The following is a 55,656-nucleotide window of genomic DNA, read 5'->3' as shown; positions in this document are numbered from 1 at the left end:
CCTGGTCATACCAGGCGGGGATACGGTGGCCCCACCACAGCTGGCGCGAGATGCACCAGTCCTGCAGGTCGCGCATCCACGAAAAGTACATGTTCTCGTAGTTTTTGGGCACGAACTGGATGTCGCCGTTTTCTACCGCCTCGATGGCCGGCTTGGCCAGGGTCTCTACCGCCACGAACCATTGATCGGTCAGCAGCGGCTCGATCACGTCACCGGAACGATCGCCGTAGGGCAGGGTGTTGTTGACCGTTTCGGTCTTCTCGAGCAGGCCCTTGGCCTCCATGTCGGCGACGATGGCCTTGCGAGCGGCAAAGCGGTCGAGGCCGGCGTAGGCCGCAGGCAGGCTAGTGTCGATGTCGGTCAGCGGACGGCCCTGGATGTCGAAGGCCTCGGCGGCTTCGAGGATATGTGCGGTCTTCGAGAAGACATTGATCAGTGGAAGACCAGCGCGCTTGCCGACTTCATAGTCGTTGAAGTCGTGGGCCGGGGTGATCTTCACGCAGCCCGAGCCCTTGTCCATGTCGGCGTGCTCATCGGCGACGATGGGGATGCGACGGCCGACCAGCGGCAGCTCGACAAACTTGCCGACCAGCGAGGCGTAGCGCTCGTCGTCGGGATTGACCGCCACGGCGCTGTCGCCGAGCAGGGTCTCGGGGCGGGTGGTGGCCACCACCAGATGGTCGAGGCCGGCGTCGGTGGTGACACCGTCGGCCAACGGATAGCGGAAGTGCCAGAACTGACCCTGCTGGTCGCGATTCTCGACCTCGAGATCGGAGATGGCGGTGTTCAGCGTCGGGTCCCAGTTGACCAGGCGCTTGCCGCGATACACCAGATCCTCTTCATACAGGCGGACGAAGACCTCCTGCACCGCCTTGTAGAAGCCCTCATCCATGGTGAAGCGCTCGCGGCTCCAGTCGAGGCTTGCGCCCATGCGACGGAGCTGGCGTGTGATATGGCCGCCGGACTCATGCTTCCATTCCCACACCTTGTCGATGAAGGCCTCGCGCCCCAGGTCGTGGCGCGTCTTGCCTTCCTCGGCGGCGACCTTGCGCTCCACCAGCATCTGGGTGGCGATGCCGGCGTGGTCGGTGCCCACCTGCCACAGGGTGTTGCGACCCTGCATCCGCCGCCAGCGGATCAGGGTGTCCATGATGGTGTCCTGGAAGGCGTGACCCATGTGCAGGCTGCCGGTGACGTTGGGCGGCGGAATCATGATGGCGAAGGGGTCGCCCTTGCCCGAGGGCGCGAACCGTCCGTCGTTTTCCCAGCGCTCGTACCAGCGGGCTTCGATGCTTTCGGGTTGGTAGGTCTTGTCCATGGGGTACTCTTGCTAGCGGAGCCCGGGGCATGCCAGGCACGAGACAGAGGCTCGCGCATGGCGCTGGGCTTGGAGTTCGACAGCCGGCGCTCGGGCTCGCAAGCTTCCCGCCGAAGAGCGGTTGCGCGAGTGAGGCCTGCGAAAAATGGGCTCGATTATACCCTGATCCGAGGCGGGGCGTCAGGGGCTGAAGGGATGACCGGCAGTGTCCAGAGGATTTGGTGACAGGAGCCTACCCCTGACCCTTGAGGTGGTGCGGTGTGACCGGGTAGCCGCGCTGCTTGTAGGTCTTCCAGCACTCGCGCTTGACCGTCAGCACGTCCTGGTGCTGGTTGATGATCTCGGCCACCCGCTCGAAGCGAGAAAACCACTCGGGGATTTCCGGCGACAGGTTGAGCATCGCCTGGGGCGGCGGGTCGAGGCTTTGCGGCGGCCCCTGCCAGCCGATGGTGACGGGTACCGGCCTTGCTTCTTGCTGGGTTGATTCTGTAGCGCCGGCCGCTCTTGCATCGGCCCCGCCCCCGGCCTCGAGCGCATGGGGGACGAAGGCGTCGGGACGAAAGTCCCACAGACGCTGGTCGAGCTCACGGGCCATGGCTTCGTCTTCGGCGTACAGGTAGAGCCGGTAGCCCTTGCGGGCGATGGTCTCGGTCAGCCGACAGGCGAAGGCGAGGCGGGCCTCGAGGGTGGTGTCCGGCAGGATGTAGAAGTCGATCTTGGTCATGCGCTCTGACTTGATGGCTGAACGAAGGCCGCCCGGGGGCGGCCTTTTAGTAGGGAAGGAGCCAGATCAGGCAAGACGGGTCAGCCAGCCATGGGTGTCTTCGACACGGCCGTACTGGATGTCGAGCAGACGCTTGCGCAGTCGGCTGGCCACCTCGTTGCCCTCGGGGTGCTCGATCACGCCGTCCTCGCTGACCAGTCGCCCGATGGGGGTGATGACCGCGGCGGTACCGCAGGCAAAGACCTCGGTGATCTCGCCGGAGGCCACGCCATCGCGCCACTCGTCGATGCTGATGGGGCGCTCTTCCGGGGTCAGGCCCTCATCCTTGGCCAGTTCGAGCATGGAATCCCGGGTCACCCCCTCGAGGATGGTGCCGGTCAGGCGCGGGGTGACCAGGCGGCCGTCGCGGGTGACGAAGAACAGGTTCATGCCGCCGAGTTCCTCGATCCAGGTGTTTTCCACGGCGTCGAGGAAGGCCACCTGGTCGCAGCCGTGGTCGGCGGCTTCCTTCTGGGCCAGCAGCGAGGCGGCGTAGTTGCCGCCGCACTTGGCGTAGCCGGTGCCGCCGGGAGCGGCGCGGTTGTAGTTCGACGACAGCCAGATCGATACCGGCTTGACCCCACCCTTGAAGTAGGCCGCGACCGGCGAGGCGATGACGTAGAAGTCCACCTCCTTGGACGGGCGCACGCCAAGGAAGGCCTCGGAGGCGATCATGAAGGGTCGCAGGTAGAGGCTGGATTCCTCGGCTGCGCTTGCCGGCGTCGGCACCCAGTCGATGTCCTGGGCGACCAGCGCCTTGACCGCGCCGATGAAGTCCTCGTCGGACAGCTCCGGAAGGGCCAGGCGACGGGCGCTGGCGCGAAAGCGCGCGGCGTTCTTTTCCGGGCGGAAGGTCCAGACGCTGCCGTCGGCGTGGCGGTAGGCCTTCATGCCCTCGAAGATTTCCTGGGCGTAGTGCAGCACCGAGGCGGCCGGGTCCAGTGACAGCGGGCCGTATGGACGTACCTGATGGCCGTGGAAGCCGGCGTCCTCGGTCCAGCGGATGTGGGCCATGTGGTCGGTGAAGTGACGACCGAAGCCCGGGTTCTCGAGAATGGTGTTACGGATGCTCGCGTCGGTGGCGTTGGCGTTGGGCTCGAGCGAGAAGCCTTGGATGGACACGGGTCGTTCTCCAGAATCGTATCGCGCCGCAAGGGCTCTGCGGCGACAGCGGATCGAGGTCGAGTCAGGGGGCTCGACCGGGATGGGGTGGGCAGGCATCGTGCCTGCCGATGGAATCAGAATGACACAGGCTCGCCCTTTCGGGAAAGCCTGTGGGTCGGGAAAGCCTGTAGGACGGGGAAGCCCGCCGGGGCGGGTGCCGACGTCTGTCGGCACCCGTGTGGACGGCGGACTTGCCGGGTCAGTCCTGGTCGGTGTTGACCACCTCTGCCTCGCGGTCGAGCAGGTAGCGGGTCAGCAGGCCCACCGGGCGGCCTGTGGCACCCTTGGCGCTGCCGCTGTTCCAGGCGGTGCCGGCCACGTCCAGGTGCGCCCAGGGGAAGTCGGTGGCGAAGCGCGACAGGAAACAGCCGGCGGTGATGGTGCCCGCCGGGCGCCCGCCGATGTTGGCCAGGTCGGCGAAGTTGGAGTCCAGCTGTTCCTGGTACTCGTCCCACAGCGGCAGATGCCAGGCGCGATCCCAGGCGGTTTCGCCGGCGTCGAGAAGGTCCAGCGCCAGGTCGTCGTCGTTGGACATCAGGCCGGTGGCGTGGTGGCCAAGCGCAATGATGGCGGCACCGGTGAGGGTGGCGATGTCGACGACGCTGGCCGGCTCGAAGCGCTCGGCGTAGGTCAGGGCGTCACACAGCACCAGGCGGCCCTCGGCGTCGGTGTTGAGCACTTCCACCGACAGCCCCTTCAGCGTCTTGATGATGTCGCCAGGCTTGGTCGCGCGACCGCTGGGCATGTTCTCGGCGGCGGCGACGATGGCGACCAGGTTGATCTTCGGCTTGATCGCCAGGATCGAGGCTACCGCGCCGAACACGCTGGCGGCGCCGCACATGTCGAACTTCATCTCGTCCATGCCGGCACCGGGCTTGAGCGAGATGCCGCCGGTGTCGAAGGTGATGCCCTTGCCGACGAGCACGTGGGGCGACTCGTTTTCGTCGCCCGCGCCTTGATAGCGCATCACGATCAGTCGCGACGGCTCGTCGCTGCCATGACCGACCGACAACAGCGAGTGCGCGCCGAGCTCCTCGAGGGCTGCCTCGTCGAGGATCTCGGTGGTCAGGGCGCCATCGGATTCGCTGGCCAGGCGCTCGGCCTCGCTGGCGAGGTAGCGCGGCGTGCAGACGTTGCCCGGCAGGTTGCCGAGCTGGCGGGCCAGGTTGATGCCCTGGCCCACGGCGGCACCCTGGCGGGCGCCTTCGCTGGCCGCGTTCTGGTCTTCGCCCTCACTGAGCAGGATCGACACCGTCTTGAGGCTGGGAGCCGGGCCACTCTCCTTCTTGAAGTCGGTGAAGCGGTAGCTGGCGCGCAGCGCGCTCTCGGCGATCTTGTGGGCCTTCCAGCCGGCGTCGCGATCCTCGACGGGCACGTCGGTGAGGGCTACCGAGACTTCGTCCACGGTCAGCTGACCGAGGCTCGCGAAGGCGGCGTCCACGGCCTTGCAGAAGGCACCTTCGTGGCACTTGTCGCGCTCGCCGAAGCCGACCAGCAGCAGGCGGTCGGCGCACAGCCCAGGCGCAAAGGGCACCAGCTGGACGTTGCCGAGCTTGGCGTTGAAATCGCCACGCTCGATCAACTGTCCGATCAGACGCTCGCTGGCGTCGTCGAGCTTGGCGGCGGCAGGAGTAAGTTCACCGTCCTTGAACACCGGGATGACCAGGCAAGCGGTCTCGATCTTGACCGGGTTGGCCGTCTTTACAGGGAATTCCATGCTGACTCCACAAGACAAGTGTGGGGGGATTCTGGATAATGCCGGCACGATGCCGAGTCCATCCAGTGTACCCAAGGCCCCCGGGGTTTGCATGATCACCGTGGCCGCAGCGATCGATCGGGTAGAGACATCGATCAGGGACCTATACTGGATCAGGGACGACCGGTGAGGACGACCGAGAGCAGGAGCGCGCATTGATCATATTCCGTTACCTCACCCGCGAGATTCTGCTGACCATGTCGGCGGTGGCCGGGGTGCTGCTGCTGGTGATCATGGGCAGTCGGTTTATCCGCTATTTTGCCAACGCCGCCGAAGGCGAGATCCCGGCGAACATCCTCGGCTCGCTGATGCTCTATCACATGCCGGGCTTTCTCGAGCTGATCCTGCCGCTGGCGTTCTTTCTCGGAATTCTGCTGGCCTACGGCCAGCTCTACCTTAACAGCGAGATCACCGTGCTGGTGGCCTGCGGCACCAGCCCCAACCGCTTGCTGACGGTCAGCCTGGTGCCCGCCGCCCTGGTGGCACTGCTGGTCGGGATATTCAGCCTGTGGCTGACCCCCGCTGGTGCCTTGCACAACGAACTGGTGCTGGAAGAACAGCGCAGCAAGCTCGACTTCTCGGCGCTGGCGCCAGGGCGTTTTCAGGAGTTCGGCAGTGGGCGTATCGCCTACGCCAGCGACGTGTCCGAGGATGGCGAGCGCATGCAGGAGGTGTTCATCAGCGAACGCCAGAAGCGCAGTGATGGCTCCCCCGAGAGCGTGGTGACCCGGGCGACCCAGGGCTACCAGTCGGTGGATCCGGACACTGGCAGTCGCTATCTGGTGCTGGAAGACGGTGAACGCTATAGCGCAGAGGCCGGTCGCGCCGACGCCGAGCGGCTCGAGTTCGGTACCTACGCCGTGCGTCTGGCGCGGGCGGTGGAGGCGGTCGAGACCGACTCGGCGGAGTTTGCCACCACCACGACCCTGCTGAATGACGCTTCGCCCGAGGCCAGGGCCCAGTTGCAGTGGCGACTCGGCGCTCCCCTGATGGTGTTCGTGCTGACCCTGTTGGCCCAGCCGCTGTCCCGGGTCAATCCACGCCAGGGCCGCTTTGCCAAGCTGCTGCCGGCGATCTTTCTGTACGTGGCCTACCTGAGTCTGCTGCTGGCGGCCATGGACGCCATCGGCAGCGGCAGCCTGCCTGCCGTCATCGGCATGTGGCCGATCCACGCAGGCTTCTTGATCCTCGGCCTGGGACTGGCCTTCAATGCCCAACGCAAGGGAATGAGCGGATGATTCTCGATCGCCTGGACGGCTACATCGCCCGCAACGTCCTCGCTGCCATTCTGGTAGTGCAGGTGGTGCTGCTGGGCCTGGACCTGATCATCACCTATATCGATGACCTCGGAGACATCGAAGGCGGCTATGGTGCCTTCGAGGTCTTCCTGTTTCTGTGCATGCGCCTGCCCTGGCGCTTTTATCAGTATGCCCCGGTAGGGGTGCTGATCGGCGCCCTGATCGGACTCGGCAGCATGGCTTCCAACAACGAGCTGACGGTGATGCGGGCGGCGGGACGGTCGCTGGCGCGCATCGTCTGGGGGGTGATGAAGCCGATCATCCTGGTGGTGGTGATCGTGCTGACGGTGGCAGAGTTCGTCAGCCCCAGAACCGAGCAGTTCGCCCACGCCTGGAAGGTGCAGCAGATGCAGGGCGAGGGCGCGGTGGTCACCGAACGCGGTGGCTGGCAGCGCGAGGGCGACGACTTCTATCGCTTTGGTGCGATTCGCGCCGACGACACCGTGCTGGATCTGACCCGCTACGAATTCGACGGCCACCGGCTGGATTCGGTAACCACTGCCAGGCGTGCGGTGTGGCAGGGCGACTTCTGGGAGTTGCAGCAGGTCGAGACGACCCGCTTTGCCGATGACCGCACCGAGGTCGACAAGGTGGCTAGCCTGCGCTGGGACACCAGCCTGTCGCCGACTCAGCTGTCGCGTCTGCTGCGCGACGTGGAGACCCAGGCACCGAGCGAGCTGTGGGCCTACGCCAGCTATCTGGACGAGCAGGGCCTGGAGGCCACCCAGCCGCTTCTGTACTTCTGGCAGAAGATGCTGATGCCCCTGACCATGGCCTCGCTGGTATTGGTAGCGGCGTCCTTCGTGTTCGGCCCGCTGCGCACCGTGGCCGCCGGGACGAGGGTGTTCTACGGGGTCATCACCGGGCTGGTGTTCAAGTACCTCCAGGATCTGCTGGCACCGGCCTCCACGGTATTCGGCTTTTCGCCGGCTTGGGCGGTGCTGGCCCCCACACTCGTGTGCGCCTTGCTGGGACTTCACCTATTGAGGCGGTCGGGGTGAAGGACTGCGTGGGCACTCTCGATCGACCCGGCCCCAACGTTAGTGTGCGCCTTGCCGAGACTTCACCTGCTGAGCAAACCCAATGACACGACGCTTTCCCCATCTCGATGATGTCTGGCCCGCGGGGTTGGGCCGGCGTCTGGGCGCCATGTTCTACGACAGTTTTCTGTTGCTGGCCATCTGGATCGCGATTACCACCCTGCACGTGCTGGTGGTGCGCAAGCTGCTGGGCCTGGCCCCGGAAGAGGTGGGGGCAGGCGTTTGGCAGGTGCTCAGCCTGCGACTGCTGCTGGTGGTCGCGGCCTTTGCCTTTTTTGCCTTCTTCTGGCGCCGCGGTGGCATGACCCTGGGGATGCAGGCCTGGCGCCTGCGCGTCCAGACCCTCGACGGCGGGCCCATCAGCCTGCGTCAGACCATGCTGCGCTTCGCCGTGGGAGCGTTTTCCTTCGTGCCGCTGGGGCTGGGCCACTGGTGGGTGCTGTTCGACTCGGAACGGCGCAGCTGGGCGGATCTGGCGTCTGGCACTCAGGTGGTAGTGCTGCCGAAGGCGGCGAAGCGATAGCCCTGCAACGAGCGCTTACGCGAGACTCCTGAACAGGGCAGCTTACGCCTTAGCCCGGCTCGGGCGTCTGCCATCGACCCTTTACCCTCTGCAGCGCCCGGCCGACGTTCTCCCTGAGATGCTGCTCGGCCCCTCCCCATCCAGCCTGCACGAGTCGCTCCCCGCTGTTTCGTTCCTGGTTTTGTGGATGCTGTCGATTGGCTGTCGGCAGGGGCAACGCTTGAGCTGAGTCATGTAAATTCAAATCTTTAGCTAAGGTAAATACGAATTACTCTTGAAAAGGTTGCGCGTCGCTATGGGAATCATTTACATTGGCTATAGTGATTCAGGAGAGATGGCGATGTACGTATGCCTGTGCAAAGGGGTCAGTGACCGACAGATTCGTCAGAGCGTCGATGACGGCGCGCGTAGCTGGCGTCAGGTTCAGCGTGAGACCGGTTGTGGCACCCAGTGCGGCAAATGTGCCTGTGTGGGCAAGCAGATCACCCGCGACGCCATCCAGGAAGCGTCGAGTCTGGAAGTCGAAGCGCTGGCCTATGCGGTATAGCCTTGGTCGTCGGTACGCTCTTGCGCTACTTCCTTTGCGGTAGTCTTTTGAATTAGCAATCGATATCGTTGTAGTTGCGGTTTTCAAGATTCTGATTTTATTGAGTTTTTTCATGGATGCCCTATACTGCTTCTTGACGGGAGCTGGTAGGGCATTGCTTGTCGTGCCAGTGTGTCTGTAGCCCCGCGTCTGTTGCCCTGTGAAGGCGGGCGAGGCCAAGGAGAGACGTCGCCTCTGCGGCGTCCGATGCAAGACGGTTCGATCAACGACGACTGGCCACGGCCGGTCGGCAATCACCGGCAAGCACATGTCCGGCAAGCACATGTCCGGCAAGCACATGTCCGGCAAGCATTGAGGAGTTTTCCATGAAAGGCGATCCCAAGGTCATCGAGCATCTCAACAAGGTGCTGGGCAACGAGTTGGTGGCCATCAATCAGTACTTCCTGCACGCCAAGATGTACAAGGACTGGGGCCTGGCCCGGCTGGCCAAGTGGGAGTACGACGAGTCCATCGAAGAGATGAAGCACGCCGACATTCTGATCGAGCGCATCCTCTTTCTCGAAGGCATCCCCAACCTGCAGGACCTCGGCAAGCTGCATATCGGCGAGGACACCCGCGAGATGCTCGAGGCCGACCTGGCCGCGGAGCATACCGGGCGTGACGACCTGATCGAAGCCATCACCTACTGCGAGCAGGTGCGGGACTACGTCAGCCGTGACCTGTTCCAGAAGATCCTCGACGACGAGGAAGAGCACATCGACATCATCGAGACCGAGCTGGGTCTGATGGACAAGGTCGGCTTGCAGGCGTATCTGCAGACGCAAATGCAAAAGGCCGGCGGCGAAGAGTGATTTAGCGCTGGCGCATTGCATCGACAGCGCCCAGGCAAGCAAAAAGGGGAGGCCAGCGGCTTCCCCTTTTTGCGTCTGCGTGTTCCGTTGCCTGCGCGCTGGCCAGGGCGTATGGACTCGCCTCGCCGGGCTGGCGCTGCTGGACCAGCGTTATCGAACTGGCAGCGTCGGACCGACGACATGGATCCGGGCGCCGTCAGGGCCTGCTAGGCGCTGTCGGAAAAGTCGACGAGCGATGGTTAGACAAGGCAAAAATCGGTGAGAAAGCGCAGTTTACGGGGTGTAAATGAGCATTTTGACCGGGCTGGCGCACCAGCCGATTTTTAACGCCGTATTACCGAGCGCAGACAGTTTTCAGACAAGCCCTAGAACGCCTTCTCGAGGGCAAAGCGTGGAGTGGTGACACCTTCGACGTCGACGCTCTCGCAGAACATCTCAAGCGGGCGCACCCACAGGCCGTAGTCGCCGTAGAGCGCGCGGTACACCACCAGGGCCTCTTCGCTCTCGCTGTGGTGGGCGACGCCGGTCACCTCGTAGAGCGGGCCCTTGTAGTGGCGATAGATGCCGGGCACCGGAAGGGGGGATTGCGGGGTTGTCATGGTCGGTTCCTTGTCTGGCTCATTTTACCCGGGTCAGTCTGGCCAGCGCCCGCGAGGCGGCGACAAAGCCGAAGCTGCCGGTGACAAAGGTGGCGGCGCCGAAGCCGCTCTCGCAGTCCAGGCGCGTGGACTCGCCGGCACCAGGCTTGGTGTGGCAGACCTCACCGTCCTGGCCGGGGTAGACCAGCTGCTCGTCGGAGTAGACGCACTCGACGCTAAAGCGGCGCTTGGGGTTGCGCGAAAAGCCATGGTCGCGGCGCAGGCGCGAGCGCACCTTGGCAAGCAGGGGGTCATGCTCCGTGCGGGTCAGGTCGGCCACCTTGATCCGGGTGGGGTCGGTCTGGCCGCCGGCGGCACCGGTGACTGTCAGCGGCAGCTTGCGGCGCTTGCACCAGGCGATCAGTGCGGCCTTGGCCACCACGCTGTCGATGGCGTCGATCAGATGATCGGCGTCCTCGGGAATGCGTTCGGCGAGATTGGTCGGGGTGGCGAAGGCGACATCGGCGACGACCTCGATGCCGGGGTGGATGGCCCGGCAGCGCTCGGCCAGCACTTCCACCTTGGGCCGCCCGATGGTGCCGTCGAGGGCGTGAAGCTGACGATTGACGTTGGATACGCAGACGTCGTCGAGGTCGATCAGGGTCAGCTTGCCGACGCCGCTTCTGGCCAGCGCCTCCACCGCCCAGCTGCCGACACCGCCGACCCCGACCACCACCACGTGGGCTTGCGCCAGACGGGCGCTGGCGGTGGTGCCGTAGAGACGGCGAATACCACCAAAGCGCAGGTCATAGTCGTTGTCGCTGGGGTCAGTGCTCATCAGGAATCTCGCTGGGTCGTTGCGGTCACGTTGGCGTTGGTGGTGCTGACTGGCCGGGGCAGGTGGGCGCGCCAGCCGAAACGGTCGAACAGCCGCGTCATGCAGGCGTCCAGTGGGCAGCACAGCGCCATCGGGGTGCGATGGCGAGGGTGCTCGAACTCGAGCGAGGTCGCCGCCAGCAGCAGCCGATCGCAGTCCAGGCTGTCGCGAAAGAAGCGGTTGTGATTGCCCTTGCCGTGCTTGGCGTCACCGATAATCGGGTAGCCGATGCCGGACAGATGGCGGCGTATCTGGTGGCGCCGGCCGGTCAGCGGGCGGGCTTCCATCAGCGAGTAGCGAACCTGGGGGTAGCGGTCGATACGTACCGGCAGCTCTACGCTGTCGAGTCGACGCACCTCGGTGATCGCGGGCATCGCCGGCATCTCGGCCTTGGGCCGGCTACCGTCTTCCTCGCGCAGTGCCCGGTCGATGCGCTCGGTCTCGGGGCCGATGCCGCGCACCACCGCCAGGTAACGCTTGGTCACCTGGCGCTCGGTGAAGGCCTCGGCCAGCCGCCGGGCCATGTCCGAGGACAGCGCGAACACCATGACCCCCGAGGTAGGCCGGTCGAGCCGATGCACCGGGTAGACCCGCTGGCCCAACTGGTCGCGCAGGCGCTGCAGCAGGAATTCGCGCTCGCCACGGGCCAGCGCGCTGCGATGCACCAGCAGCCCTGACGGCTTGTGCACCGCCACCAGATCGTCGTCCTGGTAGAGAATGGGCAAGGGCAGGGACATCGCGGCGATACCTATGGCGTGAATGCGGGCTCGAGGCGCGCTATTGTCGCCATGTTGCGGCGATCTGTCATCCGGATTGCGACGACTCCGTGAGTCGAGGGGCATCTCTGGCTACGGCTTTGGTCTATGATGAGCCCCGACAATCGGTGAGGGAGCAGGCTATGACCCGAGGGATAGGGATGCTGCGCTGGTGCAGGGACTGGGCACCGGTCCTCAAGGTACTGTCGGTACTTTGGCTGGTGCTGGCGCTGTTCATGCTGCTGCCCTGGGGGGTGCTGGTATGGGAAGGCGACGCCGACGCGCCGGCCTTCGCTCGTTCCCTGCTGGTGGTGCTGGCCACGGTGCTGATGTGCTGGTGGCTGACCTGGCGGATACCGGTGGCGCTCAAGACCCAGCAGATGTTCGTGCTGACCACCCTGAGCTGGGTCAGTATCAGCGGTTTCGCCAGCCTGCCGCTGGTGCTTGGCGCGCCCCATCTGTCGCTGACCAATGCGGTGTTCGAGTCGGTCTCGGCGATCACCACCACCGGCTCCACCATCCTCACCGATATCGACCAGCTGTCCGATGGTCTCAAGCTGTGGCGGGGTTTGATGCAGTGGCTCGGCGGCATCGGCATCATCGTCATGGGCATCGCCATCCTGCCGTTTCTCAAGGTCGGCGGCATGCGCCTTTTTCAGACCGAATCCTCGGACTGGTCGGACAAGGTGATGCCGCGCACCGGCGGCATCGCCAAGGCCACGCTCGGCATCTACGCCCTGGGCACCCTGGTGGCGATTCTGGCCTACGGTATCGGCGGCATGGCACCGGTAGACGCGGTGGTGCACGCCATGAGCTCGGTGTCGACCGGCGGCTTCGCCAACTCTGACGCCTCCTTCGGGGCCTACGCCGACCAGCCGCATCTGTTGTGGATGGGCACCTTGTTCATGTTGCTTGGCGCCTTGCCCTTCGTGCTCTACATCCGCTTTCTGCGCGGCTCGCCGCTGGCCTTGTGGCGCGACGAGCAGGTCCGTGGGCTGGTGTGGCTACTGCTGGTGGTGACGCTGATCCTCAGCCTCTATCGGGTATGGCGAGGCGAGGCGATGTTCGATGCCCTGACTCACACCGCCTTCAACGTGGTCTCGGTGGTGACCACCACCGGCTACGCCAGCGACGACTACAGCCAGTGGGGCCCGTTCGCCGCCATGGCGTTCTTCTATCTGACCTTTGTCGGTGGCTGCAGTGGTTCGACCAGCGGAGGCATGAAGATCTTTCGCTTCCAGGTGGCGATCAAGATGCTGCTGAGCCAGCTGCGCTTCTTGATCCACACCCATGGGGTCTTCGTCTCTCGCTACAACGGTGCGCCGCTGTCCGATGAGATCAGCCGGGGCGTGGTGGCCTTCTCCTTCTTCTTCTTTCTGACCATCGCCGGCCTCGCCCTGGCCCTCGCCATGCTGGGCCTCGATCTGGTCACGGCACTGACCGGGGCGGCCACGGCGGTGGCCAACGTCGGGCCAGGACTTGGCGATATCATCGGCCCAGCCGGCAACTTTTCCACCCTGCCCGACGCCGCCAAGTGGCTGTTGTGTGTGGGCATGCTGATGGGCCGCCTGGAAATCCTGACCGTGCTGGTACTGTTGACCCCGATGTTCTGGCGCAAATAGGTCTTTGGCGGCGGTGGGGGAGGTGATCGATGGCGTAGTGTGCCGGGTTGGACAGACGGCTTGGCGGCTGCCATGTTGCACGGCAACATGACAGTCGACATTGGTCGTCTCGCCGAAGGTGGCGGCGGCGGTCATTCTGAGCTGACGCCCGTCGGGAGCCCCGTGATGAAACTGTCCCCTGCCTATCGCATCGCCGCCACTATCCTGCATGGATTCGACGAGTACCGCTCGCGCTTCAAGCAGATCACCCTGGACGCCAATCGACGCTTTCGCGACGCCGCCTGGCGCGAGGCCCAGCAGGCCTCGGCGGAGCGGATCAACCTCTATCAGGAGAAGGTCGACGAGACCCTGGGGCGCCTGCAGCGCACCTTTGACGAGGACATCCTGACCCACTGCGAGTGCTGGCGTGAGGCCAAGGGGCACTATGTCGAGCTGATCGGTCAGCGACTCGACTACGAGCTGGCCGAGACCTACTTCAATTCGCTGTTCTGCTCGATCTTTCATCACCGCCACATCCGCGATGACTGGATGTTCGTCAACTCCTCCAGGGACGCCGCGTCACACCACTCGGGCATCGAGCTGTGCCGACACATCGCGGTGGAAGGGGACTGGTCAAGGGCCATCGCCGAGGCGCTGGAGGGGGCCGAACTGGGAATGGAGTTCATCGACCTGGGCCACTGCGGACATCTGGCGCGTGACTTTCTGGTCGAGCACCTGCCGCAAGGGCTGGCGGACGGCACGGACACCGAAATTGAACTGCTGAAGAGCGTCTTCTACCGCAACAAGGGCGCCTACCTGGTCGGCCGCATCCACCGCGATGGCGAGCAGGTGCCGCTGGTGCTGCCGGTGCTCCACGAGGAGGGCAAGGGGCTGCACCTGGATACGGTGCTGATCGAGCCCGACGAGGTGTCGATCATCTTCTCCTTCACCCGGGTCTACTTCCAGGTCGATGCCACCGTGCCCCGTGAGTTCGTGGCCTACCTGCACATGCTGATGCCGGACAAGCCGATCAGCGAACTCTACGCTGCCATCGGCTTCTTCAAGCACGGCAAGACCGAGTTCTTCCGCGCCCTGAACCAGCAGATCGCGCGGCGCGAGGACAAGTTCATCATCGCCCCCGGGGTGCGCGGCATGGTGATGGCGGTGTTCGTGCTGCCGTCACACCGCACCGTGTTCAAGATCATCAAGGACCGCTTCGACCCGTCCAAGGCGATGAGTCGCGACAACGTGCGCGAGAAGTACGGCCTGGTCAAGCGCCATGACCGGGTCGGCCGGATGGCCGATACCCAGGAGTTTTCCTACCTGGTATCGCGCAAGGACCACTTCGATCCCGAATGCCTGGAGCATCTACTGGAAGTGGCGCCGAGCAACGTCTACCTGAAGGACGACAAGGTCATCATCAAGCACTGCTACACCGAGCGCATGATGACCCCGTTGAACCTGTATCTGGAGCAGTGCGACGAGACCGAGACCCGTGCGGTGCTCAAGGACTACGGCAATGCCATCAAGCAGATGGCGGCGGCCAACATCTTCCCCGGCGACATGCTGCTGAAGAACTTCGGGGTGACCCGCCACGGGCGGGTGATCTTCTACGACTACGACGAGGTGAGTTATCTCACCGAGTGCAACTTCCGGCATATCCCGGAGCCCCTGTATCCCGAGCAGGAGCTGGCCGACGAACCCTGGTACTCGGTGGGGCCCAATGATATTTTCCCCGAGGAATTCGGGCCCTTCCTGTTCGCCAATGTGCAGTTGCGCAAGCTGTTCTTCGAACTGCATCCGGAGCTGTTCGATGCCGACTACTGGAAGAGCCTGCAGGCGGCGATCACCGACGGTCAGGTGATCGACGTCTACCCTTATCGCAACAAGCAGCGCTTCGCCTCGGACCCCGGGGGCCTGACCTACTGAGTCCGTGGCGGCGCTGATTCAGACTCTCAAAGCTGTGGAGCGAGTTCATGTCCAAGGCCCCCCACCTGGTGGTGCTGACCGGCGCCGGCATCAGCGCCGAGAGCGGAATCCAGACCTTCCGTGCCGCCGATGGCCTGTGGGCGGATCATCCCATCGAGGACGTCGCCACCCCCGAGGGCTGGGCACGAGACCCGCAGCGCGTGCTGAGCTTCTATGACGCCCGTCGGGACCAGGTACGTGGCGCGCGTCCCAACGCCGCCCACCGGGCGTTGGCTAACCTCGAGGCGCGTGGCTTCGAGGTCAGCATCGTCACCCAGAACATCGACGATCTGCACGAGCGAGCGGGCTCCCGTCGGGTGCTGCACCTGCATGGCGAGATCATGATGGCGCGCTCCTCGGTGGACGAACGCATGCGCTATCCGCTGGGGCGTCGCAATATCGCCATGGGCGACGTCTGTGACCGTGGCAGCCAGCTGCGCCCGGACGTGGTCTGGTTTGGCGAGGCGGTGCCGGCCTATCAGGACGCCTGCGAGATCGTCGCCGAGGCGGACCTGTTGCTGGTGGTCGGCACTTCGCTGGCGGTGATGCCGGCGGCGGCCCTGATCAACGAACTGCCCTTCGATGCCGACTGCGTGCTGGTGGACCCCGACGAATCGCTCAGGGTGCCTGCTGGCGTTGCCCGGCTGGTGATGCCGGCAGGTGAGGGCGTGCCCGCCCTGACCCGTCACTGGCAGCGTGAAGGTCGACTGTTCATGCCGCAATTGGGCTAGGCCCGGGCGAAGGTGGCGCCGTCGAGCGGGTTTTCTAGAGAGCCGTCGAACGGGTTGTCTATAGAGCCGTTGATTGGGTTGTCTAGAGCGCCATCGAACGGGGGGTAGATAGAGCGGTCTTTCGCGTGGCTTGCCTGACGCAGGCAATGGGGCGTGGTAGATTGGGCGCCCTTTGCCGCAGCCTGCATCCCGCCCATGTGTGACTCTCGTTTCGCCGATTCCGCCCCCTCCCAGCAAGACGCCCGCTCCGAAGATTCCGGCTCGGCTCAGGAAGCTTCAACCACCGAGGAGGCGTCCGCCGATCGTCATCCGGGTGAGCCGAGCGCTGTCGGGGATCCGCACCTCGGCGAGAGCCCGAGCCTCGACAGGGACCCTGCCACCGGTCATCCGCGTCCCCCGCGACGAGAGTTCAAGGCGCGCGGCAGTTTCGTCACCCGTTGCGCCGGCTGCAACCTGCCTGAACTCAACTGCCTGTGCCCCTATCAGGCCAAGGCCGACTCTCGGGTCCAGGTGTGGCTGATCACCCATCCGCTGGAGCACCACAAGCCGACCAACACCGGCCGTCTGATCGCCGACGTGCTGGCGCCCACCCGAGTCTTCACCTGGTATCGCACCACGCCCGATGAACAGCTGCTGGCGCTCCTGGCCGACGAGCGTTACGCCCCCTTCGTGGTATTCCCCGACGACCAGCCCGACTACGCCGACCGCGTGGTCGAGGTGGAGGCGGTCCGGCGAGTCCCCCGGGAGCGCATCCCGGTGCTGATCCTGCTCGACGGCACCTGGCGTCAGGCGCGGCGGATCTTTCGCAAGAGCCCCTACCTGGAACGCCTGCCGGTACTGCCGCTGAGAACCGATCGACTGACGCGTTATCGGTTGCGCAAGCCCGCTTCCCAGGCGCATCTGTGCACCGCCGAGGTGGCCGCCGAGCTATTGCGTCAGAGCGGCGAGGAAGACGCCGCTTCGGTGCTCGACGATTACTTCGACGTCTTCAACGACAGCTACGCCGCCAGTCGGCGCTACCACAAGATCGAGACGCCAAGCCCGGCCATGCGCAGGCTGGCCGCCCGGCGAGGGTGAGAGGGCGTGGTCAGGCATCGAGGCGAGGCGACGACAACGCCAGGATCGGTGTCGGTATACGCATAACTATGCCGTATTGAGCGGGTTTTTTCGGACCTGTCGGTATAGAACTACATTCCCTATCCACGACTGCTGGCTTGTGGTGTCGCGAATATCCTAGTTCGCCCGGGCTTTTTCTGGGAGACGCTCTTCTTTTGACACAGTTTCGTCAATCTGTGCGGCTTGGCGCACGAGGAGCGTTATGGATTTTCGTAGGCGTTTTCACCCCTGCCGACCTCTCCCGGGAGATCGCTGTCCATCGCTGGCGGTGGATGGTGATGCCGCATTTTCCGTGGCGACGCTGGAGCGTCGCTTGGAAAAGGACCGTACCCGGGTCGTCCACAGTGCCAGCCTGCGTCGATTGCAGCTGCTGCCCCAGCAGGGCGCGGTGCTGGCCCACGCAAGCCAGAGGCGCCTGCTGTCGGCCTCGCTGGAGCGACAGCAGATGGGGCGCCGGATCGTGCAGATGGTCTATCGCAAGCTGGGCAAGCGGGCGGGTGACTGTGGCCTCGATGGTCTGGAAGACGCCTTCATCTGTCTGGTCGAGGTGGGCAGCCTGCTGCGTGATATCGGTCGACCTCCCTTTGGTCAGGCCGGAGAACTTGCGCTCTGCGGTTGGTTCGACAGCCATATGTCGGCCCTGGGAGGCCGCCAGCTGCCGCTGGCCAAGGACGATATCCAGGGTGCGGCCCTGCTCAACGAGCTGTGTCGGTTCGACGCCCAGGCCCAGGCGCTCCGCACCATCAGCAAGCAGGAGGGGATCTCGCTGACCCATGTCCAGGGCGCGGTGCTGCTGGGGGAGCAGGCGGTGTGGCGCGAAGTGGGCGACGATGGCCGTGGCCGCCAGGGCTACTGCTATCGTGCCGAGAGCGACCAGGAGACGGCCATGCGTGGTGTCCTGGGGCTGGGCCAGGATCATCGCCATCCGGCCAGCTATGTAGTGGATGCCGCCGAGGTCATTGCACGGACCCTGTCTCGTCTGGAGGCGGTGGTGGAGCGGGGGTTGATCGACCCGACGTCCCTGGTGGCATCGCTCAAACAGGCCTACGTGGAGGGGCTGGCCCGCCAGGGAGAGCCCTGGGCGAGTCTGGAGGAGCGGCGCTTCTCGCGCCACGGAGTAGTACGCCGCTGGAGCCTCGGTGGCATGCTGGACTGGGCGCTGCGCCGCTATGAGCGGGACAACGTCGAGGAACTGGGACGCTTCTTTCACTACCTGCGACTGGCGCTAGGGCGCACCCTGGTCAATCACGCCGCCGATGCCTTCGTGGCCCACCTGGAGAACATTCGGGAGGGACAGCCTCAGTTGAGGCTGCTGAGCGCGGAGGTCGGCTGTCGCGTTCTGCTCGAGGCCTTCGACAGCCTGGCCACCCGGGTCGAATATCGGGATCCGGAGCTGGAACGGCTGGAGCTCGAGGGCTACCGCACCTTATGTGGACTGCTCGATGCCGCCCTGCCGGCGTTGCGCCTGCCGGAAGCGGCCTTCGTGCGACTGCTGGACGAGGGCCATGGCGCCTCGCCGCGGCTGACGCTGTGGGTGAAGCGGTTGCCGCCCGGCGTGCTCAGGGTGTACCGCCAGGCCATGGCGCAGCCCTGGGAAGGGGCGAGCCGCGAGGTCTGGGAGGCCTACCATCGTGGACGCCTCGTGCATGACTGGATCTGCAGCATGACCGAGTCATCGGCGCTGGAAGAGTACAGTCGCCTGCGTGTGGCCGGTCGTTCGCTGGCCTGACGGTCTGGAACTGTGGTGTTACCACCGGCCCGCCCAGCGTTGAAACGATGGGCCAGGGATGGCGTAGAGTTTCTATCGACGATTCTGCACAGGCGAAGTCCCATGAGGCTGGCGACGGGTGGTCGGCGAAGCATCTCATTGATGGCGGTGCTGGCACTGTTGCTGGTACTGATGTCGCTGGTTTCTGGCTGCGTGCCGGTGATCAGTGAGCGCTGGGCGCGCCAGCCACTGCAGGGGCAGGTCATCGACGCCCGTACCGGAGCCCCACTGGCGGGGGCCAGGGTCTCGGCCGAGGCCTTTGCCGAGGCCGCCGACGTGACCGACAGCAACGGGCGGTTCGCCATTCCGGGACATTCGCATATCGGTGGGCAGTTGTTGATGGCAGCAAGCGGGCTCCGTCCTCAGTGCTGGAAGATCGAGCGCGACGGCTACCGGACGCTGTGGATCGAGGTGATGGAGATGGTCCCGGATACGCTGCGCCAGCCGATCACGGTGAACCTGCCCATGTTGGCGTTCGATGCCGAGGCGCCCGCTGGACGCTCTGCCGAGACCATGGTCAAGGAAAAGAGCCCCGGGGATCACGCCGGGAATCAGGTCGGCAATCACGTCGCCAAAGAGGCGATTTCCCTCGCGATACAGCACGACAATTACCGTTGGCGCCTGGCGGAAGGCAGCGACTGTGGCGCAGCGCCGCCGCCCGGCTAACGATCGACGTGGTTGGCGTTCGCTGCCAGCGCGCGTGCATCCACTTCCCTGATACTCGAACAGCCACACATGGCGAGGCCCTGGTCCAGCTCTCGGCGCAGGATCGCCAGGCAGCGCTCGACGCCGGCTTCGCCCGCGTCGGCCAGTCCATACAGATAGGGGCGGCCGATATGCACGGCGTCGGCGCCCAGGGCCAGCGCCCGAAGGATGTCCAGGCCGCTGCGAATCCCCCCATCCAGATGCACCTCGAGACGCTCGCCCACCGCCGCCACCACCTCGGGAAGCGCCGCGATGGTGGCCCTGGCGGCGTCCAGTTGGCGCCCCCCGTGATTCGACACCACCACGGCGTCGGCCCCCTGCTCGGCGGCCTGGCGCGCCGAGTCCGCGTCCAGTACACCCTTGACGACCAGCGCGCCCGGCCAGCGGGCGCGGACCCAGCCCAGATCACTCCACCCCAGTGACGGATCGAGCTGGTCGCCGAGCCAACTGGCGAGTGAGGCGATGCCGTCCGGGGCCGAGAGCGGTCCGTCCAGATTGCCCAGGGCGAAACGACGGCTGCGCAGGTGGCGCCACCACCAGCCGGGGTGACGGCCCAGCCCCCAGGCGAGCTTGAGGGCTGTGGCCGGATCGGGCCTGACGTCGTGGCCGAGTCCCCGGTGGTGATCGGCCAGCAGCGGCATATCGATGGTCAGCACCAGTACACGGCAGCCGAGACTCAGGGCGTCGTCCATCAGTCGCTCGCTGAGACCGCGATCCTTGAACACGAACAGCTGAAACCAGGGTGGACGCGGGCAGTCCCGGGCGATATGGGCAAGGGGGGCGTTGGACAGGGTGGCGGCGGTGTAGGGGACCCCGGCTCGCGCAGCGGCGCGTGCGGCCAGACGTTCCCCGTCGGCCCAGGCCAGGCCGCCCAAGGCCACCGGCGAGAGCACCAGCGGCAGCGCGATATCTTCGCCCAGAATGCGAGTACCGAGGGTGCGCCGGCTGACGTCGGCCAGGCGTGGTGCCAGCGCCACTCGAGACATGGCCTGGAGGTTGGCGGCCAGCGCCTGTTCGGCGCCGGAGCCTCCTTCGATATAGTCGAAGACCAGCCGTGGGAGTCGCCGTCTCGCGCCTTGGCGAAGCGCCTCGATGGTGCTGCGGGTCATGGGGCCGACTCCGTTCAGCAGGCTGTTCCTTTGAGCATAGTCTAAGCGGGCTTCGGAGCCGGTTTCGATGGCCGGCTGGCGTGGACCCGGAGCGGGTTCACGTTGATGGTAGGGGGCGTCGAAACGACACCGCCGCCCGAGGGGGCGGCGGCGCGAGGGTGCCGAACGAGGCGGCCGGGCTAGCCGAACAGACTGTCGGCGATACGAAAACCGGCGATCCAGGTGCCGGCGGCGGAGCCCAGGGTCGCCGTCAGAAACACCAGCAGGGTGCGCGAGACACGGTTCTTCCACCAGCCCTTCACCTGGGTAACGTCGTGACGCAGGGTGGAGAAGTCGCGCACCTTGGGCTTGCGCATGGCCAGTTCCACCCCGGCGGCGACGAAGCCCGCCCCGATGGTCGGATTGAGCGAGGTCAACGGGGCGGCGAACACCGTGGCGATCACCGTGACCGGGTGGGCCAGGGCCAACAGGGTGGCGCCCCCTGACAGCACGCCGTTGATCACGAACCATTCCGCCACCAGCTGCCAGCCGAGCTCGGTGTTGCGCGAAAAGCCGATGGCGAAGCCGGTCAGTACCAGGGCAGTGATCAGCCATGGCAGCATCTTCCACACCTTCGACGGCGGCCGGGTGGCCTCCAGTGCGGCGATTTCCTCGGCCGGGTCCTCGGCAGGCGGGCCTTCCAGGTGCTCGGCCATGCCCTTGAGGTGGCCGGCGCCGATCACCACCAGCACCCGCTTGAACTTGCCGGGGGGGCACTGCTGGGCCAGGCGCATCACCATGTAGCGATCGCGCTCGCTGATCAAGGGCGTGAACAGCGACTGTGATTCGGCGGCGAATTCGCTGAAGGTGGACTCCAGCACGTCGCCCTGCTTGAGCCGCTCGACCTCCTCGGCGGAGACTTCCTGGCGCGACAGCACGCTGCCAAGTAGGCCCGACAGCAGGCTAAAGCGCTGCCACCAGGGCACGTTCTGGTAGATCCGCTTGAGCGTCAGGCCCACGTCCCGGTCGATCAGCAGCAGCGGAAGCCCGTGGCGCTGACTGGCCTCCAGGGCGGCGCGCATCTCGGCACCGGGCTCGATGCCGGACTGCTCGGCGATGCGCTGCTGGAAGGCGCCGAGGGCCAGGTTGGCGGCGACCATGCCGGCCTTGCCCTGGCGAAAGATCTGGAACAGGTCCTGGTCACCCAGGGCGTCCGGGTTGGCCAGGTTGCTGTGGCGGGCGTCGCACAGCTCGATGGCGACGGCGTCGAAGTCGCCGGAATCGATCAGGTCGCGCACCTCGTCGGCGCTCTCGGCGCTGACGTGGGCGGTGCCCAGCAGGGTAAAGGTGGTGTCGCCGACGCGGAGGTCCCGTCGGGGGCCGCCTCGGGTCTCGGGCCGCTCGGCCAGCGCAGTGTCGTCGATCTCGCTCATGGGGCTCGGGGCCTTGAGAATGTGAAGGATCGATTATCCATGAACGAGGAGGGCAGGCCAAACCCTGGCCTGCCCTAGAGCTGACATTGTCCGGCGTTCAGTCCTGATAGGCGCCAGCGGAATAGGTCAGTTCGTAGCTGTGCGAGTAGATCTCGAGGATGTTGCCGAACGGATCTTCCATGTAGATCATCCGGTAGGGCTTCTCGCCGGGATAGTACTCGCGCACCTTGGGCATGCGCTTCTTGCCGCCGGCGGCGACGATGCGCTCGGCCAGGCCCTCGACGTCGGGATCCTGGACGCAGAAGTGGAATACGCCGGTCTTCCAGTACTCGAAGTTGTTTTCCGGGTCCTCGTGGTTGGCGAACTCGAACAGCTCCACGCCTACCCGGTCACCGGTGGACAGGTGGGCGATACGGAAACTGCCCCAGCCAGGGCCGAAGACGTCGGTGCACATCTCGCCGATGGCGGAGTCGTCTTCCTCGATGGTGGTCGGCGCCATGATCTGGTACCAGCCCAGCACCTGGGTGTAGAACGTCACCGCGGCCTCCACGTCCGGCACCGAGATGCCGATATGGGAGAAGCTGCGGGGATAACTGTTTGGAGAGTTGCTTGAAGAGTTGGCGGGAGCGTCGTGGTTGGCGTTTGCCAAGTCGTCTTGCTGGCTCATGGAGTGTCACCTCTTGATGCAGGAATGATGAGCACAGTCTGGGCCGGGATCGCTATAATGAAAATCGACGCTACGTTATGGTGATGATAATAGATGCTTATGGCAAATCCGCTCTGGCTACGCTCGTTTCAGGCGTTGGTGGAGCAGGGCAACTTTACCCGCGCCGCCGAGCGCCTTGATCTGACCCAGGCGGCGGTCAGCCAGCATATCCAGCGCCTGGAGGCCGAGCTGGGACTGTTGTTCATTCGCCGGCCTCGGCGGCTCGAGCTGACCCCGGCCGGCCACGCCCTGCTGGACTATCTGAACGAACGTGAACGGGTCGATCAGCGCCTCACCCAGCGCCTGGCCGGTGACCTGGACGATCATGGCGAGATCAGCCTGATGACGCCAGGGAGCATCGGGCTTGCGATCTACCCGCGTCTGCTGGCGTTGCAGAAGCGCGCGCCGGGGCTGGCGATTCGCCATCGCTTCGGTCCGACGCGGGAGATCGTCGAGGCCGTCATCGACGGCAAGGTGGAGATGGGGCTGGTGGGCGAGCGTCCCGACGACGCCAGTCTGACGGTCAGCGAGTTTGCCACCGAGGCGCTGGAACTGGTGGTGCCGGCCAACACCCGTGTCGAGACATTCGATGAGCTGATGGCGCTGGGCTTTATCGACCATCCGGATGGCAAGGCTCTGGCCACCCGTCTGCTCAGTCGGCGCTTTCCGGGATCGCCGGGCTACGCTCGCTGGCCGCGCAGCGGCTTTACCAATCAGATTGGCCTGATCCTGGCGCCGGTGGCCCAGGGGCTGGGCTTCAGCGTGTTGCCACGCTTTGCCCGGGAGGCCTTCGAGGACCAGCACGCCATCCGTGTGGTCGAGGGTGCCCCCGAGGTCAGCGATACCCTCTACCTGATCCAGCGCGCCGAGTGGCCACTGTCGGCCCGGGCACAGCGGGCGCTTTCGGTGATGCGAGAGGCGGTGGCGGGTGCCGACACCGCCCTCTAGCGAAGGGCTACGGCAAAGGAAAGGGCGCCAGGATCGGTCCTATTTGCGCCAGAAGGCCGGGGTAAACAACACCAGAACGGTAAAGATCTCCAGGCGGCCCATCAGCATCGCCATCACCAGGATCCACTTGGCCATGGTCGGCATGTCACCGTAGTGCAGACTGGCCTCGCCCAGCGCCGGCCCCAGATTGTTGAGCGCCGAGCCCACCGTGGACCAGGCGGTGACCTGGTCGACCCCGGTGGCCATCACCCCCACCAGCATCAGGAAGAACAGCAGCACATAGGCCGAGAAGAAGCCCCACACCGCCTGGGCGATGCCGTCGGGTACGCTGACCTTGCCGATCTTGACCGCGATCACCGCATTGGGGTGGATCAGGCGCATGATCTCGCGCATGCCCTGCTTGATGATCAGGATGATGCGGATGACCTTCATGCCGCCGCCGGTGGAGCCGGAGCTGGCGCCGACGAAGGCGGCGATGAACAGCAAAAGCGGCAGGGCGCCGGGCCAGGCGGAGAAGTCAGCCACCGAAAAGCCGGCGGTGGTGGCTACCGAGACCACCTCAAAGATGCCGTGGCGAAGTCCCACGGTGGTCTCTTCGGTACCGGTCAGCCACAGCACCACCACGGTGATGCTGGCCAGCCCCGTCAGGTACAGCAACAGAAATCGCGCCTCGGAGTCTTCCCAGTAGTGGCCGATACGGCGTTCGCGCCAGGCCAGGAAGTGCAGGCTGAAACTGAGCGCGGAGATCAGCATGAAGACGATACAGATGGCCTCGATCACCGCGCTGTCGAAGTAGCCGATGCTGGCGTCGTGGGTCGAGAAACCGCCGATGGCCACGGTGGAGAAGCTGTGACCCAGGGCGTCGAACCAGTCCATCCCGGCGGCCATGTAGGCCAGCATGCACACCACCGTCAGGGTGGCGTAGATGTACCACAGTGCCTTGGCGGTCTCGGTGATCCGCGGGGTCAGCTTGGAATCCTTGAGCGGCCCTGGTATCTCGGTACGGTACAGCGCCATGCCGCCGACCCCCAGGGTCGGCAGGATCGCCACCGCCAGCACCACGATGCCCATGCCACCGAGCCACTGCAGCTGCTGACGGTAGTAGAGGATCGCCTCGGGCAGGAAGTCGATGCCGGTGATCACCGTGGCACCGGTGGTGGTCAGCCCCGAGAACGATTCGAACACCGCGTCGGTGAACGACAGTGCGGTGCTGCCGGTGAGCATCAGCGGCAGCGAACCGAACAGCCCCAGCACCGTCCAGAACATGGCGGCGATCAAAAAGCCGTCGCGGGTGCGCAATTCCCGCCGGGCACGACGATTGGGCAGGAACATCAGCGCGCCGGTCAGCACGGTGATGGCGATGGCGATCAAAAAGGCGTCCCAGGTGCCGTCGCCGAACAGCAGCGAGATGGCGATGGGCGGCACCATGGTCAGGCTGAACATCATCAGCAGCAGCCCGAGAATGCGCAGGATCATCCTCAGGCTCATGGCGTCCTGCCTCCTGGCTGACGGCAACAGGCGGGGGACATGTCGGGACGGGTCGTCGTCTCAAGCCCGGTCGGCATCGGACTCATGCGGCGGCTCTCCTTGGTATGGCGGCAGGGGCGAGGGGCGCGCCCATCAGAAAAAGGTCAATCCGACCTGGAACAGGCGTTCGACGTCACGGATCTTGCGCTTGTCGACGACGAACAGGATGACGTGGTCACCGCTCTCCACCACCACGTCGTCGTGGGCGATCAGCACTTCCTTGCCGCGCACCACCGCGCCAATGGTGGAGCCACCGGGCAGGTCGATGTCGCCGATGGCACGACCGACCACCCGGGAGGACTGGCTGTCGCCGTGGGCGATGGCCTCGATGGCCTCGGCGGCGCCGCGGCGCAGCGAGTGGACGTTGACGATGTCACCGCGGCGCACATGGGTCAGCAGGCTGCCGATGGTGGCCTGCTGGGGCGAGATGGCGATGTCGATCTCGCCGCCCTGGACCAGATCCACGTAGGCGGCGTTGTTGATCAGGGTGAGCACCTTCTTGGCACCCATGCGCTTGGCCAGCATCGACGACATGATGTTGACCTCGTCGTCGTTGGTCAGCGCGCAGAAGATATCGCAGTCCTCGATGTTCTCCTCTTCCAGCAGGCGTTTGCTGGTCGCGCTGCCGTGCAGTACCACGGTGCGGTCGAGGCGTTCGGAGAGCTGGGTGCAGCGCTCGAGGCTGTGCTCGATCATCTTGACCTGGTGGCTGTGCTCGAGGTGCTCGGCCAGGCGCTCGCCGATGTTGCCGCCGCCGGCGATCACCACCCGGCGGAAGTCGCGATCCAGTCGCCTCAGCTCGCTCATCACCGCGCGTATATCGCGCCGGGCGGCGATGAAGAAGACCTCGTCGTCGGCCTCGATCACGGTGTCGCCACGCGGAATGATCGGACGGTTGCGCCGGTAGATGGCGGCCACCCGGGTGTCGACGCTGGGCATGTGACGGCGCAGGAAGCCGAGCTCCTGGCCGACCAGCGGACCGCCGTAGAAGGCCTTGACCGCCACCAGCTGGACCAGTCCACCGGCGAATTCCAGCACCTGCAGGGCGCCGGGGTGCTCGATCAGCCGGCGAATATGGTCGGTGACCACCTGCTCGGGGCTGATCAGTACGTCGATGGGCACCGCCTCGTGGGCGAACAGTCCCTTGCGCGCCAGGTAGGCGGTGGCGCGCACTCGGGCAATCTTGGTCGGGGTACGAAACAGGGTATGGGCGACCTGACAGGCGATCATGTTGACCTCGTCGGAGTTGGTCACCGCGATCAGCATGTCGGCGTCTTCGCAGCCGGCCTGGCGTAGCACCATGGGGTAGGAGGCCGCCCCGGAGACGGTGCGGATGTCGAGCCGGGTATGCAGCTCGCGCAGGCGCTCACCGTCGGTGTCCACCACCGTGATGTCGTTCTCCTCGCGGGCCAGGTGCTCCGCCAGGGTGCCGCCAACCTGGCCGGCGCCGAGAATGATGATCTTCATCGTCGTCGTGTCCGAAGAGGGGTTCAGAGCCTATGGTGCGTTGCAGCATTGAGCCAGCATACCCGAGCTCTGAACAGTACAACAGGGCGGGAGAGCCCCGCCCTGTGCTGAAAGGAAACACCGCAGGACTTGTGCAATGCAAGTCCCGTGGGTCTCCGGGTCGAATCAGCCTCGGAGGTCAGTCGAGGGTGAAGCCGACCTTGACCGTGACCTGCCAGTGGGCCACCCGGCCATTCTCGATATGGCCGCGGGTATCGGTCACCTCGAACCAGCGCAGGTCATGCACGGTTTCCGAGGCCTTGGTGATGGCCCGCTGTACCGCATCTTCGATGCTGGTTTCCGAGGAACCGGTCAACTCGATCTGCTTGTAGACGTGTTGGCTCATACAGACTCCCTGTTGGAGAAGCATAGGTCACGGGCGGCCAGGCCGACGTCCTGGTCGGACTAGCGGCCCGCCTTCACCAGTCTGGCATAGAAGAAGCCGTCATGGCTGTCGACCTTCGGTAACAGTTGGCGTCCGGCCCCGGAAACCTGGCCCCAGGCGATGCCGTCGGGCATCTGCTCGCTGGCGTCCGGGGTGCGCGCGAGAAAGTCGCGGATCTGGTCGCGATTCTCTTCCGGCAGCACCGAGCAGGTGGCGTAGAGCAAGGTGCCGCCGGGCTTGAGCAGCGGCCACAGATTGTCGAGCAACGCGCGCTGAAGCTGGGCCAGCTGGGCAATGTCGCTGGGCCGACGCAGGCGCTTGATGTCGGGATGACGGCGGATGACGCCACTGCCGGAGCAGGGGGCGTCGAGCAGGATGGCGTCGAACGGGGTGCCGTCCCACCAGTCACGCTCGGTGGCGTCGCCCTGGGCCAGGGTCGCCGACAGGCCCAGACGAGTCAGGGTGTCTTCCACCCGTGCCAGGCGCGCGGCATCGGAGTCGATGGCGTGCAGGTCGACGTCGAACAGCTCAAGCAGGTGAGCGGTCTTGCCACCGGGGGCGCAGCAGGCGTCGAGCACGCGCGCACCCGGCCGCGGTGCCACCACCGGGCCAAGCAGCACCGCAGCCAGTTGGGCGGCCTCGTCCTGGACACTGACGTGGCCCTGGGCGAAGCCGGGCAGGGCCTCCACGTCGCGGGCGGTCTCCAGCACCAGCCCGTCCGGGGCGTGGGCGCATAGCCTGGCGGAGATGCCGGCACCGTCGAGGATATCCAGGTACTGCTCGCGGTCGTTGTGGCGACGATTGACCCTCAGGGTCATCGGTCCCGGCTGGTTGTTGGCCTCGCAGATCGCCTGCCAGTCATCGGGCCAGGCCTGGCGCAGCGACTTGAGCCACCAGCGTGGGTGCAACAGCGCCACCGCCGGGTCACGGTCGACTTCGGCTTCCAGCGTCGACGACTCGCGCTGCAGCCGGCGCAGACAGCCGTTGAGTACCCGGGTGGCCCAGGCCTTGCCGAGCAGACGCGCGGCACCGGCGGTCTCGCCTACCGCCGCGTGGGCCGGAATGCGCAGGTACAGGAGTTGATAGGCGCCCAGCAGCAGCAGCGCCTGAATGTCGGCATCGCGACTCTTGAACGGTTTCTCGAGCAGCTGGGCGGCCAGTGCCTCGAGCCGTGGCAGGGTGCGGCAGACGCCGAAGCACATGGCCTTGAACAGGGCACGGTCGCGGGCCACCACCTGATGGTCGTCCAGGGTGGCCAGCGAGCCCTTGCCGGTGATCACCGGCACCAGCGCCTTGGCTGCGGCGGCGCGGACACAGTCACCCATGTCGCGTCGGGCGTTGGCGTGACGGCGGCCATGGTGGGGCGGCTTGCGATCGCGTGGGGGTTGAGAATCGCTCATGCGGAGGTCTCCGGGAAAGGACGTCCCAGCAGCGTGCCCTGGGGAAAGCGTTCGGCCCTGGCGCGCAACAGCTCGGATACCGCCAGCGCCTTGCCGCCGGGCAGCTGGGCCCGGGTGATGCGAAGGCGCTCGCGGCCCTCGTCGCCACAGGCCACCAGCAGCTCGGTGTCGGCGCGGGTGATGGTGCCGGGCGACTCTGGTGCGCCGTCGTCGGTCGGCTCGGCCAGGTGGATACGCAGACGTTCATCGCCCAGCGCGCACCAGGTCACCGGCCAGGGATTGAAGGCGCGCACCCGGGCGGCCAGGGTCGCGGCGGGCTGGGCGAAGTCCAGCTCGGCCTCGGCCTTGCTGAGCTTGGAGGCGTAGGTGACGCCCTGTTCGGGCTGCGGCGTGGCGGCAAGCTCACCGTCGGCGAGTCGGTCGAGGGCCTCGACCATGGCCTTGCCACCGATCTCGGCCAGGCGATCGTGCAATTCGCCGCCGGTGGTGGTGTGCAGGATCTCGGTGCGTCGGATGATCAGCATGTCGCCGGTATCGAGTCCCTCGTCCATCTGCATGATGGTGACGCCGCTCTCGTCATCGCCGGCCTCGATCGCCCGCTGAATCGGCGCTGCACCGCGCCAGCGCGGCAGCAGCGAGGCGTGGACGTTGAGGCAGCCCAGGCGCGGTGCCTCGAGTACCGGCAACGGCAGGATCAGGCCGTAGGCCACCACCACCATGACGTCGGCGTCCAGCGCGGCCAGGGCGCGCTGTTCGGCTTCGTCCCTGAGCCGCTCGGGCTGGTACACCGGCAGGCCGTGCTCCAGCGCCAGCGACTTGACCGGGCTTGGCGTCAGCTTGCGGCCGCGTCCGGCGGGGCGATCGGGTTGGGTATAGACGGCAATCACCTGGTGGTGACTGGCCAGCAGCGCCGAGAGACTCTCGGCGGCGAAGTCGGGCGTGCCAGCGAAGATCACGCGCAGCGATCGGGTCATGTTCAGGGCCTTGGCCGAAGAATGCGGGGACAATAGTAACGGAGACGGGCGAAACGACGAAGACCGACAACGTGATTCACGTTGCCGGTCTTCGTCGTAGGCGGTTGCGGGGCCGAGATGGCGGCGGCTTGAGGGCTGCGCAGCGGCTCAGGCGCCCTGCATCTGGCGATGACGCTTCTGCATCTTCTTCATCACCCGGTCACGCTTGAGCGGTGACAGGTAGTCGACGAACAGCACGCCCTCGAGGTGGTCGAGCTCATGCTGGATGCAGTGGGCCAGCAGTCCGTCGGCTTCGAGCTCGTAGGGCTCGCCGTCGCGTCCCTGAGCCTTCAGCTTTACCCGCAGCGCGCGCGGCACCTCGGCGTAGTACTCGGGGATCGACAGGCAGCCTTCCTGCATCGGTTCCCGTTCGTCCCCCAGCGGGGTGACCTCGGGGTTGATCAGCACCAACGGGGTGGACTGATCTTCGCTGACGTCGATCACGATGACTCGGCGATGCACGTCCACCTGAGTGGCGGCGAGGCCGATACCCGGTGCGGCGTACATGGTCTCCAGCATGTCATCGACCAGCTGGCGGACCTCGTCATCGACGTTTTCGACGGGCACTGCCTTGTTGCGCAGCCGCTCGTCGGGAAACTCGAGAATGGGGAGTCTGGCCATGCTGTGGTACCACCGTTATTCGTTCGGTTCGTGTTGCCCATTCTAGGACGACGCCGGGGGTGACCCTAGTCGTTGGCGCCAATGAGCGTGATAGGTCGCTACTATAACATGCCAGAATCGCCGTCGCGCACCGCCTGGAGCCGAGACGGCGAAGACCGCCAAGGCGTGTCGCGCCTGCCTGCCTATACTGCCGGCACTCGGCCAGGGAGGGCTCTGTCATGGAACTTGGCTTCGCACGCTGGATGGCGTTGAACGCACTGCCTCAGGTGGGCCCACGACGGCTGGCTCGCCTGCGTCAGTTAAACCCTGACTGGCCCGGTGGCTGGCTGGCCCGTCTGCCGCCCGGGGCCGCGGCGGAACTGCGCTTGTGGCTGGATCATCCCAGACGCAGCCCGCTGACGGCGTTGATCGAGCAGGCCGAGGCGTGGCTTGCCGGCGACGGCGGGAAAGCGCGCAGCGCTGCCAATGGAGGCCGCCTCCATGAGCGGGCCGAGGCGCGCCACCTGCTGCATCCCGATCATCCGCGCTGGCCGGCCCTGCTCGACCAGATCCCGGACCCGCCGGTGCTGCTGTGGGCGCTTGGCGATCTCGATGCCCTGGTACCGCCGAGGCTTGCCCTGGTGGGGTCGCGGCGGCCCACCCGCGAGGGTTTGGTCAATGCGCGCAGTTTTGCGGTGGCGCTGGCGGAGGCCGGCTGGTGTCTGGTCAGCGGCATGGCGCTCGGCATCGACGGTGCCGCCCAGGCGGCGGCGCTGGATCTTGGGGGGCGCAGTATCGCGGTGCTGGCCGGCGGCGTCGATGTGGTCTATCCCGGCCAGCACGGCGCCCTGTATAGGCGCCTGCGCGACGACGGGGGCCTGCTGCTGGCGGAGTCTCCCCCTGGCGTGCGGCCACGCTCGGGGGATTTTCCCCGGCGCAACCGCATCGTCACCGGGCTGTCCTGCGGTGTGCTGGTGGTGGAGGCCGCCGAACACAGCGGCTCGCTGGTCAGTGCCCGCCTGGCCGGTGAGCAGGGCCGCGAGGTATTGGCGCTGCCCGGCTCCATCCACTCGCCCCAGGCCAGGGGCTGCCTGCGGCTGATCCGCGAGGGCGCCGCCCTGGTCAGACACCCCGACGACCTGTTCGAGGAACTGGCGTGCTGGGGGCCGCGACGCGCGACCCCGCGGTGCATTGCGGCTGGTGCCGCCGATGGTCGTGTAGATAGTCCTGTAGATGGCCATTTAGATGGTCCTGTAGATAGCTCTGTCGATAATCCTCTAGACAGCGCCTCCGAACGCACCGGGGCAAGGGCCGCGCCTTCCCCCGGTCGCAAGCTGCTCGATCTGCTGAGCGCCACCCCGTTGGCGGTGGACGATCTGATGGGGCTGGCGGGCTGCGATGTGGCCGCCTGCCAGCGTGAACTGACGCTGCTCGAGATCGCAGGACAGGCCGGGCTGGTGGCCGGCGGGTGGGTGCGTCTGGATGGTGGCAAGGGCTAGCCGCCCGATGACGAGGCCCGGCCGAACAGGGTGCCAATGGCCGTGGGGGAACGGGCGGATCGCCTACGCCGGCGGCGACAGCGGCGTGCGACGCAAGTCCCGACGCCGTGCTAGCATGGCGCAACGATACTCCCTACCCTGATCTTTCGACTCGGTACCGATTCAGATAACGACCCCATGAGTGATTCCGATTCCTCCCTCGTGCCCGTCGTCGACGCCCTGCGTCGTGGCGGTGTCATTGCCTATCCCACCGAGGCCGTCTGGGGCCTGGGCTGCGATCCCGACAACGAAGAGGCGCTGACCCGGCTGTTGCGCCTGAAGCGCCGTGACCCGGCCAAGGGGGTGATCCTGATCGCCGCCACCATCGAGCAGTTTGCTCCCTGGCTCGAAGGATTGCCGGCCGACCTTCATGCGCCTCTTGTCGCCAGCTGGCCGGGCCCCAACACCTGGCTGGTGCCGGACAATGGTCGCACCCCGTCGCTGGTACGAGGCTGCCACGACAAGGTGGCGCTGAGGGTCAGCGATCATCCCGGTGTACAGGCGCTGTGTCGTGCCTTCGGCGGGCCGCTGGTGTCCACCTCGGCCAACCGGGCAGGAGAAGCGCCGGCCATGAGCGAAGCGGACATTCGGCGCATCTTCGGCAACGAGCTGGACGCGGTTGTGCCGGGAGCGTTGGGCGGCAATCCTCGCCCCAGCACCATCCGTGACCTGCTAAGCCGCGAGACCCTGCGCCACTGACATGGCTCTCGGCCTGGCCCTGGGCGCACCTTTTTACGAATCGCTTTTACTCATCGCTTTTTTTTAACAACAGGAGCAGACGTGTCCGAGCCCAATCTCGAAGAGGTCAAACGCTACCTGCTGGAATTGCAGGATCGCCTGTGCGAGGCCCTGGCCGAGGCCGACGGCGAAGGGCGCTTCCATCAAGACGACTGGGTGCGTGAGGAAGGCGGTGGTGGCCGTTCCCGGGTCATCGAGGAAGGCGCGCTGTTCGAAAAGGGCGGGGTCAATTTCTCCCACGTTCACGGCGCGACCCTGCCCCCGGCGGCCACCGCAGCACGCCCGGAACTCGCCGGGCGCGGCTTTCAGGCGGTGGGGGTGTCCTGGGTGCTGCATCCGCGTAATCCCCACGTACCCACCAGCCACGGCAATGTGCGCTTCTTCATCGCCAGTGCCGAGGGCGAGGCGCCGGTATGGTGGTTTGGCGGCGGCTTTGACCTGACGCCCTACTACCCCCAGTTTGAAGACGCCTGTCACTGGCACCGGGTGGCCCATGAGCTGTGCCAGCCGTTCGGTGACGACGTCTACGAGCGCTACAAGCGCTGGTGCGACGACTACTTTTTCCTCAAGCACCGAGGCGAGACCCGTGGTGTCGGTGGTCTGTTCTTCGATGACCTCAACGAGGGGGGCTTCGACCGCTGCTTCGCGTTTCAGCGCGCGGTAGGGGATGGCTTCCTGAACGCCTATCTGCCCATCGTGGAACGTCGTCGCGATACCTCCTGGGGCGAGCGCGAACGTGAATTCCAGCTGTATCGGCGAGGTCGCTACGTGGAATTCAACCTGGTCTGGGACCGTGGCACCCTGTTTGGCCTGCAGAGCGGCGGTCGCACCGAGTCCATCCTGATGTCGATGCCGCCGCTGGCGCGCTGGCAGTACGACTACCAGCCGCAGCCCGGCTCTCCCGAGGCGGCGCTGGATGCCTATCTGGTGCCCCGGGACTGGCTTGGTGAAGAGGCCTCGAGCCAAGCGCGATGACCGTCAGCGGTCACAATGCGGCATACGACAACGTCAAGAGCGAGGTGAACCGTCCGATGAACGATCGTTACTGTGTGTTCGGCAATCCGGTGGGGCATTCGAAATCGCCGGTGATCCACAGCACCTTTGCCGAGCAGACCGGTGAATCGCTGGAATACACCGCCATCGAGGCGCCACTGGAGGACTTCGGCGGAGCCTGGCGCGCCTTTGTTGCCGAAGGCGGGCGCGGCGCCAATGTGACGGTGCCGTTCAAGGAAGACGCCTACCGGCTGTGCGACAGCCTGAGCGAACAGGCGCAGCGGGCCGGGGCGGTCAACACCCTGACGCTCAAGGCCGATGGCAGCGTCGAGGGCCACAATACCGATGGTATTGGCCTGGTGGCGGACCTGGAGCGCCAGCAGGTAAGGCTTGAGGGTGCACGTATCCTGGTGCTGGGTGCCGGAGGCGCGGTGCGCGGCGCGCTGGAAACGTTGCTGTCGCGACGTCCCGCCTCGCTGCGGCTGGCCAACCGCACCGCCGCCAAGGCCGAGGCGCTGGCGCGGGATTTCGCCGACCTGGGCCCCGTGTTGGGCGGCGGCTACGACGCCGTCGACGAGCGCTATGACCTGGTCATCAACGGCACCAGCGCAAGCCTTGCCGGGGACCTGCCGCCGCTGCCGGAGGATCTCTTCAACGAGGGGGCTGTCGCCTACGACATGATGTACGGCGCCGAGCCGACGGTGTTTCTGGCCTGGTCGGCCGAGCGAGGGGCGAGCACCAGCGATGGTCTCGGCATGCTGGTGGAACAGGCGGCGGCGGCCTTTGAACGCTGGCGTGGCGTCACGCCGGATACCGGCCCACTGCATCGAAAGCTGCGAGCAGAGCTCGACGCCGGCTGAAGCCGCTTTCGCGGACACATCCGCAGCAACGACAACGGCGCCCCTGGCTCACTGCCATGGGGCGCCGTTGTCGTTGGGCGTCGATGTCGTCGGTCAGGAGCCGTCAGCCCCTGGTCGTTAGTTACCAGCCGCGCGCCACGATTCAGCCGCGTCGACGGTAGAGCCCCAGCATGCACAGCCCCAGCCCGACCACCGACACCAGCAGGCCGCCGTTGACCAGCCAGGGGCTGCGGACGATCCAGGGAACGAAGGGCGAAGGGGTGTCGCCACAGTGGCCGGCCAGGTAGTTCCAGTAGCCCTGGTCGACCAGTTCGCACTGGCGGATATCGCCGAGTTCCACAAAGAACAGGGTCAACAGCACCACAATGGGCACGACGAGCAGGATCAGGCCGAGCCTGGTGGAGGTGAGTTTCATGGCACCAACGAAGCGTGGAAGTGACGGGAGCCGAGGCCTCCAGGAATAGAGGCCTCGGCGATAGATGCCTCGGCGATAGATGCCCCCTTGTCAGCGGCCTGGTGACAGGCTGCAGGGCAGGGGCTGTTCTGGTTCAGGGTGCCTTGCAGCTGGGCGTCAGGCCACGGGCCTGGGCTTGCTCGTAGCGGGCCATGGCGTCGTTCATGCCCGCCTCGAGCCCGGCGATACGGTTGCCGTGTGCCGGGTGGGTGGACATCCACTCCGGCGGCTGGCCGCCGCCGGCGGCGCTCATGTTCTGCCACAGCTGGACGCTGGCGCGGGGATCGAAGCCGGCGTCGGCCATCAGCTGCAGACCGATGGTGTCGGCCTCGCTCTCGTGACTGCGCGAGAACGGCAGCAGGATGCCGTACTGGGCGCCCATGCCCATGGCCGCCATCAGCTGGTCGCTGCCGGTGACCCCCTGGGAGCCGAGGGCCGTACCGACCACCGACATGCCAAGCTGGGTCGCGCTTTCGGTGGAGGCGCGCTCGTTGGCGTGGTGGGCCAGCACGTGGCCGATCTCGTGGCCGATGACGGTGGCCAGCTGGTCCTGGTTGGTGGCGACGTCGAGCAGGCCGGTGTTGACCCCCACGTAGCCGCCCGGCAGGGCAAAGGCGTTGGCGTCCTCGGACTCGAACACCTTGACCTGCCAGTTCTGATTGCGCTGGTCTTCCGGCAGCGCCTGCACCACGTTGCGGGTCACGCACTGCACGTACTCGAGCTGGCGCCCGCTCACGGTGGGCAGCTCCTGCTGGTACTGGTCGAAGGCCTGGGCCCCCATCTGGCTGAGCTGCTGTTCGTCCAGCAACAGCATCTGGGAGCGACCAGTGGGTGAGGTGGAACAGGCAGCAACGGTAACCATCAGGGCGCAGGCGCCCACGGCCTTCATCCAGCGCATGGGGGGTCTCCTTGTCATGATCCGCCGGGGTCGAGCCCGAGCGTGTAGAATCGGTGGCAACTGGCCTCAAGATACCCGGACTGCTGGAAGGGTCAACAGCAAAGGTAGTGCACGGCCGGTCGCTATCCAGCGACAGACCCTGACCGGCGGCCATCATTTGTTACAAGGACACCTGCCCCGATGGACACTCAACTCGCCCAGCGCCTGCTGGCCCTTCTCGATCGCGTCGAACCCTGGCTGCCCGAGCCCCGCCCTGCGGTGGACTGGCGTCGTGACGTCGCTGCGCTGTGGCAGCGCCACGCCCTCGGCGGGCAACTGGTGCCGGTGCCGCCTCGGGATGCCCTGAGCCTGGACGACCTGGTCGGGGTGGAGCGCCAGAAGCGCGAGCTGCTGGCCAATACGCGGGCCTTTCTGCGTGGCCTGCCGGCCAATCACGCGCTGCTGTGGGGCTCTCGTGGCAGTGGCAAGTCGTCGATGGTGCGCGCGCTGCTCAACACCTTGGCTGACGAAGGTCTGCGGCTGATCCAGGTGGACCGCCACGACCTGGCCGGACTGCCGCTGTTGGTGGAGCAGTTGCGTCACGAACCGGCGCGCTTCGTGGTGTACTGCGATGATCTGTCCTTCGAAGGATCCGACGACGCCTACAAGGCGCTCAAGAGTGTCCTCGACGGCACCCTGACCGGCCCCCCGGAAAACGTGCTGATCTACGCCACCTCCAACCGGCGCCACCTGATGCCGGAGCATATGAGCGACAACCAGCAGAGCCACCTGACGCCGGACGGCGAGGAGCTGCACCACGGCGATGCGGTGGAGGAGAAGATCTCGCTGTCCGACCGCTTCGGGTTGTGGCTGGCGTTTCATCCGTTCAACCGAGAGACCTATCTGGATACCTGTCGCCACTGGGTCGAGCGCCTGGGCCAGCCGCAGGACTGGGATGACGAAGCGCCGGTGGCGGCCACCCGCTTTGCCACCATGAGAGGCGGACGCAGCGGCCGCTGTGCCTACCAGTTTGCGCTGGACTGGGTAGGGGCTCGTCGCCTGGCCGAGCAAGCCTGAGGCGCTGCCGCAGGCTTGCAGGCCAGGCTCAGCAGCGAGCGAGGCATGGTCTCGACATCCGGCAGCATGCGTGCACGAAAACGCCCGGTTCCTCTGGCGAGGGACCGGGCGTTTCGTTGTCGTTCAACACCAGGGGCGAAAGAGCGGCGAGTGACGCCGGTGACGCTTAGCGGCGGCTCTTGCGCGCCTCCTTGGTGCGCCCCAGTTCGCGCTTCTTGGCCTTTTCCTTGTCGGAGGCTTCGGCCAGACGGTCGTAGGGGTTCTTGCCGGAGCGGAACTCGAAGCGCATCGGCGTGCCACGGACCTTGAGCACCTTGCGGAAGGTGTTGGTCAGGTAGCGCTTGTAGGCTTCGGGCAGCTTGTCGGTCTGGTTGCCGTGGACCACGATGATCGGCGGATTGCTGCCGCCCTGGTGGGCCATGCGCAGCTTGATCCGGCGGCCGTGGACCATCGGCGGCTGGTGCTGCTCGACGGCGTCCTGCAGCAGCGTGGTCAGACGGTTGGTCGACCAGTGGCTGTTGGCGGAGGCGAAGGCGCGCTCCAGCGACGGGTACAGGTCGCCCACGGCGGTGCCGTGCAAGGCCGAGATGAAGTGCAGCTCGGCGTAGTCGGCGAAGCCCAGACGGCGCTTGATCTCGGCGCGCATCTTGTCCTTGGCCTCGCTTTCCAGGCCGTCCCACTTGTTGACCGCCAGTACCAGCGCGCGGCCCGAGGTCAGCACATAGTCGAGCAGGTGCAGATCCTGCTCCACCAGGCCGGTGCGGGCATCGAGCACCATGATCGCGACGTGGCACTCCTTGATCGCGTCCAGGGTCTTGATGATCGAGAACTTCTCGGCCACCTCGGTGACGTTCTTGCGCCGCCGGACGCCGGCGGTATCGACCAGTACGTAGGGCTTGCCGCGACGCTCGAAGGGGATCTCGATGGCGTCGCGGGTGGTGCCGGCCTCGTCGAATACCACCACCCGGTCCTCGCCCAGCAGGCGGTTGACCAGGGTCGACTTGCCCACGTTGGGACGACCGATGACACCGATCCGGATACCCTTGCTGCCGGTATCCGCGGGGATGTCCATGTCGCGCTCGGGGAACGGCGAGAGCACCTCGTCGATCAGCGCGGTGACATTACGGCCGTGGGCCGCTGCGATGGGCCGGGGATCGCCGAGACCGAGCTGCCAGAAGTCGGCCATGGCCGAGTGTTCCTCGAGGCCGTCGGTCTTGTTGACCACCAGCCAGGTCTTCTTCTGGTTGACCCGCAGGTGGTTGGCGATGGCCTCGTCGGCGACATTGAGGCCGGCACGCGCGTCCACCAGGAACAGCACGATGTCGGCTTCGTCGATGGCCTGCAGCGACTGTTCGGCCATGGCCGCGTCGATGCCTTCCTCGTCACCGCTGATGCCGCCGGTGTCGATGACGGTGTAGGCCTTGTTGCCGAGCATACCGTTGCCGTACTTGCGATCCCGGGTGAGGCCGGGGAAATCGGCCACCAGGGCGTCGCGAGAGCGGGTCAGGCGGTTGAACAGGGTCGACTTGCCCACATTGGGCCTGCCGACCAGTGCGATCACGGGGGTCATGGGCGGATGTCCAGAGCCTCCAGGCTTCCGTCATTGGCCAGGGCGTACACGCGCTTGCCGTCGGTGAGAGGGCGCACGCTGATGCCTGAGCCGTCAATATGGGTGCGGCCGACCAGGCGTCCGCTGCTGGCGTCGATAAAGTGCACATAGCCTTCGGCGTCGCCGAGCACGATGCGGCCGTCGGCGAAGGCCGGGGCGGTCACCGAGCGACCGTAGAGGTCCTCCAGGCGCCACAGCTCGTTGCCGCTGTTGGCGTCGAAGGCGATCAGGCGGCTGGCCTCGTCGACCACGTAAAGCGTCTCGCCCACCAGCACCGGGGTGTGGTAGCTGGACAACGGCGTCGACCACAGGGTCTCGCCGCTCTGGGCGTTGAGCGCCACCAGGCGACCATTGAAGCTGGTCACGAACAGGCGGCCGTCCGGAGTCAGCACCGGCTGGCCGGCCAGGTCGACCAGACGGTCGATGTCATTCATGCCGGTGGCCACGGCGATGGTGCGCTCGGAGATCTGCTGGCCCGAGCGGTTGTCGATGATCGACAGACGGCCGTTGGCAAAGCCGGCGAAGGTCACCTGATCGATGGCGGTGGGGGTGCCGGTGCTGCGCAGGGTCAGCGACGGCATATTGGCGCTGAACACCCACTGGCGGTCACCGGACAGGCGATCCAGGGCGGTCACGGTGCCGTCCACCGCCTGCACGATCAACAGCTGGGTGGTCGGCTGGGGCGCGGCCAGCACTTCGCTGGGCACACGGGTACGCCACTTGACCCGGCCATTGCGCTGGTCGAGGGCGACCACCTCGCCATTGCGGGTGGCGAGGAACAGATCGCCGTCCACTGCGGTGATACCGCTGGAGATCGGTGAATCCAGTTCGGCTTCCCATTGGGTGTCGCCGTTGGCGGTGTTGAACGCCTCGACCAGGCCTTCCTCGTCGGCGGCGAACAGGGTGGAACCGGCCAGGGCGGGTTCGATGGGGTAGGTGGCCTCACCCAGGCCTGCGCCCACGCCTTCGCTCCAGCGGGTTTCGACCCGGGTGGACTCGGCGAAGTCCTTGAGCTCCTTGGGCGGATACTGGGGCTCGGACTTGCTGGCGCAGCCGGTCAGCAGGGCGGTCAGGGTGACGGCGGTCGCCAGGGCGATCCGGGTTCGGTTAAACGGGGTCTTCATAGGGTGGCCTCCTGATCACCGAGGTCGTCGAGCTTGAGCGAGATACCGTAGAGCGGCTGACCGCTTTCTTCGGCCAGTGACTGGGCGCTCTGCCAGGCCTCGGCGGCCTGGTCGTGCTGGCCGGTGGCGTGGTAGATGTCGCCGCGCACGTTGTCGCGCTGGGCGGCCAGGGCCTCGGGGATGTCACCGTCGAGGGTGGCAAGGGCGGTCTCGTGGTTGCCCTCGGCGCTCTGCAGGCGCGCCAGGCGCAGGCGGGCGAGGCCGGTCAGGTAACCATCGTCGCTGCCCTCGATGAGGGTCTCCAGCGACTCGCGGGCGCCCTCGACATCGCCTGCGTCGACCTCCAGGCGGGCCTCGAGCAGTAGCGCAAGCTCGCTGTACAGGGTGCCGTCGTGGTCTTCCTGCAGGGTGTCGACCAGCCCCTGGGCCTGGGCCAGGGCCCCGTCGTCGAGGCTGTCGCGGCTGGCCAGGTCAAGAAGCTGCTGGTAGCTGCTGGAGGCGGCCACGGCCTGCCCCTGCTGGTAGTCCTGCCAGGCGTTCCAGCCGAACACGCCAGCGGCGGCCAGTACCGCACCGGCGAGCAGCGAGGTGCCGTTTTCCTTCCACCAGCGCTTGATCGCCTCAAGCTGTTCTTCTTCGGTTCTCAGCTCCGCCACGGGCGGTCTCCTTCTAATGGTCGTGCCGTCACTCGGACAGCAGGCTCGTCAGGGTGGTGGCCAAGGACGCTTGCTCGACCACGCGTTGTTCGCGGTCGTCACGCAGGAACTTGATCGCCACCTGGCTGTTTTCACGTTCGTTTTCGCCGATCAGCAGGGCGAGGCGGGCACCGCTGCGATCGGCCTTCTTGATGCGGCTCTTGAAGCTGCCGCCGCCACAGTGCAATTGCACGCCAAGGGCCGGCAGTTCATCGCGCAGGCGCTCGGCCAGGGCCATGGCGTCGCCGTCGGTGCTGGCGTCCATGCCCAGCACGTAGGCATCGAGCGGGGCACGGGCCTCCTGCGGCACGATGTCCAGGGTCTCGAGCAGCAGGATCAGACGCTCGATGCCCATGGCGAAGCCCACCGCCGGGGTCGGCTTGCCGCCGAGCTGCTCGACCAGGCCGTCGTAGCGTCCGCCGGCGCACACGGTGCCTTGGCTGCCGAGAGCGTCGGTGGTCCACTCGAACACGGTGCGGCAGTAGTAGTCGAGACCGCGCACCAGGCGCGGGTTGATCACGTAGTCGATGCCGGCGGCGTCGAGGCGCGCGGTCAGCGCCTCGAAGTGCTCGCGGGACTCCTGATCCAGGTGATCCATCAGCTGGGGCGCCTGGCTCAGCATCTCGGCCATGGCCGGATTCTTCGAGTCGAGGATACGCAGCGGGTTGCTGGTCAGGCGGCGCAGCGAGTCCTCGTCGAGGACCTCGCGGTGCTGCTCGAAGTAGGCCACCAGGGTGTCGCGGTAGGCCGCGCGCGCCTCGTTGGAGCCCAGCGAATTGAGCTCCAGGGTGACGTGATCAAACAGGCCGAGCTGCTTCCACAGACGCGCCGACAGCAGGATGACTTCGGCGTCGATGTCCGGGCCTTCCAGGCCGTAGGTCTCGACCCCGACCTGATGGAACTGACGGTAGCGGCCCTTCTGCGGGCGCTCGTGGCGGAACATCGGGCCGGTGTACCACAGCCGCTGGGTCTGGTTGTACAGAAGGCCATGTTCCATCGCCGCGCGAACCGCGCTGGCGGTGCCCTCGGGGCGCAGGGTCAGGCTGTCGCCGTTGCGGTCCTCGAAGGTGTACATCTCCTTCTCGACGATGTCGGTGACCTCGCCGATCGAGCGGGCGAACAGGGCCGTCTGCTCGACGATAGGGGTACGGATCTCGTTGTAGCCGTAGCGCTTCATCAGCGCCTGAACCTGGGACTCGAAGTACTGCCACACCGGCGAGGCGTCGGGCAACAGGTCATTCATGCCACGGATGGCCTGGATCTTCTTGCTCAAAACTTGCTCCTTGGTCTCGCCGTAGTCACGGCCCTCGCCCGGCCTCACCGGGCGAGAGCGTTACAGGCGAGCGATGACGTCGCGTTCTGTCGCTTCCTTCTCGGCGACCTTCTGGCGAATCAGCGCCTCGAGATCGTCGACCAGGTGGTCATTGCGCAGTTTGCTGGCGGGCTTGCCGTCGATGTAGACGAGGTTGGCCGGGGTGCCGCCGGTCAGACCCAGGTCGGCTTCCTTGGCCTCGCCGGGGCCGTTGACCACGCAGCCGATGACGGCCACGTCCAGCGGCGTCATCACATCCTCGAGGCGCTCTTCGAGGGCGTTCATGGTGCTGATGACGTCGAAGTTCTGACGCGAACAGCTCGGGCAGGCGATGAAGTTGATACCCTTGGCCCGCAGGCGCAGGCTCTTGAGCATGTCAAAGCCGACCTTGACCTCTTCGACCGGATCCGCTGCCAGCGATACCCGAATGGTGTCGCCGATACCGTCCATCAGCAGCATGCCAAGGCCGATGGAGGACTTGACGGTGCCCGAACGCAGACCGCCTGCCTCGGTGATACCCAGGTGCAGCGGCTGCTCGATGCGTGAGGCCAGGTCACGGTAGGCGGCCACCGCCATGAACACGTCGGAGGCCTTGACGCTGACCTTGAAGTCGGGAAAGTCGAGGCGATCCAGGTGATCGATATGGCGCATCGCCGATTCGACCAGGGCCGCCGGCGTCGGTTCCCCGTACTTCTTCTGCAGGTCCTTCTCCAGCGAGCCGGCGTTGACGCCGATACGGATCGGGATACCGTTGTCACGGGCGGCGGAGACCACCGCCTGGACGCGGTCTTCACGGCCGATATTGCCGGGGTTGATGCGCAGGCAGTCGACGCCGAGCTCAGCCACGCGCAGGGCGATGCGGTAGTCGAAGTGGATGTCGGCCACCAGCGGCACCTGGGTGCCCTGCTTGATGCGACCGAAGGCCTCGGCGGCGTCCATGGTCGGCACCGAGACGCGTACGATATCGGCGCCGGCCTGTTCGAGGGCACGAATCTGGCCAAGGGTGGCCTCGACGTCCAGGGTGTCGGTGTTGGTCATGCTCTGCACCGAGATGGGAGCGTCGCCCCCGACCGGTACCGAACCGACATGAATCTGGCGTGACTGGCGTCTTTTGATCGGTGAGTGCGAATGCATGGCGATCAATCACTCTCCCAGGGTAAAGCGGGCGACATTGTTTCTGCCGGCGCGCTGTTGCAGGTCGACGGTTTCTCCGCCCCACAACAACTCCACGCCGGTGGCGTTGCCGACAGTCATGCGGAAGGGCGGCTCGCCCTCCACGGTGGCTTCGGTGCCCGGTGACTGCAGGCCGACGAAGACACGGGTATTGGTGCTGTCGAAGATCTCGGTCCAGGACTGCTCGTTGAAGGTCAGCTTGAGGATACGACGGCTGTCGGCAGCCGGCGCGGCGTCGGCGGCGTCCTCATCCTCGGCGCCCTGGGCATCGGCGGCGGCTGTCTGCTCGTCGCTGGCGTCGTCGGCACCAGCGCTTGCAGCCTGGTCGGTGTTGTCGTTGACGCTGTCGTCAGCGGGCTCGCTGGCTTCGGCGGCAGCCGCTTCGGTGGCCGCCACGGTGCTCGGCGTCGAGGCGCCAGGCTCGGCGCTGGCGCTTTCTGCAGCGCTGTCGGCGGAGGCCTGCTCGCCATCGACCAGTCCCATCTCGCTGTCCTCGGCGGGCAGCGGTGGCAGGTTGTCGTCGCCCTCGGTGGCCTCGTCGCTGACCGCGGCGTTGCCGTCGATGGTGTCCACCGAGACCGGGCCGTTGTCGCTGACCTCGGGCGGCTCGCTGCCACCACGGCTCTGCCACCACATCAGGGTCAGCCCGATCAGGCCGGCGATGACCACCAGGGTCATCAGCCGAAACAGCCAGGCGCCCAGGCGCGAGGGGGGCTTGTTGATGTACACCGGGGTGACCTTGCGCTCGACTTCCTCGTTGCCCATGCGCGCTTCATACAGCGCCATCACCCGGCCGACATCGACGCCGAGCAACTGGGCGTAGCTGCGCAGGTAGCCGCGTCGGTAGGTCACCACCGGCACTTCATCGTAGTTGTCGATCTCCAGCCCCTCGATCACGGCGGGACGGAGGTTGAGGGCTGCCCCGACTTCCTCGCGGGTCAGCCCCTGGCTCTCTCGTTCATGGCACAGCAAGGCGCCGGGAGAGGCGTCCCCGGAGGGCGTTTTGGACAAGGAGACCTCGGAGTCGGTGTACTGACTGTCGCTCATGGCTGAGCTTCCTTCATCGTGTAAACAGTGATCAAAGCGCGCGTGAAGGCTGGTCGGGTTCGGCCGATGACCGGGCGCCGGTGTCGGCGTCTCCCAGGCTAGCGGCAAGCTGCCTGGCGGCGGTGGTCCATCCCGCCTGGCTCACGAAGCGATCCAGCTGTGATCGGGCGCGCATAAGGTTGCCCTGTGCGTATTCCAGTTCGGCGAGGGTCAAGTGGCTCGCGGGCAGGCTCGAGTCGATGCGTTGGGATCGCTCCAGCGCCGCCCTGGCCGTCTCGACCTCGCCGAGTTCCCACCGGCAGCGTCCCAGGTTGGCAAACAGCTGGGCCCGGTGGGCATAGTGTATATCGTGACTGGCCTGTTCAAGCTGCTCGCAGGCCTCACCGGTTTGCCCCCGATCATACAGGAAGGCGGCGTAATTGTTGCGTGCCCGGGTGAAGTTCGGGTCTTCATCGAGGGCGCGTCGAAAGAACTCGTCCGCCAGCGCCGCTTCCCCCTGGCGTTGGTGAATCAGTGCCAGGGCCTGCAGCGCGGCGGCGTCATCGGGATCGAGCGAGACGGCGCGATCGAGTGCCGCGGTGGCGCGGGGAAGGTTGCCCTGGCGCAGGTAGGCTTCGCCGAGGTTGCGATAGGCGACGGCGGGAGACTCGTCGGACTGGGGCACGGCGACGGCGCAGCCGGCAAGCGTCAGCGTCAGGGGGAGCGCGATGGCCAGTCCGATGACCAGGCCGCGCAGGCCGGCGCTTGAGCTGTCTGCCTGGCACGTCATGGCGTTGTCGTACTCCCGCTGCTTGGCCGTGGCGGGAAGGCGTCTGGCGACACCCGCCCGTGGGCAGGAAAAGGCCCGAATATCAAAGCGCCGTGCCGGAATGAAGTCAAGACGGCAGGGTCAGTCGGCGTCGATCTGGATCGACTGAATGTAGCGTTCGTGACGACGCGTACGATCCTTGACCCGTCCTACCAGCTGGCCGCAGGCGGCGTCGATGTCATCGCCCCGGGTCGACCGGATCGGCGCGGTATGACCCAGTTCGTAGAGCCAGCGCTGGAAGCGCATCACCTGATTGCGGGAGGGCTTCTCGTAGCCGGAATGGGGGAAGGGGTTGAAGGGGATCAGGTTGATCTTGCAGGGCAGTTCCTTCAACAGCTCCGCCAGTTCACGGGCATGCTCCTGCTGGTCGTTGACGTCCTTGATCACCGTGTATTCGATGGTGACCTGGCGGGTGTCGTCGCACTTGGCCAGATAACGGTGGCAGGCGTCCAGCAGTGAGCGGATGTTGTACTTGCGGTTGAGCGGTACCAGTTCGCTGCGCAGCGCATCATTGGCGGCGTGCAGCGAGATCGCCAGGCTGACGTCGAGTTCGTCGCCCAGGCGGTCGAGCATCGGTACCACCCCGGAGGTGGACAGGGTGACACGGCGTTTCGACAGGCCGTAACCCTGATCGTCGAGCATCAGCTTCATCGCCGGCACGACGTTGTCGTAGTTCATCAAGGGTTCGCCCATGCCCATCATCACCACGTTGGTGACCGGACGATTGGCGCTGTCCTTGCGTGAGCCGCCACTGTTGGAGGCGACCCATACCTGGCCGATGATCTCGGCGCTGGTGAGGTTACGCTGAAAGCCTTGCTTGCCGGTGGAGCAGAAACTGCAGTCCAGCGAGCAGCCGACCTGGGATGACACACACAGGGTGCGGCGCTTGCCGTTGTCGGCGGGGATAAGCACGGTTTCGACGTAGCTGCCGTCCTCGACCTCCACTACCCACTTGCGCGTCCCGTCCTTGGAGGCGCCTTCATAGACGACCTTGGGACCGCGTACCTCGGCGGTTTCCTCGAGGCGTGCGCGCAGCGCCTTGGACAGGTTGGTCATGGCGGCGAAATCGTCGACGCCTTCGTGGTGAATCCATTTCATCACCTGGGCGGCACGGAACTTCTTCTCACCGATGGAGAGGAAGAAGGCTTCCATCTCTTCTCGGGTCATGCCGAGCAGGTTGACGCGTTGGGGAGCAGCGGTGGTGGTCATGGCAGGTTCAGCGGGTCGGTGGGCAGAAAGGAGCGAACGGATGCCAGGGGCATCCGTTCACCGATGGGGCCGCAATCACGAGGGTCGGACCCCGACGCCCTTAGCGCGGGCAGATCTCGTCTGCGCCGAAGAAGTAGCTCACTTCGCGCTCGGCGGACTCGGGGGAGTCGGAGCCGTGGACGGCATTGGCGTCGATGGAGGAGGCGAAGTCGGCGCGGATGGTGCCGGCGTCGGCTTCCTTCGGGTTGGTGGCGCCCATCAGCTCGCGGTTCTTGGCGATGGCGTTGTCACCTTCCAGCACCTGCACCACGACCGGACCAGAGGTCATGAAGGACACCAGGTCGCCGAAGAAGGGGCGTTCCTTGTGCTCGGCGTAGAAGCCTTCGGCCTGCTCCTGGGACAGGTGAACCATCTTGGCGGCGACGACCTTCAGTTCGGCCTTCTCGAAGCGCGTGATGATCTCGCCGATGACATTCTTGGCGACGGCGTCGGGCTTGATGATGGACAGAGTGCGCTCTGTAGCCATGAAACTCTCCAGTAGTTGGGCCCAGGAAGTGGGCATGGATGCCAGGTAGATGGCGTCGCGCCGCCCCGGAGACCGGGGCGGCGCGACGCGGGAAAACGAAGCGATGCGGCGTGTTGCGCCGAAGAGCGCAGATTATAGCGTCCTCGTGGCGCCTTGAACACAATTGTTCGTCGCGGCGCCAGCGAGTTCTGCCGCGATCACGGCGAATTCAGACGGTAAAGCTCTCGCCGCAGCCGCACTCGTCCTTGACGTTGGGATTGTTGAAACGGAAGAACCGGTTCAGCCCCTCGTTGACGTAGTCGACCTCGCTGCCGTCGAGCATCTCGAGCGCTTCCGGGGCGACATAGACCCGAGCGTCGTGCTCCTCGAACAGGGCATCGTCGGCCTGGACGTCGTCGGCGAAGTCGAGGACGTAGCTGTAGCCGGAGCAGCCGCTGGGCTTGACCGAGACCCGCAGTCCAAGCCCCTGGCCTCGCTCGTCGAGCACGCGGCGGATCTGGTCGGCCGCGGCGGGGGTGATCTTCAGGTGTGCCATATCATTCTCCTGGGTCGGGTGCTGCCGCCTGGGCGGCAGTCACCGAAACTGTCTCTATCGTGCGCTGCCCGTCGAAGGGTGATGTTCTCAAGGCATGGCGCGGGGCTCAGGCCTCACGGCATGGCGCGCTGGCGCAGGCCAATCAGCGCGGTGCGCAGGGCCTGGCCTGCGCGGTCGATGTCGTCTTCGCTGGTGAAGCGTCCGATGCTCAGGCGCAGCGAGGCCAGCGCCAGGCGGCGCGGCACCCCGATGCCCTGGAGCACGTAGGACGGTTCGACGCTGGCCGAGTTGCACGCCGACCCGGTTGACAGGGCGATGTCGCGCAGCGCCATCAGCAGCGACTCGCCGTCGACGCCCTCGAAGCCGAGGTTGATGATGTTGGGCACCGAGGCCTCGAGGCGGGTGTTGCAGTGCACGCCGTCGAGATCGGCGATGGCCTCGAGCAGGCGATCCCGCAGGCTCAGGATACGTGCCTGATCGGCCTCGCCTTCGTTCGCCGCCAGCGCGAAGGCCTCGCCCATGCCGGCGATCTGGTGGGTCGCCAGGGTGCCGGAACGCATGCTGCGTTCGTGGCCGCCGCCGTGGATCAGCGCCTCGAGGCGAAGATCGGGGCTACGCCGCACATAGAGCGCGCCGATGCCCTTGGGGCCATAGGCCTTGTGGCCGGACAGCGACATCATGTCGACCTTGCTTCGCCCCACGTCGAGGTCGATGCGGCCCACCGCCTGGGCCGCGTCGACATGGATCATGGCGCCGTGGTCATGGGCCACCTCGGCCAGGGCGGCGATGTCATTAATGGTGCCGAGTTCGTTGTTCACCGCCATCAGCGATACCAGCACGGTGTCGGGGCGCATGGCCTCGGCCAGCTGGCCAGGGCTGACGCTTCCGTCGGCCTGGGGCGTCAGCCAGGTGACGTCAAAGCCCTCTCGCTCTGCCGCCTTGGCGGTATCGATGACCGCCTTGTGCTCGATGATGGAGGTGACCAGGTGGCGGCCCTTGTCGCGATTGGCCCTGAGGAAGCCGGTAATGGCCAGATTGTCCGCCTCGGTGGCGCCGCTGGTCCAGACGATCTCTCGCGGGTCGGCCTTGATCAGGTCGGCGACCTGGCGCCGGCCGTTTTCCACCGCCTGCTCGGCCAGCCAGCCGGGCATATGGCTGCGCGACGCCGGGTTGGCGAAGGTGCCCTCGAGGGTCAGGTGCCGACTCATGACCTCGGCGACACGGGGGTCGACCGGGGTGGTGGCGGCGTAGTCGAGATAGACGGGTGAAGTCATGGCGATGTCATCGTTGGCGGGCAGAGGGGCGAAAGTCTAGCTCAGGGCGCCGAGGTCACAATGTCGTCGTTGTGCTGGCGACGGCGCTGACGCCCGGCGATCTCGGCGATCTCCTGGCGCTCGGCCAGCTCGCCCAGGGTGACCCCGTCGAGGAAGTCCTGGATGCGCTCGGACAGCTCGAACCACAGGTGATGGGTCAGGCAGGTGTCGCCCTTCTGGCAGTCGGACAGACCGCCACAGCGGGTGGTGTCCACCGACTCCTTGACCGCATCGATGACCCGGGCCACCGAGATGGACGCTGCCGGCTCCGCCAGCAGGTAGCCACCGCCTGGCCCGCGCACGCTGTCGACCAGGCCGGCGCGCCGCAGGCGGGCGAACAGCTGCTCGAGGTAGGACAGCGAGATCTGCTGACGCCGAGCGATGTCGGCCAGGCAGATCGGGCCCTGGTCGGCGTTGACCGCCATGTCGAGCATGGCGGTGACAGCGTAGCGTCCCTTGGTGGTCAGGCGCATGGGGCGAACCCTCGACGCCGACATGGGTCGGCGGTCCGGAAAGTGTGGGCGTGGTCGGTAGCCGACGACGCTTGGATCAAAGCGGTATTATGGGAAAGACCGAGTGTCGTGGTCAACTATTGGCGCCGTGCCGTCGTCGCCTCGTCTTCCCGCTCGGCCCCGTGCTCGGCATCATTGGCCGTCTCGCTGCCGCCGGCACTGTCCTTGTCGGTGGTGCCTTGGTTGGAGGTGTCTGGGTCGGAGGTACCTGGCCCGACGTCTTCTTTGCCGCTGGCGCTTTCGTTGCCTGTGGCAGCGTCGGTACCCAGGATCTCGGCGTTGGCGTCACGCCCGATCACCGGCGCACAGGCGCGGTCGACGTCTTCCAGTATCTCGGCGAAGTCCTCGTCGCGAATCTCCGGCATCTGGCCGTCGCGGTAGCTGTGGTCCAGTTGCCTCAGGGTCTTGCACATGCCGCTGATGCGTTCATCCACCGCGTGCATATGGTCGAGCATGGCCTGCATCGACTTGGCCACCGGGTCGGGCATGTCCTGGCTCATGCCGTAGGCGTCGAAGCCGAATTTCTGGCACATCGCCTCGCGACGGGCCGGGTCGACCTCGAGGCCCGGGTCGCTGTCCGGGTCGCGGCGCTGGACGATCTTGCCGGGGATGCCGACCACGGTGGCGCCGGCCGGGACTTCCTTGGTGACCACCGCGTTGGAGCCGACCTTGGCGCCAGCGCCGACGGTGAAGGGGCCGAGAATCTTGGCGCCGGCACCGACGATCACGCCGTCCTCCAGGGTCGGGTGACGCTTGCCCTTGTTCCAGCTGGTGCCGCCCAGGGTCACGCCCTGGTAGAGGGTGACATCGTCGCCGACGATGGTGGTCTCGCCGATCACCACGCCCATGCCGTGGTCGATGAAGAAGCGCCGGCCGATGGTGGCACCGGGGTGGATCTCGATGCCGGTGAACCAGCGGCCCAGCGTCGACAGGGTACGCGCGATCCATTTGAGATTGCGCTTCCACAGCTGGTGGGAGATCCGGTGCAGCAGCAATGCGTGAAGGCCAGGATAGTTGGTCAGGACTTCAAGAAAGTTGCGCGCCGCCGGATCCCTGGCAAATACGCTGTTGATGTCTTCGCGTAGGCGTTGAAACATGCGGCGGTCCCTGAGTCGGTCAAGAGAATCATAGTGGGGGCTGGTGGTGGGCCATTCAAGCCTGCCACCTGTCGAGTCAGTGATCTGGTGCAGCTCAGCGGCTCGAAGGTGGACGCCGTGTCGCTCCAGAGCCGCCGGCCTGGCGCTGATCCTGCTGTTGGTTCTGCTGTTGGTTCTGTTGTTGGTTCTGTTGTCGGTTCGGGCTAGTCCTGGGCCGGCTTCTGGCCCTGGTGCGTGTCATGTTCTTGCTGTAATTCCGGCTCGCTTTCGCGGGCGCCCAGCGCCTGGCCGCCTGCGGCCTTCTCGGTGGCGCTGAGGATGCCACGCAGGATGTTGAGCTCCATGCGTTCGGGTCGCGAGCGCAGGGTCACTCGGCGCAGCCTTGCCATCAATTGGCGAGGCTTCGCCGGGTCGTGGAAGCCAATGGTGATCAGCGCGCGTTCCAGATGAGCGAAATAGTGCTCCAGCTCCTCGTGGCTGGCCAGTGGCTGCGCTTCTTCCTCATCGTCCTGTGCCGGGTCTGGCTTATTCTGGGTCTGGGCCAGCCAGGCAAGGCGGCATTCGTAGGCCAGCACCTGCACCGCCGCGGCCAGGTTCAGCGAGCTGAAGTCGGGATTGGTGGGGATGTGGACGTGGGCGTGGCAGCGTTGCAGTTCGGCGTTGGACAGGCCGCTGTCCTCGCGGCCGAAGACCAGCGCGATGCGGGCCTCGGGCGTGGCCAGCTCGGCGGGCAGACGCTCGCCCAGCTCACGCGGGGTGATCATCGGCCAGGGCAAGGTGCGCGAGCGCGCGCTGGCTCCCACCACCAGGGTGCAGTCGGTGACCGCCTGCTCGAGGCTGTCGACCACCCGAGCGTCGTGGACCAGGGCATCTGCCCCGGAGGCGCGGGACACACTGTCGGCGGTGATGACCTCGCAGCGTGGTGCCACCAGGGCCAGATCGGCGAGTCCCATATTGTGCATGGCGCGGGCGGTGGCGCCGATATTGCCGGGGTGGCTGGTGCCGATGAGAACGATGCGAATGCGCTCGAGCATGGAAGATCCTGTAACGACGCGGCGGGTTGATGCGGTGGTTGGTGCAGTGGTCCATTCAATGACCGATGCAAGGGCGCTGATGGCGGACCGGTCGGCAGCGCCAGGGGCGCCAGTCTAGCATGGGTAGATGCGCGCTGGGGCGAAGTGCGTGGCATTCATGCCCGTGGTCTGCTAGGATTTGCGCCGAGTCAGTTACCCACGTCGACTCCGTTCTTTAACACCACCGACTCCCAAGGCCCGATCATGCATCCGATGGTCCAGTACGCCCTGCGCGCTGCCCGCAGCGCCGGCGAACAGTTTCTGCGCATTCGCGAACGAATCGAGAATGCCCACGACGAGCACAACCTCGACCGTCTGCTCGAGGACACCGCTCGCAACGCCGAATCCCTGATTACCCGCCAGCTGACCCGCGGTTATCCCCAGCACGGGGTCGTCGGTCGCTACACGCCCCACCGTGCCGGTGAAGGCGAAGGCGCGGATATCCTGTGGCGCATCGAACCCTTCCACGGTTACTCGAACCTGAGTGTGGCGTCCCCCGAGTTCGCCCTGTCCGTGGTATGTCTGATCAAGGGCCGTCCGGAGCACGCGGTGGTGATCTGCCCCTTCAGCGATGACGAATACCTTGCCAGCCGTGGCCGTGGCGCCCAGCTCAATGGCAAGCGTCTGCGTGTGTCCAAGATCAAGAGCGCCGCTGGCGCCCGCCTGTCGCTGGGGCTTCCCGATACCTACCTGCGCTCGCGTTTTCTGCCGACCTACCTGACCCTGGTGCAGCAGCTCGGCCCCCAGGCCGAACAGCTTCAAGCCAGCGCCTGTGGCCTGCTCGACATGGCCCGTCTGGCCGCCGGTCGTGCCGACGCCGCCTTCGTGCTGGGAGTCGAGGAGCAGGACCTGGACATCGGTTCGCTGCTGCTCAAGGAGTCCGGTGCCCTGATTGGCACCCCGGATGGCCAGCCCTCGGTGCGTATCGAAGGCGCCCTGATGGCCGCCAACCCGCGCCTGTTCAAGGCGTTGATCAAGCAGCTTGCGCCCCACGTGCATACCGCGCCCAGTCAGCCCGAAGAGGACTGATTCGGCACCGCTCGCGCGAGCGAGCGGTGATCGTGACGCCGTCACAGCAACGCCCCCGCGGCCTGGCCGCGGGGGCGTCATTCGTTGTGGGTGCAGTGAGTTCGGTGCGACCCTGGTCAGGGCGCCAGCGCGGCCACCACCTCTTCGACCTGGAGGCGGGTGCTGTCCAGGCCCTGGCCGGCCAGATACCAGAGTCGCGGCGAGCCGACGGCGATTGCCAGATCGTCACCGACGGCCTGCGTCAGCGCCTCGACATCGAGAGGCGTCTGGCCGATGGCGGCGCTGCGGTCCACCACCCACACCAGGTCGGGCTGGGTGGCGGCGATCTGCGCCGGCGTCAGCGGCGTGAAGGTACGCTCACCACGCGTCACGCTCTCGACGTTCTCGGGAAGTTCGGGCGAGGCCAGTCCCATCAGGTCATGCACGACGGCGTTGTGCTGGACGATAAGCTTTCCGTCGTTGTGGACGACCACCAGTACCTTCGGCGTCCCGTTGATCTCGGCCAACTGCTGATCGAGCGCCTGGCGCAGGTCCGCAAGCGCCTGCTCACCCGCTTGCTTTGCATCGAACAGCGCAGCCAGATCGTCGACCCGATGTTCGAGCTGGTCCCAGGCGTCCTCGCCCTCGGTCGCCACGGCGTAGACCGGGGCAAGAGCTTCCAGGTTTGCGCGTTCGGCTTCCAGGCGCCCGCTGATCAGGATGGCATCGGGTGACAGCGACTCAAGGGCTTCCATGTCGGCGACCTTGAGGGTGCCCACGTCGGTGAAGGCGTCGTCGGCATAGTCGGACAGATAGTCGGGAAGCGTTGCCTGGGCGACACCTGCGATACGCTCGCGCTGCGCCAGGTTGTCGAGGATGTCCAGGGCCGCGTAGTCGAGGGCGACGACCCTTTCCGGCACCGGTTGCGCCCAGGCCTGGGCAGTGACGCTGAGCAGGGCGGCGATGGCGAGAGGCTTGTACATGCTTTCTCCATTGATAATCATTTTCAATGGAGATGTTATCGCAAATGCTCGGGCAAAGGGGGAGCGTCGCCGTGCTACGTTGCGTTGCGTACTGGCGAACGCTCCCTGGCGCCGGGGTTCAGGAACCCTGGCTGGCCGGGTCGCCGGAGTCTGTCTTGGCTGACCTGCCTTGTCGACGCTGGGTCCAGCGCTGCTTGGCGTACTTGCGCATATTGGTGACGTTGTCGGTCTCGTCGACGATATCCTGGCCGAGCACCGTCTCGATCACGTCCTCCATGGTGATCAGGCCCACCCAGGTGCCGTGATCGTCATAGACCACCGCCAGATGCTGACGATCCCTGAGCATCATGGTGAAGACGTGCTCGACGCTGTCGTCGGCCTGTACCGAGGGGGCGTCCTGCATGATCTCCTTCATGTCCACGGATTCATCCGCCTGGTAGGCGTCGGCCTTGTGCACATAGCCGATGGCCTGCTCGCCGCCGTCCATCACCGGAAAGCGGGTGAACGGCGAGCGCACCAGTTCCTGTTCGAACTGGGCCACGGTCATCGATGGGCGCACCGTGACGCACACGGTTCTTGGCGTCATCACCTTGCTGATCTTGATCTCGTGCAGGTTGAGGATGTTGGTGATGGTTCTGGCTTCGTCCTGGTCCAGTGCCTTCTCGTCCAGGCCGATGCGTGCCAGCGCCTTGATCTCGCCACGCATATCGGTGTCGGCGGCATTGCCGCCGATGCGCTGGGTGATCTGCTCGGACATCCAGATGAACGGCTTGAGAATCAGGATCAGGGTATTGAGGATAGGCGGTAGCCAAGGCGACAGCTGGCGCCAGAAGGTGGCGCCGATGGTCTTGGGAATGATCTCCGAGAGGATCAGGATGGCCAGCGTCATCACCGCCGAGGCGACGCCCAGCCAGGCCTCGCCGAAGACCACCGCGACCTGGGCGCCGACGCCGGTGGCGCCAACGGTGTGGGCGATGGTGTTGAGCGTCAGGATAGCCGCCAGCGGGCGATCGATATCCCGCTTGAGGGCGTTCAGCTTCTTGTGCAGCGGCTCGTTGGTCTCCTGGACCTGGGCGATATAGCTCGGTGTCAGCGACAGGATGGCCGCTTCCAGTACCGAACACAGGAAGGAGGCGCCGATGGACAGTACGGCAAAGGCGATCAGCAGGAACATGCGGCCTCGTCACGTTTTAATGGGGTGGATGACAAGCATGAAAGGGGGCGCTGGCCAGGGCAAGTGACGGCGGGCATTTTCTGGAAGGAAACGACCTATCTCGCGTTGCTGCATGGTTTTCGAAGTGAACTGAGAGGCCGCCGACAGCGGTGCCGGCTCGCCGTGATCGTGCACCGACCTCGGAAAGCAAGAGGCCCCGCCGTGGATGATCCACGACGGGGCCTCGAGGGGCAGTTGCGGTGATATCAGGGCAGCTGCTCTTCCTCGGCGTCTTCCTTCTTCTCCGGGATCAGGTCGCGGCGCTGAAGCTTGAGCTTGATCAGCAGGGCCGCCGCCACGTAGATCGACGAGAAGGTACCCACGCCGATACCGATCAGCAGGGCCACCGAGAAGTTGTGGATCATGTCGCCACCGAGCCAGGCCAGCGCCAGCAGTACCAGCAGGGTGGTGCCGGAGGTCGCCAGGGTGCGGGACAGGGTCTGGTTGATCGCCTCGTTGAAGATCGCCGGCATGTCGTCGATACGCGACTTGCGGATATTCTCGCGGATACGGTCATAGACCACGATGGTGTCGTTGAGCGAGTAGCCGATCACCGCCAGCACGGCGGCCAGCACCGTTAGGTCGAACTCCATCTGGAACAGCGAGAAGGCGCCGACCACGATGATCACGTCATGGACCAGTGCCAGCAGTGCGCCGATGGCGAACTTGTACTGGAAGCGGAAGGCCACGTAGAGCATGACCACGCCGAGGGCGACGAGCATGCCGAGACCGCTCTGGTCACGCAGTTGACCGCCGACCTGGGCACCGACGAATTCGGCACGCACCAGGTCCACCTGGGCGCCGCCCTGGGCCAGCAGGCCCACGACCTGGTCGCCGACGTTGGCCTCGAAGGTCTGCTGCAGACGAATCAGCACCTCATTGGCGGCGCCGAAGGTCTGTACCGAGATGTCATTGAAGCCGGCTCCCTCGAGGGCGCCGCGCACGCTGTCCAGCGCCGGGGCGGTGGCGTAGCGGACTTCGACCAGGGTGCCGCCGGTGAAGTCGAGGCCCAGGGCCAGGCCCTGCACCACCAGCGACACCAGTGAGACCAGGATCAGGATCGCCGATATGGCAAAGGCGATCTTGCGCTGGCCCATGAAGTCGAGATTCAGGTTGGTGAGGCGTTTCATACCCTCTCCCCGTTGTGTGCAAGTGGACATGGGCTTAGATCCATAGCTTCTTCACCGGCTTGCCGCCGTAGATCAGATTGACCATGGCACGGGTCACCAGCAGGGCGGTGAACATCGAGGTCAGGATGCCCAGCGACAGGGTGACGGCGAAGCCCTTGACCGGGCCGGTACCGATGGAGAACAGGATCAATGCCACCAGCAGGGTGGTGATGTTGGCGTCGACGATGGAGCTGAAGGCGCGCTCGTAGCCGGCGTGGATCGCCTGCTGCACCGACAGTCCTGTGCGCAGCTCCTCACGAATACGCTCGAAGATCAGCACGTTGGCGTCGACCGCCATGCCCAGCGTCAACACGATACCGGCGATACCGGGCAGCGTCAGGGTGGCGCCGAGCATCGACATGGCGGCGACCAGCAGGGTCAGGTTCAACGCCAGGGCGATGTTGGCGATGACGCCGAACACCTTGTAGCGGATCAACATGAACAGCACGACCAGCAGCAGGCCGATCTGTACCGAGAGCATGCCGCGCTCGATATTGTCGGCGCCGAGGCTCGGGCCGATGGTGCGTTCCTGGGCGAAGTAGATCGGTGCCGCCAGTGAACCGGAGCGCAGCAGCAGTGCCAGCTCGCCGGCTTCGGTGGGCGATTCCAGCCCGGTGATGCGGAAGCTGTTGCCAAGCGCGCTCTGGATGGTGGCCAGGCTGATGATGCCGCGTTCGGTGTAGGGATCACGCACGGTCACCTGCTCACCGTCCTCCATCACCGTTCGATCACGGGTCTTGTGCTCGAT

At 65.9% G+C, this 55,656-nt stretch carries 54 protein-coding genes (2 of these 54 running past the window's edge); 18 read left to right on the top strand and 36 right to left on the bottom strand.

The genetic code is table 11. From position 1 onward, the window contains the following. The 4 genes from KUW00_RS03900 to KUW00_RS03885 form a co-directional block, all read right to left on the bottom strand. Positions 1-1,318, bottom strand: the beginning of a protein-coding gene (locus tag KUW00_RS03900; RefSeq protein ID WP_222568261.1) for a valine--tRNA ligase. Its footprint begins 1,529 nt before the window's first position; the window shows 1,318 of its 2,847 coding nt (coding positions 1-1,318); its start codon is at positions 1,316-1,318; its stop codon lies beyond the left edge, outside the window. A gap of 232 nt (positions 1,319-1,550) precedes the next feature. Then, the gene (locus tag KUW00_RS03895; protein WP_124804934.1) at positions 1,551-2,042 is read right to left on the bottom strand and encodes a DNA polymerase III subunit chi; all 492 of its coding nucleotides are present in this window, start codon (positions 2,040-2,042) and stop codon (positions 1,551-1,553) included. Between the two features lie 66 nt (positions 2,043-2,108). Further along, on the bottom strand, positions 2,109-3,203 hold the full coding sequence (locus KUW00_RS03890; protein ID WP_045994721.1) for a branched-chain amino acid aminotransferase: 1,095 nt from the start codon (positions 3,201-3,203) through the stop codon (positions 2,109-2,111). A 241-nt stretch (positions 3,204-3,444) separates the two neighbouring features. Further along, positions 3,445-4,962, bottom strand: a complete 1,518-nt coding sequence (locus KUW00_RS03885; RefSeq protein ID WP_222568260.1) for a leucyl aminopeptidase — start codon at positions 4,960-4,962, stop codon at positions 3,445-3,447. A 194-nt stretch (positions 4,963-5,156) separates the two neighbouring features. Here KUW00_RS03885 and lptF point away from each other — a divergent pair, with 194 nt between their 5' ends. From lptF to bfr, 5 genes are all read left to right on the top strand, one after another. Beyond that, positions 5,157-6,239 carry an LPS export ABC transporter permease LptF gene (gene lptF / locus KUW00_RS03880; protein ID WP_222568259.1) on the top strand — a complete coding sequence of 361 codons (1,083 nt, stop codon included), beginning with the start codon at positions 5,157-5,159 and terminating at the stop codon, positions 6,237-6,239. Further along, positions 6,236-7,300: an LPS export ABC transporter permease LptG gene (lptG, locus tag KUW00_RS03875; RefSeq protein WP_124804932.1), complete on the top strand. Its 1,065-nt coding sequence runs from the start codon at positions 6,236-6,238 to the stop codon at positions 7,298-7,300. The genes lptF and lptG overlap by 4 nt, the downstream gene beginning before the upstream one ends. Before the next feature lie 82 nt (positions 7,301-7,382). After that, positions 7,383-7,862, top strand: a complete 480-nt coding sequence (locus KUW00_RS03870) for an RDD family protein (RefSeq protein ID WP_213228245.1) — start codon at positions 7,383-7,385, stop codon at positions 7,860-7,862. Positions 7,863-8,202: 340 nt separating this feature from the next. After that, positions 8,203-8,409, top strand: a complete 207-nt coding sequence (locus KUW00_RS03865; protein ID WP_045994717.1) for a bacterioferritin-associated ferredoxin — start codon at positions 8,203-8,205, stop codon at positions 8,407-8,409. 365 nt (positions 8,410-8,774) lie between these two features. Further along, positions 8,775-9,260 carry a bacterioferritin gene (bfr, locus tag KUW00_RS03860; RefSeq protein WP_045994716.1) on the top strand — a complete coding sequence of 162 codons (486 nt, stop codon included), beginning with the start codon at positions 8,775-8,777 and terminating at the stop codon, positions 9,258-9,260. Between the two features lie 365 nt (positions 9,261-9,625). Here bfr and KUW00_RS03855 read toward each other — a convergent pair whose 3' ends face one another. The 3 genes from KUW00_RS03855 to KUW00_RS03845 are packed head-to-tail and all read right to left on the bottom strand — an operon-like array spanning position 9,626 to position 11,452. Continuing rightward, the gene (locus KUW00_RS03855; RefSeq protein WP_045993070.1) at positions 9,626-9,859 is read right to left on the bottom strand and encodes a DUF1653 domain-containing protein; all 234 of its coding nucleotides are present in this window, start codon (positions 9,857-9,859) and stop codon (positions 9,626-9,628) included. Between the two features lie 19 nt (positions 9,860-9,878). Beyond that, complete coding sequence (gene tcdA / locus KUW00_RS03850; protein ID WP_045993071.1) at positions 9,879-10,676, bottom strand: tRNA cyclic N6-threonylcarbamoyladenosine(37) synthase TcdA; 798 nt, start codon at positions 10,674-10,676, stop codon at positions 9,879-9,881. Continuing rightward, complete coding sequence (locus KUW00_RS03845) at positions 10,676-11,452, bottom strand: pseudouridine synthase (protein ID WP_045993072.1); 777 nt, start codon at positions 11,450-11,452, stop codon at positions 10,676-10,678. The genes tcdA and KUW00_RS03845 overlap by 1 nt, the downstream gene beginning before the upstream one ends. Positions 11,453-11,613: 161 nt before the next feature. Here KUW00_RS03845 and KUW00_RS03840 point away from each other — a divergent pair, with 161 nt between their 5' ends. The 6 genes from KUW00_RS03840 (at position 11,614) to KUW00_RS03815 (ending at position 19,320) form a co-directional block, all read left to right on the top strand. Next, positions 11,614-13,092 (top strand): TrkH family potassium uptake protein, encoded by a 1,479-nt coding sequence (locus KUW00_RS03840; RefSeq protein WP_222568258.1) that lies wholly within the window; start codon positions 11,614-11,616, stop codon positions 13,090-13,092. 165 nt (positions 13,093-13,257) lie between these two features. Continuing rightward, positions 13,258-15,000, top strand: coding sequence for a bifunctional isocitrate dehydrogenase kinase/phosphatase (gene aceK / locus KUW00_RS03835; RefSeq protein ID WP_108131228.1), 1,743 nt, complete (start codon positions 13,258-13,260; stop codon positions 14,998-15,000). Between the two features lie 47 nt (positions 15,001-15,047). Next, the gene (locus KUW00_RS03830) at positions 15,048-15,770 is read left to right on the top strand and encodes an SIR2 family NAD-dependent protein deacylase (RefSeq protein ID WP_045993075.1); all 723 of its coding nucleotides are present in this window, start codon (positions 15,048-15,050) and stop codon (positions 15,768-15,770) included. Positions 15,771-15,965: 195 nt separating this feature from the next. Next, entirely contained in the window at positions 15,966-16,847 is an 882-nt protein-coding gene (locus KUW00_RS03825) for a tRNA-uridine aminocarboxypropyltransferase (RefSeq protein WP_222568257.1), read from the top strand. A gap of 241 nt (positions 16,848-17,088) precedes the next feature. Next, positions 17,089-18,615 carry a hypothetical protein gene (locus tag KUW00_RS03820; RefSeq protein ID WP_222568256.1) on the top strand — a complete coding sequence of 509 codons (1,527 nt, stop codon included), beginning with the start codon at positions 17,089-17,091 and terminating at the stop codon, positions 18,613-18,615. Positions 18,616-18,717: 102 nt separating this feature from the next. Next, positions 18,718-19,320 carry a carboxypeptidase-like regulatory domain-containing protein gene (locus tag KUW00_RS03815; protein ID WP_222568255.1) on the top strand — a complete coding sequence of 201 codons (603 nt, stop codon included), beginning with the start codon at positions 18,718-18,720 and terminating at the stop codon, positions 19,318-19,320. On the opposite strand, the gene KUW00_RS03810 is transcribed toward KUW00_RS03815, so the two are convergent. The 3 genes from KUW00_RS03810 to KUW00_RS03800 form a co-directional block, all read right to left on the bottom strand. Next, entirely contained in the window at positions 19,317-20,468 is a 1,152-nt protein-coding gene (locus KUW00_RS03810) for an alpha-hydroxy acid oxidase (protein ID WP_222568254.1), read from the bottom strand. The genes KUW00_RS03815 and KUW00_RS03810 overlap by 4 nt on opposite strands. A 179-nt stretch (positions 20,469-20,647) precedes the next feature. Next, on the bottom strand, positions 20,648-21,880 hold the full coding sequence (locus KUW00_RS03805) for a TraB/GumN family protein (RefSeq protein WP_222568253.1): 1,233 nt from the start codon (positions 21,878-21,880) through the stop codon (positions 20,648-20,650). A gap of 97 nt (positions 21,881-21,977) precedes the next feature. After that, the gene (locus tag KUW00_RS03800; protein ID WP_222568252.1) at positions 21,978-22,547 is read right to left on the bottom strand and encodes a lactoylglutathione lyase family protein; all 570 of its coding nucleotides are present in this window, start codon (positions 22,545-22,547) and stop codon (positions 21,978-21,980) included. Between the two features lie 99 nt (positions 22,548-22,646). Between KUW00_RS03800 and KUW00_RS03795 the strand changes: the two genes are divergently transcribed. Next, positions 22,647-23,534: a LysR family transcriptional regulator gene (locus tag KUW00_RS03795; RefSeq protein WP_213228227.1), complete on the top strand. Its 888-nt coding sequence runs from the start codon at positions 22,647-22,649 to the stop codon at positions 23,532-23,534. Positions 23,535-23,573: 39 nt separating this feature from the next. On the opposite strand, the gene KUW00_RS03790 is transcribed toward KUW00_RS03795, so the two are convergent. From KUW00_RS03790 to def, 6 genes are all read right to left on the bottom strand, one after another. Then, positions 23,574-25,022, bottom strand: coding sequence for a TrkH family potassium uptake protein (locus KUW00_RS03790; protein ID WP_108448511.1), 1,449 nt, complete (start codon positions 25,020-25,022; stop codon positions 23,574-23,576). A 132-nt stretch (positions 25,023-25,154) separates the two neighbouring features. After that, on the bottom strand, positions 25,155-26,528 hold the full coding sequence (gene trkA, locus KUW00_RS03785; protein ID WP_045995220.1) for a Trk system potassium transporter TrkA: 1,374 nt from the start codon (positions 26,526-26,528) through the stop codon (positions 25,155-25,157). A 178-nt stretch (positions 26,529-26,706) separates the two neighbouring features. Then, positions 26,707-26,913 carry a dodecin gene (locus KUW00_RS03780; protein WP_045995219.1) on the bottom strand — a complete coding sequence of 69 codons (207 nt, stop codon included), beginning with the start codon at positions 26,911-26,913 and terminating at the stop codon, positions 26,707-26,709. A 59-nt stretch (positions 26,914-26,972) separates the two neighbouring features. Next, positions 26,973-28,277 carry a 16S rRNA (cytosine(967)-C(5))-methyltransferase RsmB gene (gene rsmB / locus KUW00_RS03775; RefSeq protein ID WP_045995222.1) on the bottom strand — a complete coding sequence of 435 codons (1,305 nt, stop codon included), beginning with the start codon at positions 28,275-28,277 and terminating at the stop codon, positions 26,973-26,975. Between the two features lie 71 nt (positions 28,278-28,348). Then, the gene (gene fmt / locus KUW00_RS03770; RefSeq protein WP_222568251.1) at positions 28,349-29,326 is read right to left on the bottom strand and encodes a methionyl-tRNA formyltransferase; all 978 of its coding nucleotides are present in this window, start codon (positions 29,324-29,326) and stop codon (positions 28,349-28,351) included. 147 nt (positions 29,327-29,473) lie between these two features. Continuing rightward, on the bottom strand, positions 29,474-29,986 hold the full coding sequence (gene def / locus KUW00_RS03765; protein ID WP_045992735.1) for a peptide deformylase: 513 nt from the start codon (positions 29,984-29,986) through the stop codon (positions 29,474-29,476). A gap of 218 nt (positions 29,987-30,204) precedes the next feature. Here def and dprA point away from each other — a divergent pair, with 218 nt between their 5' ends. From dprA to aroE, 4 genes are all read left to right on the top strand, one after another. Further along, a complete protein-coding gene (gene dprA / locus KUW00_RS03760; protein WP_045992736.1) occupies positions 30,205-31,464 on the top strand; it encodes a DNA-processing protein DprA in 1,260 nt (419 codons plus the stop codon). Between the two features lie 177 nt (positions 31,465-31,641). Beyond that, positions 31,642-32,202, top strand: coding sequence for an L-threonylcarbamoyladenylate synthase (locus KUW00_RS03755; protein WP_045992737.1), 561 nt, complete (start codon positions 31,642-31,644; stop codon positions 32,200-32,202). A gap of 81 nt (positions 32,203-32,283) precedes the next feature. Next, entirely contained in the window at positions 32,284-33,216 is a 933-nt protein-coding gene (hemF, locus tag KUW00_RS03750) for an oxygen-dependent coproporphyrinogen oxidase (protein ID WP_222568250.1), read from the top strand. A 56-nt stretch (positions 33,217-33,272) separates the two neighbouring features. Further along, the gene (gene aroE, locus KUW00_RS03745; RefSeq protein ID WP_045992778.1) at positions 33,273-34,094 is read left to right on the top strand and encodes a shikimate dehydrogenase; all 822 of its coding nucleotides are present in this window, start codon (positions 33,273-33,275) and stop codon (positions 34,092-34,094) included. Between the two features lie 142 nt (positions 34,095-34,236). Here the strand turns inward: aroE and KUW00_RS03740 are convergent, their stop codons facing one another. Both KUW00_RS03740 and KUW00_RS03735 read right to left on the bottom strand, forming a co-directional pair. Next, on the bottom strand, positions 34,237-34,509 hold the full coding sequence (locus tag KUW00_RS03740) for a hypothetical protein (RefSeq protein WP_222568249.1): 273 nt from the start codon (positions 34,507-34,509) through the stop codon (positions 34,237-34,239). 133 nt (positions 34,510-34,642) lie between these two features. Continuing rightward, entirely contained in the window at positions 34,643-35,446 is an 804-nt protein-coding gene (locus tag KUW00_RS03735; protein ID WP_108131243.1) for a M48 family metallopeptidase, read from the bottom strand. 180 nt (positions 35,447-35,626) lie between these two features. Between KUW00_RS03735 and KUW00_RS03730 the strand changes: the two genes are divergently transcribed. Further along, positions 35,627-36,502: an ATP-binding protein gene (locus KUW00_RS03730; protein ID WP_045992741.1), complete on the top strand. Its 876-nt coding sequence runs from the start codon at positions 35,627-35,629 to the stop codon at positions 36,500-36,502. A 166-nt stretch (positions 36,503-36,668) separates the two neighbouring features. On the opposite strand, the gene der is transcribed toward KUW00_RS03730, so the two are convergent. The 14 genes from der to trmJ all read right to left on the bottom strand — a co-directional run bounded on the left by der (position 36,669) and on the right by trmJ (position 50,496). Beyond that, a complete protein-coding gene (der, locus tag KUW00_RS03725; RefSeq protein ID WP_045992742.1) occupies positions 36,669-38,072 on the bottom strand; it encodes a ribosome biogenesis GTPase Der in 1,404 nt (467 codons plus the stop codon). After that, positions 38,069-39,235 carry an outer membrane protein assembly factor BamB gene (bamB, locus tag KUW00_RS03720; protein ID WP_045992743.1) on the bottom strand — a complete coding sequence of 389 codons (1,167 nt, stop codon included), beginning with the start codon at positions 39,233-39,235 and terminating at the stop codon, positions 38,069-38,071. Before bamB ends, der begins: the two co-directional genes overlap by 4 nt. Further along, positions 39,232-39,891 (bottom strand): YfgM family protein, encoded by a 660-nt coding sequence (locus tag KUW00_RS03715; protein WP_045992744.1) that lies wholly within the window; start codon positions 39,889-39,891, stop codon positions 39,232-39,234. Before KUW00_RS03715 ends, bamB begins: the two co-directional genes overlap by 4 nt. Before the next feature lie 28 nt (positions 39,892-39,919). After that, positions 39,920-41,203: a histidine--tRNA ligase gene (hisS, locus tag KUW00_RS03710; RefSeq protein ID WP_261391958.1), complete on the bottom strand. Its 1,284-nt coding sequence runs from the start codon at positions 41,201-41,203 to the stop codon at positions 39,920-39,922. Between the two features lie 60 nt (positions 41,204-41,263). Continuing rightward, the gene (gene ispG / locus KUW00_RS03705) at positions 41,264-42,376 is read right to left on the bottom strand and encodes a flavodoxin-dependent (E)-4-hydroxy-3-methylbut-2-enyl-diphosphate synthase (protein WP_045992780.1); all 1,113 of its coding nucleotides are present in this window, start codon (positions 42,374-42,376) and stop codon (positions 41,264-41,266) included. Between the two features lie 9 nt (positions 42,377-42,385). Continuing rightward, positions 42,386-43,462 carry a helix-turn-helix domain-containing protein gene (locus tag KUW00_RS03700; RefSeq protein WP_222568248.1) on the bottom strand — a complete coding sequence of 359 codons (1,077 nt, stop codon included), beginning with the start codon at positions 43,460-43,462 and terminating at the stop codon, positions 42,386-42,388. A gap of 31 nt (positions 43,463-43,493) precedes the next feature. Then, on the bottom strand, positions 43,494-44,231 hold the full coding sequence (gene pilW / locus KUW00_RS03695; protein ID WP_222568247.1) for a type IV pilus biogenesis/stability protein PilW: 738 nt from the start codon (positions 44,229-44,231) through the stop codon (positions 43,494-43,496). Between the two features lie 120 nt (positions 44,232-44,351). Next, positions 44,352-45,479, bottom strand: a complete 1,128-nt coding sequence (gene rlmN / locus KUW00_RS03690) for a 23S rRNA (adenine(2503)-C(2))-methyltransferase RlmN (RefSeq protein ID WP_108131248.1) — start codon at positions 45,477-45,479, stop codon at positions 44,352-44,354. Between the two features lie 100 nt (positions 45,480-45,579). Next, complete coding sequence (gene ndk, locus KUW00_RS03685) at positions 45,580-46,005, bottom strand: nucleoside-diphosphate kinase (RefSeq protein WP_045992747.1); 426 nt, start codon at positions 46,003-46,005, stop codon at positions 45,580-45,582. Positions 46,006-46,213: 208 nt separating this feature from the next. Beyond that, entirely contained in the window at positions 46,214-46,540 is a 327-nt protein-coding gene (locus tag KUW00_RS03680; RefSeq protein ID WP_045992748.1) for a HesB/IscA family protein, read from the bottom strand. A 113-nt stretch (positions 46,541-46,653) separates the two neighbouring features. Continuing rightward, a complete protein-coding gene (locus KUW00_RS03675; protein WP_222568246.1) occupies positions 46,654-47,814 on the bottom strand; it encodes an aminotransferase class V-fold PLP-dependent enzyme in 1,161 nt (386 codons plus the stop codon). A 41-nt stretch (positions 47,815-47,855) separates the two neighbouring features. Next, complete coding sequence (locus KUW00_RS03670) at positions 47,856-48,326, bottom strand: Rrf2 family transcriptional regulator (protein ID WP_045992750.1); 471 nt, start codon at positions 48,324-48,326, stop codon at positions 47,856-47,858. A 116-nt stretch (positions 48,327-48,442) separates the two neighbouring features. Then, positions 48,443-49,462: a serine O-acetyltransferase gene (gene cysE / locus KUW00_RS03665; protein WP_222568245.1), complete on the bottom strand. Its 1,020-nt coding sequence runs from the start codon at positions 49,460-49,462 to the stop codon at positions 48,443-48,445. Positions 49,463-49,665: 203 nt separating this feature from the next. After that, positions 49,666-50,496: a tRNA (cytosine(32)/uridine(32)-2'-O)-methyltransferase TrmJ gene (trmJ, locus tag KUW00_RS03660; RefSeq protein WP_222568244.1), complete on the bottom strand. Its 831-nt coding sequence runs from the start codon at positions 50,494-50,496 to the stop codon at positions 49,666-49,668. A gap of 243 nt (positions 50,497-50,739) precedes the next feature. On the opposite strand from trmJ, the gene KUW00_RS03655 reads away from it, so the two are divergent. Then, on the top strand, positions 50,740-51,564 hold the full coding sequence (locus KUW00_RS03655; RefSeq protein WP_045992751.1) for an inositol monophosphatase family protein: 825 nt from the start codon (positions 50,740-50,742) through the stop codon (positions 51,562-51,564). 116 nt (positions 51,565-51,680) lie between these two features. Here the strand turns inward: KUW00_RS03655 and KUW00_RS03650 are convergent, their stop codons facing one another. The 4 genes from KUW00_RS03650 to secD form a co-directional block, all read right to left on the bottom strand. Further along, positions 51,681-52,526, bottom strand: coding sequence for an ABC transporter substrate-binding protein (locus tag KUW00_RS03650; protein ID WP_185696470.1), 846 nt, complete (start codon positions 52,524-52,526; stop codon positions 51,681-51,683). 118 nt (positions 52,527-52,644) lie between these two features. After that, positions 52,645-53,700, bottom strand: a complete 1,056-nt coding sequence (locus KUW00_RS03645; protein ID WP_213228205.1) for a CNNM domain-containing protein — start codon at positions 53,698-53,700, stop codon at positions 52,645-52,647. A 245-nt stretch (positions 53,701-53,945) separates the two neighbouring features. Continuing rightward, positions 53,946-54,869, bottom strand: coding sequence for a protein translocase subunit SecF (gene secF / locus KUW00_RS03640; protein ID WP_045992759.1), 924 nt, complete (start codon positions 54,867-54,869; stop codon positions 53,946-53,948). Between the two features lie 34 nt (positions 54,870-54,903). Then, positions 54,904-55,656, bottom strand: the 3' end of a protein-coding gene (gene secD / locus KUW00_RS03635; RefSeq protein WP_108131253.1) for a protein translocase subunit SecD. 1,098 nt of this gene lie beyond the right edge of the window; the window shows 753 of its 1,851 coding nt (coding positions 1,099-1,851); the start codon falls outside the window, past its right edge; the stop codon is at positions 54,904-54,906.

Origin of the sequence: Halomonas sp. DP5N14-9 (genome assembly GCF_019802175.1) — a bacterium.
GTDB classification, from domain to species: domain Bacteria; phylum Pseudomonadota; class Gammaproteobacteria; order Pseudomonadales; family Halomonadaceae; genus Halomonas; species Halomonas litopenaei.
This window is presented reverse-complemented; position numbering and strand designations above follow the sequence as displayed.

Excerpts from the sequence above, each read along its gene's own strand:
- KUW00_RS03895 (WP_124804934.1), bottom strand. The coding sequence starts at position 2,042 with ATGACCAAGATCGACTTCTACATCCTGCCGGACACCACCCTCGAGGCC.
- KUW00_RS03885 (WP_222568260.1), bottom strand. The coding sequence starts at position 4,962 with ATGGAATTCCCTGTAAAGACGGCCAACCCGGTCAAGATCGAGACCGCT.
- lptG (WP_124804932.1), top strand. The coding sequence starts at position 6,236 with ATGATTCTCGATCGCCTGGACGGCTACATCGCCCGCAACGTCCTCGCT.
- KUW00_RS03870 (WP_213228245.1), top strand. The coding sequence starts at position 7,383 with ATGACACGACGCTTTCCCCATCTCGATGATGTCTGGCCCGCGGGGTTG.
- KUW00_RS03865 (WP_045994717.1), top strand. The coding sequence starts at position 8,203 with ATGTACGTATGCCTGTGCAAAGGGGTCAGTGACCGACAGATTCGTCAG.
- bfr (WP_045994716.1), top strand. The coding sequence starts at position 8,775 with ATGAAAGGCGATCCCAAGGTCATCGAGCATCTCAACAAGGTGCTGGGC.
- KUW00_RS03855 (WP_045993070.1), bottom strand. The coding sequence starts at position 9,859 with ATGACAACCCCGCAATCCCCCCTTCCGGTGCCCGGCATCTATCGCCAC.
- tcdA (WP_045993071.1), bottom strand. The coding sequence starts at position 10,676 with ATGAGCACTGACCCCAGCGACAACGACTATGACCTGCGCTTTGGTGGT.
- KUW00_RS03845 (WP_045993072.1), bottom strand. The coding sequence starts at position 11,452 with ATGTCCCTGCCCTTGCCCATTCTCTACCAGGACGACGATCTGGTGGCG.
- KUW00_RS03840 (WP_222568258.1), top strand. The coding sequence starts at position 11,614 with ATGACCCGAGGGATAGGGATGCTGCGCTGGTGCAGGGACTGGGCACCG.
- aceK (WP_108131228.1), top strand. The coding sequence starts at position 13,258 with ATGAAACTGTCCCCTGCCTATCGCATCGCCGCCACTATCCTGCATGGA.
- KUW00_RS03830 (WP_045993075.1), top strand. The coding sequence starts at position 15,048 with ATGTCCAAGGCCCCCCACCTGGTGGTGCTGACCGGCGCCGGCATCAGC.
- KUW00_RS03825 (WP_222568257.1), top strand. The coding sequence starts at position 15,966 with ATGTGTGACTCTCGTTTCGCCGATTCCGCCCCCTCCCAGCAAGACGCC.
- KUW00_RS03820 (WP_222568256.1), top strand. The coding sequence starts at position 17,089 with ATGGATTTTCGTAGGCGTTTTCACCCCTGCCGACCTCTCCCGGGAGAT.
- KUW00_RS03815 (WP_222568255.1), top strand. The coding sequence starts at position 18,718 with ATGAGGCTGGCGACGGGTGGTCGGCGAAGCATCTCATTGATGGCGGTG.
- KUW00_RS03810 (WP_222568254.1), bottom strand. The coding sequence starts at position 20,468 with ATGACCCGCAGCACCATCGAGGCGCTTCGCCAAGGCGCGAGACGGCGA.
- KUW00_RS03805 (WP_222568253.1), bottom strand. The coding sequence starts at position 21,880 with ATGAGCGAGATCGACGACACTGCGCTGGCCGAGCGGCCCGAGACCCGA.
- KUW00_RS03800 (WP_222568252.1), bottom strand. The coding sequence starts at position 22,547 with ATGAGCCAGCAAGACGACTTGGCAAACGCCAACCACGACGCTCCCGCC.
- KUW00_RS03795 (WP_213228227.1), top strand. The coding sequence starts at position 22,647 with ATGGCAAATCCGCTCTGGCTACGCTCGTTTCAGGCGTTGGTGGAGCAG.
- KUW00_RS03790 (WP_108448511.1), bottom strand. The coding sequence starts at position 25,022 with ATGAGCCTGAGGATGATCCTGCGCATTCTCGGGCTGCTGCTGATGATG.
- trkA (WP_045995220.1), bottom strand. The coding sequence starts at position 26,528 with ATGAAGATCATCATTCTCGGCGCCGGCCAGGTTGGCGGCACCCTGGCG.
- KUW00_RS03780 (WP_045995219.1), bottom strand. The coding sequence starts at position 26,913 with ATGAGCCAACACGTCTACAAGCAGATCGAGTTGACCGGTTCCTCGGAA.
- rsmB (WP_045995222.1), bottom strand. The coding sequence starts at position 28,277 with ATGGGTGACTGTGTCCGCGCCGCCGCAGCCAAGGCGCTGGTGCCGGTG.
- fmt (WP_222568251.1), bottom strand. The coding sequence starts at position 29,326 with ATGACCCGATCGCTGCGCGTGATCTTCGCTGGCACGCCCGACTTCGCC.
- def (WP_045992735.1), bottom strand. The coding sequence starts at position 29,986 with ATGGCCAGACTCCCCATTCTCGAGTTTCCCGACGAGCGGCTGCGCAAC.
- dprA (WP_045992736.1), top strand. The coding sequence starts at position 30,205 with ATGGAACTTGGCTTCGCACGCTGGATGGCGTTGAACGCACTGCCTCAG.
- KUW00_RS03755 (WP_045992737.1), top strand. The coding sequence starts at position 31,642 with ATGAGTGATTCCGATTCCTCCCTCGTGCCCGTCGTCGACGCCCTGCGT.
- aroE (WP_045992778.1), top strand. The coding sequence starts at position 33,273 with ATGAACGATCGTTACTGTGTGTTCGGCAATCCGGTGGGGCATTCGAAA.
- KUW00_RS03740 (WP_222568249.1), bottom strand. The coding sequence starts at position 34,509 with ATGAAACTCACCTCCACCAGGCTCGGCCTGATCCTGCTCGTCGTGCCC.
- KUW00_RS03735 (WP_108131243.1), bottom strand. The coding sequence starts at position 35,446 with ATGCGCTGGATGAAGGCCGTGGGCGCCTGCGCCCTGATGGTTACCGTT.
- KUW00_RS03730 (WP_045992741.1), top strand. The coding sequence starts at position 35,627 with ATGGACACTCAACTCGCCCAGCGCCTGCTGGCCCTTCTCGATCGCGTC.
- der (WP_045992742.1), bottom strand. The coding sequence starts at position 38,072 with ATGACCCCCGTGATCGCACTGGTCGGCAGGCCCAATGTGGGCAAGTCG.
- bamB (WP_045992743.1), bottom strand. The coding sequence starts at position 39,235 with ATGAAGACCCCGTTTAACCGAACCCGGATCGCCCTGGCGACCGCCGTC.
- ispG (WP_045992780.1), bottom strand. The coding sequence starts at position 42,376 with ATGCATTCGCACTCACCGATCAAAAGACGCCAGTCACGCCAGATTCAT.
- KUW00_RS03700 (WP_222568248.1), bottom strand. The coding sequence starts at position 43,462 with ATGAGCGACAGTCAGTACACCGACTCCGAGGTCTCCTTGTCCAAAACG.
- pilW (WP_222568247.1), bottom strand. The coding sequence starts at position 44,231 with ATGACGTGCCAGGCAGACAGCTCAAGCGCCGGCCTGCGCGGCCTGGTC.
- rlmN (WP_108131248.1), bottom strand. The coding sequence starts at position 45,479 with ATGACCACCACCGCTGCTCCCCAACGCGTCAACCTGCTCGGCATGACC.
- ndk (WP_045992747.1), bottom strand. The coding sequence starts at position 46,005 with ATGGCTACAGAGCGCACTCTGTCCATCATCAAGCCCGACGCCGTCGCC.
- KUW00_RS03680 (WP_045992748.1), bottom strand. The coding sequence starts at position 46,540 with ATGGCACACCTGAAGATCACCCCCGCCGCGGCCGACCAGATCCGCCGC.
- KUW00_RS03675 (WP_222568246.1), bottom strand. The coding sequence starts at position 47,814 with ATGACTTCACCCGTCTATCTCGACTACGCCGCCACCACCCCGGTCGAC.
- KUW00_RS03670 (WP_045992750.1), bottom strand. The coding sequence starts at position 48,326 with ATGCGCCTGACCACCAAGGGACGCTACGCTGTCACCGCCATGCTCGAC.
- cysE (WP_222568245.1), bottom strand. The coding sequence starts at position 49,462 with ATGTTTCAACGCCTACGCGAAGACATCAACAGCGTATTTGCCAGGGAT.
- trmJ (WP_222568244.1), bottom strand. The coding sequence starts at position 50,496 with ATGCTCGAGCGCATTCGCATCGTTCTCATCGGCACCAGCCACCCCGGC.
- KUW00_RS03655 (WP_045992751.1), top strand. The coding sequence starts at position 50,740 with ATGCATCCGATGGTCCAGTACGCCCTGCGCGCTGCCCGCAGCGCCGGC.
- KUW00_RS03650 (WP_185696470.1), bottom strand. The coding sequence starts at position 52,526 with ATGTACAAGCCTCTCGCCATCGCCGCCCTGCTCAGCGTCACTGCCCAG.
- KUW00_RS03645 (WP_213228205.1), bottom strand. The coding sequence starts at position 53,700 with ATGTTCCTGCTGATCGCCTTTGCCGTACTGTCCATCGGCGCCTCCTTC.
- secF (WP_045992759.1), bottom strand. The coding sequence starts at position 54,869 with ATGAAACGCCTCACCAACCTGAATCTCGACTTCATGGGCCAGCGCAAG.